This is a genomic window from Rathayibacter sp. AY1A7, from assembly GCF_002930845.1.
GTDB lineage: Bacteria > Actinomycetota > Actinomycetes > Actinomycetales > Microbacteriaceae > Rathayibacter.
Genome location: NZ_PSTL01000006.1, coordinates 112422 through 157841, shown reverse-complemented (window position 1 = coordinate 157841; position 45420 = coordinate 112422). Strand labels below are relative to the sequence as shown.

Sequence of the window (45420 nt, the reverse complement as noted above, 5' to 3'; positions counted from 1 at the left end):
TCCCCCTCCCGCCCGCCGACCCCGAGCCGCCGCGTCCGCGCCCTCGCCGTCGGAGCCGCGCTCGCCCTCGCCGCCGCGCTGCTCCCGGCGCAGGCCGCCGCCGCCGCCACTCCCGCCACCCTCTCGGTGCTGAGCCTCGGCGACTCCATCACCCAGGCCTACGGGACCTGCGGCTCCTTCGCGGACTGCCCCCGCAACAACTGGTCCACCGGCACCAGCTCCTCCGTGAACTCCTTCGCCTCCCGCTTGCGGACCGCGCTCCCCGGCACCACCGTCACGACTGCGAACTTCGCCACCACCGGCGACGTCGTCGCGCAGGTCCCCTCGCGGATCGACGCCGCGGTCGCCGCCGGCGTGCGGCCGGACGTCGTCACCCTGCTCATCGGCGGCAACGACCTCTGCTCGCCCGACAACCGCGTCGCCTCCGACGGCTACACGATGACCCCGGCGAGCACGTTCCGCACCGGAGCCTCCGCCGCGATCACGAAGATCCGCACCACGTGGCCCTCCGCCCGCATCGTCCTCTCGTCGATGCCGAACGTGGCCTCCGAGTGGTCGGTCGTGAAGACCGGAGTCGGCGCGCTCGTCTGGGCGGGCGGCGACCTCTGCCGGACCACGCGCGGCGTCAGCTCCACCGGCCGCAGGCTCAGCAGCACCGCCGCGGCCGCCTCCGCCGCTGCCGCGAAGACGCGGACGACGCAGTACAACACCGCGCTGCAGACGGCGTGCAGCGCCGCCGGTCAGCTCTGCGACTGGGACGGAGGAGCGCTCACCGCGACCCCCGTCACCAAGGGCCTGATCGGGACCACCGACTACTTCCACCCGAGCGTCGCGGGCCAGGCGAAGATCGCCTCGATCCAGTGGACGGCGTCGAACTTCTCGAAGTAGCGGCCTCCGGAGCGGCCGCTCACGCGTCGAGCGGTCGCTCCCCCTCGCGGCGGCGACGCTGCTCCTCCGCGAGCCGCGCGTAGTGCGCCTCCTCGCGCTCGAGGTCGGCGAGCTGCTCCTCGGTGCTCTTCGGAGCGGGCCGCACCACCATCGGCGGCGGCGCCTGCTTCCGGCGGCGGGGCACTCGGCCGCCCGGCACGAAGGATCCGCCGTCGCCGCGCTTCCAGTCGTGCCCGAGCAGGAACCACAGCGAGACGCCGATGAGCGGGAGGAAGAAGATCAGCAGGATCCACACGATCTTGGGCAGGTTCTTGATGATGTTGTCCGGCTGCCGTACGACGTCGACCAGCGCGAGCACGGTCAGGACGATGATCACCAGCGAGAAGACGAACCCCATGCAGTCGAGGGTACGACGCCGCCGCGCGAGCAGAGTGCTACTCGGAGAGTCGCATCACGACTCCGGCGTCGAACACTCCGCGGTCCGCTCCTTTCCTCTCGCGCACCGCTTCGACCTCGCTCCAGGCCACTCCGAGCTCCGACGCGAGCGCATGCAGGACTTCCGCGACGTCCGCCAGCTCTTCGACGGACGGGGCAGCCAGGACCTCGTCGCATTCCTCCTTCAGCTTCGCCAGGAGCCAGGCCCGCCGCTCGCCGGCATCGACGGATCTGAAGCGCGCGTCGACACCGAGACCCCGGAGCAGTGCCGGTACACCGTCTCGGACGAGCTTCTCCCTCGTCATGTCAGCAGCCGGACGAGCTCTGATGCTGACGCGACGGACCCGCCCGCGTCGACGTCGGGGGCCCGGAGAGCGTCGACTGCACCACGGACATCGCTCCACGGAGGACGGTCTCCGGTCACATCGACGGCCGGGCCCCATCGAGTACCCTCCGCTGAAAGTGGACCGAGCACCTTCCCCCACCCCGACAACTCCACCCGATACCCGTTCGAACGCCTCTCCGGATTGTGACCTGGAAGAATGACGGCTGGCACCCCTGATGCCACGCACGTCGTCGCGATTCCATGTCCTCCGTGATGCACGACGGCAGCCAGCTCCGGAAACACTTCTTCGAGATCCCAGAGAGCCGCGACGTGGATGGCGTCCGGGACATGTCGATACGAATCCGCTGACGCCTGGTCTCCGGTCGCCACATAGATTTCTCCTTCCCAGTTCTCGAAAGCGTGCAGGAACTCCGAGTCGATTCCTCCTACCGTCCGATAGAACAGCAACCCGGATCCATGCAGACCCGCTTTGACCGGTCCGAGAACGCCAGTGAAAACCACTTCTCTCATACCGACGCGGCTCTCCATTACGTCAAGACTCGGCGCACTCGGTATTGCGATCAGCCCGCGTTCGAACAGTTCTCGAACATCTCGATCGACCAGGGGAAGCCCTCGCCGCCCAAGAGCCTCGTTGACCGCCATGAGCGGTCCGGTCCAGATCTCGGACACTCCCTCGCCCTGATAGCGGTAGCCGACGAGCTGATTGTCTTGGCATAGCGTGACGATCGGGATGGAGAGCGAAGCGCAAGCTACGATCATCGACAATCGGTTATCGTTGATCACCCGGTCCGGCCTGAACCGCTGGAGCACAGCGACGTCAGCAACGACTGCTTTATCGAACACGCCAGGATCTCCCCATTCTGCCCATGGGTCGATGTCTGCGACACCTTCGCGGTAATAGGCCGTCGTGAAGATTCCCGCCTTCGAGACCAATCGATCGTGCACCGCATTCTGCCGACCGAGTAGAACACAGTCCCAACCCGCGGAGTGAAAAGCCCGACCTATGGCTACCAGGCGCGTGACGTGGCCGTTCCCCCTTCCCCACGAGACATGCAGTACAACGGGGCGCTTCATGTCGCCCTCGCAAACCGAAAATTCTCAACGAGCGCGACGACAGTCGAATGCGATGCAGCGGCGACCAGGCCCACCTCTTCTCCCGCGAGAGCGAGTTCCCAGTCGGCGAGATCTGGAGTTGCGTTCGCTCGCGCGATCACCGTACGCAGGTGATGCGGAGGAAGAGAGCGCGTCAATGGCGCGGCGACCTTTTCGTGCGCATTGCCGATGACAACGTAGCCATCGACATCGCTACCAAGGGCTAGGACGTCTCGCCATGATGAGATCTCGATCTCTTGCGCTATTCCTGCATAGCCCCGCAGGTCTAGGGCGCCGGGGATCATGTGGACGTGCATGTGATGACAGAGGCGCTCTCCAGGACGACTTCGAAGACAGTGACCGGTACGCCCGTGCTCGAACAGAACGTAGTCCCCGAACTCTGCACAGATGCGCTTACCGAGGTCGGCCTCCAATGCGTCGAGCCGCTCTGCCGCCTGCGCATCCATGTCTGCGGCCGATGGATAGTGCCCGGTTGTGTAGATGAGGAGGTGACCCTGCCGAAGGGGAGCTGGATCAGAACAGACCGCGAGTCCGTCTTCCTCCCACACTCGACGCGGATTCGACCTGCAGAAGACGCATTCGGGGTCCCAGGTGACCGACATTCTTCATCATTTCCTTTCGCTCGAACTCGATGAGATGGACTGGACTGCGGCAAGTGCTAGATCGACCTCATTTGTCGTAGTTCTCGGCCCGAAACTCACCCGGACAGTCCCGCCATCGCCTGTGCCGAGAGTCTCGTGGGCCAGAGGAGAGCAATGCAGTCCGGCGCGAACGAGAATGTCGAAGCGTTCTTCGAGGAGCGAAGCAGCAACACTCGGGGTCACACGGTTCATCCGGAACGACACCACTCCGACAGGTTCTTCGGCGCTGGGCGATTCGATGAGGGTGACCGCGCCACCACCACTGAGACCAGTAACGAATCGTTCTCGCAAATCGGTTGCTCGACGCCGCCTTCTGGCGATCTCGGCCCCGTCCAACAGCCTCAGAGCCGCGCCTAACCCGGCGATTCCGATCCCATTCTGTGTTCCCGCCTCTTGCGACCAGGGCAGCCAGCAGGGATGATCCCGACTTTCAGAACGTCCACCCGATCCGCCGGTGACGAAAGGCGACAACCGGACACCTTCTCCGACAACAGCGCCACCAACACCCAAAGGTCCCCCCAAACCCTTGTGCCCAGCGAACACCAGCACGTCCGCAAGACCCGCGTCGACATCAAGGTACCCAAGCGCCTGCGCCCCATCCACGGCGATGAAAACACCGGCCTCTCTGCAGATTTCAGAGATTTCACGGATCGGAAGCACTGAACCGGAGACGTTGGAGGCCCAGGTGACAATGACCCCGGCGACTCCGCCGGCAAGCAGTTGCTCCTGCAGTCGATCGAGATCGAACGGTCCGCTGGTCGAGGGCGGAATGATCTCATGCCTGACCGAACCCTCCTGCGCCGCTGCATGAAGTGGCCGAACCACTGAATTGTGTTCGAAAGCGGACGTCAGGACGCGGCCCCCGATCGAGCCCAGGTGGTGCACAACCGCATTGAGAGACATCGTTGCATTCAGCGAGAAGGTCACCCGCTCCGGATCGATGCATTTGACCAGATCTGCTAGCGACTCACGAGCTGCCCAGACTTGGCCCTCAGCCCAAGCGGATAGCCGGTGCCCCGACCTGCCTGGGCTTGTTCCACGTTCAGCATAGGATTTCATGGCGTCCACTACATGATGCTCCTTGGGAAAAGACGTGGCCGCAGAATCGAGATAAATCACTCCGCACCTCTTCGTGTGGGTCTTCGTCGGTTCGATGTGATGATGAACATATATCCCACAGCCATCCACGCCGACGACTGGCACGAAATGACACTCGCCGCGCCTGGCTCTGTGAGAGCTGGACAGCGGGCGAGCCTTGGCGCCACGTCTGCGCGTGCGCTTGGTGTTCACGACCCGAGGGGTGCCACGCGCGCCACACTCTGGTCGCCGAAGGGCACAGCCTGCTACGGTCTCGCACATCGAATTGCGAAGTCACAAGCGAACTGACGTGAAGCGATCACTCCTTTACCGCGTCATCGCGGAGTGCAGTCCGCAACGTACAATGAGGGCCGGCTCTGCGATGCCTCCAGGTACGCGAGAAAGGATGAAGGCATGTCAGGACCGTTGATCTTCCCGCAGAAAGCAGACGGTGTTTCTCCGGAGGTTTCAGTCGTCGTTCCGACCTATGACCGCCCTGACGAGTTGAGAAGAACTCTGACGACATTAGCGCAACAAGAGGCGTCGTTCACCTATGAGGTCATCGTCGCAGACGACGGCTCTTCGAGCGATACCGTTGCGGTCGTCAAGGCCTTCGAACACGCAATTGACATCTCATACACTCGCCAACGAGACGACGGGTTCCGCCTGAGCGCGGTAAGGAATCTCGGCGCACGAGCATCTCGGGGCAGAACACTGATCTTCCTCGATTGCGGCACTCTCGCGGGCGAGAACCTGATTCAGTCCCATGCGGCGAACGTGGAAGTCGGTAAACGCAGTACAGCAGGGCCGACCTACGGCTGGGACTTCTCTGGCGAAGATGCCCATGCATTCCGTTCTCTTGTCAGCGGCCCGGACTGGCGCACAAGACACATGGAGATGGCTACGCGGCCCGGCTACGCTGATTACAGATCGGACAAGTGGTTGGATGTCGATGTCCGGCGGGTTCCGCTGGCGGTCCCCTGGCGTTTCTACTGGGGACGGAACATTGCAGTGGCGCGATCGGATTTCTTCTCCGCGGGCGGTTTCGACGAGCGCTTCTCAACTTATGGAGTCGAAGATGTGGAGTTCGGCTACAGGCTATGCCGGATGGGCCTTTCTCTTCACTGGATAGAGGACGCGTGGGGCGTAGAACTGCCGAGCATCTCCGAAAATACAGCCGAACAAGCAAGAAGCAATCGAGCTAACCTGGAACAGTGGGCCGATCGATGTGTCGATATGGAAATCGAGTTCTTCATCTGCAACAGGCCCCTGGCGCAATTGGAGCAGCCCGAGTGGGAGCGCGTCGCGAGGTGGGCTCGAGATTCAACGAACAGCCGAGCTGACCTGCAGATCCTTCGTCAGCATCCGAACGACACATCGATGCTTTTCGTCGGACTGATGTCTGAAGTAGCTCATTCACGGTCCGTCGTCGCGCTCGGGCCGGGTTTTCCCATTGCGTCCGAACATCCGAGCGGCTGGTCGACTGCACGGCGACCGGTCAATCTCAACGCGATCGGGATCCGATGCGGTTTCGCCGAACGCGAATTCGACATGGTGTACCTGAGCGATGCGATGGCGCCCCTGGCTGCAGTGTGGGGTGAGCATCTTCTGGCCACGGCCCGGAGGTGCGGGAAGGACCTGTTGCTGGGGCGCGGTCTCGCCGCGACATTTCAATCAGCGGGGATAGGGTCGGACGGCTTTTAGGTGAGAGATATTCAGTGGCGCGCATCAGTTTCGGATCGCAACGACCCGGGCGACATCGAGGATCCACCTTCGTCCGCCCGCGCCAACTAGACCGGTCAGCGACTAAGGAGGAACCACTGTCTGGCGCTCGCGTCCCACAATCCGTCGCCCTGACCCTGCTGAGCAACGCGACCGTCGGAGGCCTCACGAGCGTAGCCGTTCCCGTCTCCCTCGACTCGGCCGGTCACTCAAAGGGCGAGATCGCCGTGTTCTTTCTCGTCAACGCGGCCGCCGCCATCGTCTACAACACCCTGCTCGTCCCTACAGTTCGCCATCACGGGTACCCGCGCAGCGCATTGGTCCTGACCTGCGCAGCCGTCCCGGTCGCCCTCCTTGCACTCCGCGCGACCGCAGGTACATTCGTGCTCGTCATGCTGAGCGGCGTTCTCCTGCTCCTCGTCAGCACGATCGTCCCGCAGATCTTCGGCCGCGTCGCCGCGCAGCTGAGTGACGACGAACAGGTCGCCGCGGTCACGCGTCTTCGGCTGATGACGGTCGGCGGATACATCCTCGGCCTCGTCATCTACTCGGCCGTGTCCGCGCTCGGGCTCGATCCTCTCTTGATCGCCTCCGTGTTCGGCGGCATCACGATGATCGGTGCGACCTGCAGACCATTCGCTGGACGCGCGTTCCCGCGCGAGCACGATGGCGGAGAAGTCGGAACGCCTCGAGCGAGAAGCGGAGCGTTCTTCACTGCGCTTGTCCTCGTGGCGCTTCTCAAGTCGGCCGACACCCTTCGGGGGATCTATCTGCCGCTGTTCGCTGTCTCGTCCGGGCTCCGCCCTGCCGAGGTGCCTCCTTTGTTCCTGATATCGGCTCTACTGGAGTTGGCCGCGCTGCCTCTGCTCGGTCGGCTCAGCGCGGCCCGCGGCAGCGCCGTCACCCTCGTCGTGATCGCCCTCTTCGGGGTCGGATCGTTCTCGCTCCTGCTCCTAGCGACCACCTATCCGGTGCTGCTGCTGGCCCAGGTGCTCTACGCCGTAGTGGGCGTCGGCTTTCAGAGCACCGGCCTGGTCCTGCTCGGTCGAACGAGCAGGGGCGGAGTCGGCGCGGGCGCCAGCGCATACACGGCCGTGACGCAGGTCGGGACCGTCCTCGGAGCAGTGCTGCCGCTGATGGTCGAGGGCTACTCGTCCGGGATCTTCGTCATCGCGACCGTCCTGGTGGCGCTGGCCGGGATGCTGGCCGTCGCGCTGCGGGCGGTCGGCGGACGCTGGTGACGGCATCCGATCGCGCCAGCACACCGGCGACTCTTGCGCACCGGATGCTGACTTTCTCGCGAAGCGCTGAATCAGACCGATGCACGCGTCTCAGCCGTAGTTGCGCACCCCCGCCCGGCCCTTCCGCGCTCATGACACCATCGGATGATGACCGAGACGCCGCGCGCCCCCGCCTCGACACCGGTGAAGAAGCGCCTCACGGCCGCCCGTCTCGCCCTGATCGCCGGCCTCGTCCTCGCCGTCGCTGGCCTGGCCGCGCTCGCACTCGTGCCTCTGCAGTACGCGAACATCGACCGTCAGGGCTTCGACTACGTCTGCAGCGTCAGCCTCGGCGGTGTCCCGCCCGAAGCGGGAGAGCTCGTCCGCGGCTTCTGGTCGTGGTGGCCGCTCGGCGCAGCCTGTGAATGGAAGCTCCTCAACGGCACGACGGTCGTCGACCTCCCCGACTGGTCGACGACCGTCGTCGCGATCGTGGGCGCCGTCCTGCTCGTCGTCGGAGCGGCGCTCGCGATCGCGTCGCCGTTCCTCCGCCGCCGGAGCGCTCCGGCCGGGACCGCCTAGCGGTCGAAGAGGTTCCCGAGGTCGCCGAGCCCCGGCAGCTGGAAGTCGGAGCCGAACTCCGACACCTGCTCCCCCAGCCCGGACACGTGCTCACCCGCACCGGAGACGAACTCTCCCGCGCCGCCCGTGATGTCACCGAAGTCGCCCAGATCGCCGAACCCGCCGGCGAGGTTCTCGAAGTCCACGCCGAGGCCGGACGCCCGCGCGAGCAGCGGACCGGCGACGCTGCTGATCACGGCGCCGCCCGCGACCGCCGCGAGCAGTCCGCCCGCCGCGCCGAGCCCGATGCCCGCCGCCGCTCCGACGCCGGCACCCGCGAGGGCGCCGCGGGTCCCCGGCTTCGAGAACATCTTCTTGAGGAACCCCGGGTCGTTCGCCTCGCCGCGCGTCGCCGCGCGCGCCAGGTCCTCGGGTGCGGACGACCGCGGTTGCTCGTTCGCGGGCAGCTCCTCGCGGAGCCGCGCCTCGACCTGTGTGCGCTGCGCCGTCGTCAGCTTCGCGAACGCGTCCCGGTGCACCTGCTCGAGCTGCTCGGGGTCAGCGGTGCGGAGGAGGTAGTCGTAGCGCGCGATCGCTGCGCGGTCCTCCTGCGTGACCACCGGCTGCTGCCCGGGCCGGGCGTCCTGCGGGCGCGCGGAGGGTCGCCGCGGTGAGTCGTACTGCTGAGGCGGCTGGGCCTGCCCGCTCCGCGAGTCGCCTGTCACCTTGTCGGCAGCGGAGCGCACGAGGTCGCGCCAATCGGTCGTCCCGCTCGAGGACGAGCCCGAGCCGCTCTTCGAATCGAGCGCCTTCGACGCCATGCCGAGAACGCGCTTGAACATGCTCACAGAGAACCTTCCGTCGAGTACCAGCCTCGATCATGGCGGCGCCGCCTGAGCGAAGGCCCGCGAGACGCCCTCAGAAGGCCGTGAGCGCTGGGCCGAAGGCCGTCCGGAGTCTTTCCCGGAGGGCGTCGTCGCAGACGTACACGTACGTGCCGAGCATCCCGCGGGTCAGGAGCACCGCGTAGATGTTGACGATGTACTGCAGGAGCTCGTCGTCGGTGTAGTCGCGGCCCATCCGTCCCGGGTTGTTCTCCTTGCCCTTCTTGTCGTGGTAATCCGAGCGGGAGACCCTCAGCCGGCCCTTCTCGCTGTCCCACCTCAGGTCCGGGCCGATGACAACTCCCGCGTAGTTCAGGTCGTACCCCTGCACGGTGTGGATCGAGCCCATCTCGTCGGCGGAGCCGGGCGACGCGATCCAGTCGACCTGCGTGCTGTTCCAGCGGAGCCGCTCTCCCTGGATCTCGATGTCGGCGGCTGACGGATCCTTCCGCGACGTCCAGCTCCACGCGTAGCCGGCGACCAGCCGCGCCAGACCGCTCTCCTCCTCCCGCTGCCGCAGGTCGCGCCGCAGGGCTCCGAAGTCGTCGTAGAAGCGGAGGTCGTACTCCCCGAGGTCCGGTCGCCGGGGGAGGTCTGCTGCCGTCGGATCGAGGACGGCGCGCACCCAGCCGACGTAGTCCGTTCCGGCGCGCACCCGCATCTGCGAGGTCAGACGGTGCAGGCGGCCGTCCTCCTGAGCGGATCGGATCAACGCATCGATCGCGGGCCGCGGCAGGTCTGCCGGTCGGACCGACTGCGCCGCGTCGAGAAGGAGGATCTGGTGATCGCTCTTCGCGCGGATCCAGTCGAGCTGAGTCCGGGCGTGATCGTCGGAGCCGAACAGCGCAGTGGTGATGTCCGTGAACTTCTTGTTGAGGGAGCCCGACGGCTGGTTGGCCCGCTGATTGAGGCGGTGCGACTCGTCGACGACGAGGAGGTCCCAGCGTCCCGGGTCCTCACCGACCTGGAAGGGAGTGAGCACCATCTTCTCGTCGAGCCCTGTGGTCTTGGCGAAGACCTTCTTGATCGAGGAGCGCAAAGACTGCTGCGGCACGACGATCCCGACCCGCAGCCCGCGCATCAGTTCGCGGGTGTCGGCGAAGAAGAAGTCCGAGAAGACGGAGTCGCCCTCGACGAGGTCGTCCAGCCGGTCCTCGCCGGGAGCCTCCTCGGCTCTGTCGATCCTCTCCGCGAACAGCCGGACGTCCGCGAGGAGCTTGAGGAGGTAGACGGCGACGATCGTCTTGCCCGTCCCCGGCTCCCCCTGAACGATCGACGTGGACTGCGTCTGCTTCCCGAGGTCCTCTACGAGCGCGTCGACGATTCCGACAACCGCCGCCGCCTGCTCGGAGGTGAGCGTCTTGAAGGGCGACAGTTTGAACAGGTCGCTGTTCTCGATCTCGGCGATGCTCCGCGTGAACAGGCCTTCCAGGCGCAGCTGCTCGAAGATCTCGGCGAAACGGTCCTGGTAGGCCGCCCGGTCGTAGTAGTCGGAGTCGACGATCCCCTCATTGCGATTGAGGACGGCGAATCGCCCTTCCGCGAAGAGCAGCTTGATCAGGAAGGACTCGAGATCGAGGCAGACCGACTTGTTGAACCTCGGATCGACGATCACGCGCGCCGTCTGGAGATCGACCTTGTCGATCGAGCCCAGGTGCTGCCGCAGCCGGCTCGCCGCGCTCCTCGTCTCTCCGACGTAGACCCGCGGAAGACGCCTCGCGCGGCGCTTGCTCTCGTCCAGGACGTAGACGACCGGCCAGTTCGAGCGGCGGTCGTCCGTCATCGCCCAGACCTTGACGGACGGCCCGTCGAAGACGATCCGCTCGATGTCAGAGGGCGTCATACCGGGCGCTGCTTCCCCGAGCCCTGTCCACCGGGTACTTCTCGCGCGTCCGCACGAGCTTCGACCGCACCAGGTCCTCGGGGTCGGCGCCGATCCTGTCCACGAGCAGCAGGCAATAGGTGAGGACGTCCGCCAGCTCGGAACGGACGGCATCCCGGTCGGCGTCGGAGCCCCACTGGAAGCATTCGAGCAGTTCCCCCGCCTCGATGGCGATGCTCTTCGCCAGGTTCTCCTCCGAGTGGAACTGCGCCCATTCCCGCTCGGCGACGAACGCGGCGAGTTCGTCGCGCAACTCACGTGTGGTCATGGAGCGACGCTAGCGCAGGCCCTGCTTCCCGACACGGGCGGCAGCAAGGGCCGGCGGCCCGGGGCACCGAAGCTGCCGCACGCAGGACCAGCCACTATCGGGGCCGTTCGCCCGGCGTGCGTCGACCGCGGAGTGTGCCAGCGCTTACGGCGGGGCACCCGACCACGTGAAGAAGCTCGTCAATCAGGTCTTCCTGGCGCGTGTTCTCGTTCACGCGAACGAGACCATCACCGTCGAGTTGAACGAACCCTTCGCCACGACCGTCTCAACCGCCGTTCAGCTCGCAGCACACGAAAAAAGCACCACTCGAAAGAGTGGTGCTCGGAGCCTCAGCAGCTCCCTGGAAGCCGGGATCGGCGCCGTCTCGGCGTTTTTCTCTGGCAAGGGTCTTGGTGACGACACTGTGGTGCCCCTATCTGCAACTAATCAAAAAGATGGGAGCGCGCGCTGGTGGCCGCCAGGACAGGAATCAACAGGGGTGACGAACCGGAACCGCCCGCTCCTCCGGTTGGTGTGCAGGCCCTCCGTCAGCGCCGGGTGCGGCTGTCCGACGAGCAAAAGGCCAAGCTGGCCGCTGAGTACGCAGCCGGTGGGAACATCCGCCAGCTGGCGACGTCATGGGGCGTCAGCCGAGAAGCCGTGAGGTCAGCGCTCAAGCAGCAGCACGTTCCGATGCGTCGCGTTGTGCTGACAGATCGGCAGGTGGAGGATGCGGCTTCGCTGAAGACGCGGGGCTGGTCGCTGAACCAGCTTGGCGCGCTCTACGGCGTCGATCCGAAGACGATGAAGGCGAGGCTCCAGGCGCAGGCTCGAGAATCGGAGTAGAGACGACCGCCGCCTTGCTGTCGTCCCGCACGTAGTCAGGCTGCTCCATCTTCCAGCGAACGTACGCGATCACGGCACGAGCGAACTTCTTCTTGTCGATGCGTTGAGCGATGGGCACGATCGTCACGTTGCTGGACGCTCCCCCGCCACGCTTCGAGTCGTGCTCCTTCGCTTCCGCGACGGAGGCGTAGGCCGGCGGTGGACTGCGGTGCCGACGAACGATTTCCTTGCGCTGCTCGTCTGTGACGCCGTGGGCTCGGGAGGCAGTGATGAAGGCACCCTCGATCAGCTTGAAGCTCTTGCCCACTTCGTTACGCATCGAGGGATGCTTCACGTCGAGCTCCTTGCGGTGCTCGAGGAACTCCTGCTCGCCGTAGTCACGATCCGTGGCGTAGTACTCATGGATGTCGAACTGCTTCGTCAGGTCGAGCAGGGCAAAGAAGACCTGCAGGCTCTGGTCCTGGAAGACGAGGCGGAGGAATTGGTGGCGGCGGAAGTGCTCTGAGGAAGTGATGCGTGGCATTTTTCAGTGCACTTACCAGTCACCACTTGGTCGCCACCCACTCAGGTACTTTTCTGCCAAGAGCACAATCTCTGTCTCTCCGTCAGCATTTCTCAACGAGGAAACAGCATCGTGCAGTGCTTCTTCAGAACCAAAGATGCGCAATAGCGCGTCCCACTGAAGCCGCAATTCTTCGTTCACTGAGCGGGAATCCATCGAGCTCGATGTCGCCAACGACTTTCCCGTCACGAACAGGGCTCTAATTTCAGCTACGTCTTCGATGGTGGGCGCCGAGTAGGAGTCGCCCTCACGTTCAATTTTAAGGTAGTAGACACGAAGTAGGGCCCATTCAGCTTCAGGATTGACCGAGGACCCTACAGTCACGCGTGAGAAAAAGTCTTGACGAAGACGGTCGGTCACCTCCTCATCAACGCTAAGACCGTCAGTTACATCGTCCCCACTAACGGACTCAATAAGGTCAAGCTGAGACGACCAGGTTTCGACACCTTCGAGTATCTCCTCAACCGCTGCTTTTCTTGTCGCTACATCTGTCAATGTGCGCAGTAAACGAACGATCACCCTGCCAACAACTAAGTCGGGGCGCATCATGTCGAACATCCCCTTTCGAGGCCGGTCAGGAATGTATGAGATGCGATTCAGTAACACAGTCGACGCCGGTACGACGGCTTCTTGATCGTACTCGTCCTCGTAGGTTTCTAAAGCACTAATTACACCTTCAAGATCAGCCGGTTTGATGCTGTCGAGGATTTCGGCGAACTTTGCTTCGCTACTCATCGCTTCAAACGCACGCTCCGCCTGGCGAAATGCGAGAGCACCATCTGAAGCGACGCGGTCGAAATAATGATTGAGATTCTCGCGGTGTGCTAGAAGATGATTCCTCCGCCAAATACGTTCAGATCCCGAGCCGTGATAATTGTTTGCTGTGTACTGAAGACCAGCAGGAAACACGCGAGCAACAAGGGCCTTCACCAACCCAACGTCCTCGCCAGCAGACCCCAACAATTGATCGATCTTTGCCTTCTCGCGTTCGTTCGACCGAGAACCGAAACTAGCGGATACAGTAGTTAGCTCCGACCGCACGTCCCGCAAACCCCGAAAAAGCTCGGGGCGGAAAATTCTTATCGCTTCGAGAGCGACTAGATCAACCACCTCAATTTCAGACCCGAGGCTGATAAGGGTAGATCGCGCAGAGATTGCAAACCTACTCACATCGCGGAGGTTGGCGATTAAGGGTTCTACTACTTCAAAATAAACGTCCACCCAACGCTTCCCGTCGAATCTGATATTCTCCACTTCGCCGATGATAGAATTTAGCCTGTCGAACAGCACAGCGCGAACAGCGCTCTCTCTGGGAATGGGTAGGTCAAAACCCAGCTGCACGATCTTCTCCAGGTAGGAACGCCCGGGTATATTTTGTTCGTCTAGCGCTGACTCGACACGCTCCCGGTCAAATGCGAGTAGGTAGATGATATTTGGGAAGCTTGCTGTCAGCCGAAACAGCTTAAATATTTCGCGAATTTCTTCCGTGGTCAGTCGATCAATATCGTCAATCACGACAACTATCGGCTCGTCGAGCGCGGCAAGCGCATCTGACACGGCCGTCCGTAATGGCTTCGCTCCGCTCTCCTTCTTCGCTCGCCACCATTTTCCAGCTGACCTCAACGACTTAAGGCTTCGGTCAAAGTAGGCGCCCACAAAAGGGACCATCGCAACCGGCGAGAGGATATCACCATAGTCATCTAGACCTTTAGCAATTGATTCCAGTTTAGAGGAACCCGATACACGCAGCTCAGCAGCAATCTCACGAAAGAAGACGTCTACCAGTGAAACGGAGCCTGAGTACAACCAAGGATTGAAGTCGAGAACAATAAGCTTAGGCTCATCCTCGAAATGCTCGCGCATCAAATTTATGAAAGAAGTCTTTCCTGATCCCCATGGTCCCATCACAGTGGCCACTAGACCTTGCGATGCATCTTGAGCACGCAAATCCCTAACGTACTCGCTCGCTAAGATCGACCGTTCAAGCAGGTCCGAAGCGTTGCTCTCAATTGGATTGTCACTCGTAGCCCCGGTGGTGTCAGACATAGCCTCTCCTTTTGAGTCATTCAAACACAATTTCCTGCGCGTTTCAATAGCCGGACCATGCTTGAGTAGGTCAAACCGCTTGCGCTTAAATTTGACTGATTGTCAAACATGAGCTGGAAGAGTAAAATAAAGTCAGGCATAGATGACTTGGTGGAGTCAGAGCACCGCTCAAACAAACACCTATGCAAAACCAACATTTTCGCAGCAAGCTGCAAGGAGAATCATGATCGAAATTACGGCACGTCACATGGTGGGAGGGCAGCGAAACGAACACATCGCGGCCGTCCGTTACGCCAGTGGAACCGAAACAAAGGAAGTGACACGCGAGGGAATGGTGAAATGGCTTGACGAATCAAAGTCAAACCAAGCAATCGTATACTCACAGAATCGTCGAAATAGCTCCTACGTCGGAGTAGTCCACCGCGACAACGCTCCAGATTACATCCGCACTTATGCGGACAAGCAGTGGAACGACAATCTGCTTACACTTCCAGAGTACTAAATCTCAGAACGCTTTGGGATGAGGAGCCTCACTTCGAGTAGGGCTCCTCATTTCACGCGCGAAACATGCCCCCGGTACGTCTGTGGAAAACTCGACAGTGGTGGAGCGCTGGTCTCCGAAGTGCTGATTTGGTACCGGTGCTGGTCCCTCGCAAAGAATCTGAACTCAATCTTCAGAGGTAGCAATATCCGCCGAAGTCGCGCGGCAGGTCATCGATGTACCGGTCCTGACAAAAAAGGCCGCTCGCTGGTGCGATCGGCCTCTGTTACGATGTGCATGATAATGATAATCATAATCGTTATGGTGCACCTATCTGCAACTAATCAAAAAAGATGGGAGCGCGCGCTGATGACTGCCAGGACCGGGATCAACAGGGGTGACGAGCCGGAACAGGCTGCTCCCCCGGTTGGCGTGCAGGCCCTTCGTCAGCGCCAGGTGCGGTTGTCCGACGAGCAGAAGGCCAAGCTGGCCGCTGAGTACGCAGCCGGCGGGTGCATCCGTCAGCTCGCCGCGTCGTGGGGCGTCAGCCGCGAAGCGGTGCGCTCAGCACTCAAGCAGCAGCACGTTCCGGTGCGTCAGGTGACGCTGACCCCTCGGCAGCTGGCCGATGCGGCGGAGCTGAAGACACAGGGGTGGTCGTTGAACCAGCTTGGCGCGCTCTACGGCGTCGATCCAAAGACGATGAAGGCGAGGCTCCTGGCGCGGGCTCAAGAATCGGGGTAGAAACGACCGCTGCCTTACTGTCGTCTCGTACGTAGTCGGGCTGCTCCATCTTCCAACGGTCGTACTTAAGCACCGCACGAACGAACTTCTTCTTGTCGATGCGCTGGGCGATGGGCACGATTGTCACGTTGCTAGACGCTCCTCCGCCCCGCTTTGAGTCGTGCCGCTTCGCTTCCGAGACGGAGGAGTAGGCCGGCGCCTGGCTGCGGTGCCTGCGAACAATCTCCTCGCGCTGCTCGTCCGTGACGCCGTGGGCACGGGAGGCTGTGATGAAGGCACCCTCGATCAGCTTGGAGAACCCATCACGATCGGCCCCACAGTGACCTCACGGGGACCCCAGACGGGGAGGGACTAGATCGAAGGGGCTATCGTTGTGCCGTGAGCAACGACACATCAGACGAGCTATCTAGCCCTGATCCCAGGACAACCAAGTCGAGCGAAGCGCTACCGACCAGCGAGGCAGGCCAGGAGCAATTCCGCGATGAAATGATCGCCCAGGAATACGACAGCCTGGGTGACGGAGTGTACCGCGAGATGTATGAGGACTGACGACGTGGAGCAAATACCTTCGCTCTTCGGCGACGAGCGACACGCCGAACCTGCCACTAATAGTGACCATGAGATGACTGAAGCCACGCGGGATCAGATCCGCCGTGCGTTTGGGAAGTTAGGCATTACGTCTGCCCGCGAACAATTTGAAGTGGTCGCAGAACTCACGAGTTTACGAATTAGCTCGGTAGCCGAACTAACTCAGCGCCAAGCACTGACTCTTCTCCTTAGCTTGACACAGCGAGTCGAGTCGGCCAGTACGCGCCTAACCGGGAACGCGTGGGCGGACCGCGACGAAGACACCTGGATCGACAAACTGTAGCGCTCGCTGTGAGCCCAGTAAAGGCTAATTAGACAGGAGCGCTTGACTCGATCCGCGAACAAACTCCTCACCCTCCCACCACAGATCGGCCGGTGTCAAGCTTGCGGCGGCCAACCTGCCCGCAAACGACGTGAGCTATGACCGTCGATCTAAAGAGGTCTAGCAACTTTCGGCAATAGCGAAAGCGGTCACCGTTAGCAATCTAGCCAACCAATGATTGAAGATAGCGAGCGCAGCGGTACCGCCACGATAAACGATCGTTGCGCTCGCGCTCACAAAATGCTTTGTCGCCCGAGTCAACGGACGCATCGTCTGCGCCAACCCGCAGGACCACCACACGCGGCTACTTTGCCACGGTGCGACCGCAGTGCCCACTCTGGAAGAGCCTCGCCCGCAAAACATCCCCGCGAGAACTGCTGCTTTCCTAGTCTCGCGAACCGCTCGTCGCTCCTGCACCCAAATTGACCAGCTGAAGAAGGACTACAACGAGATCCCGGCGCGGTAACCCGTCATAGCCAGCGACAGGCGCGCGGAACGGGATGCGCGTCAACGGCCTAGTTCACCAGCACAGGCACCTTTAGGCGGGCCGCACGTTAAAAACCTTTGATGATTCTGCGCGATCGCTTGGCAATCTCCCCCGCGGGCGCTCCGGTGCCGATGATCCCGGAACAACCGCCGAGTGGCCAACCTTGAACGACCCGCTCAGGACGAAGTCCGCCAGGGCCTCCTAGATCGCCACCGATCAGGACGAAGACCCCAACGCATTTCGCTTCAACCGAATCACTACCTCAGTGCGCATGCGCTTCGCCAAGCCCTCTCCCGATGTGCCTCTCCCTATGGGTAAATAACGGCGTCCTTCGGGGAGCTCTCGCTCAAACCGATCCACGGGCGTAAATCCCGACTTCTCAAGCGCAAGCTGCGTAATTTCGTCGTTACGTATGTAGTTCCCGCGGAGAGTGGAATTACCAACCACCGCGACTATGTCTCCGCCTGGCTTCGTGACACGTGCCGCTTCCACTGCAAAACGCTCCATGTCATGGGCATACCGATATATGATCGAGCTTGGGAGGCTAGCCCGGTCGACTGCATCTCGGGTCACGATCCTCATGACCTCAGAAGCAGAATCAGATGGGTCGAAACTTAATTTGCGCTCCGCGCCGATCGAATCCGAGCGAATCGCCCGCAACTCCCCGATGGTGTAGTTCAACCATACTAGGGATAAACGATGACCACGTAGGTAATCGATTGCATTTAGGTACGGCGGCGAAGTTATCATCAGATCCACGGACGAACTTGGCACAGATAACATCGCTCGAGCGTCCCCTCGGGAAACGGTCGCCTTGCCAAGTATGCTCCGGTTAATCAAAAGACGCGAAAGAGCACGGACTGAGCCCTCAAAACCGGCGAAGACATCATATTCATTTGACTCGATGGTTCGGTGCGGGCGGCTGTGAGAGGTATCGGATGCTAACGACGCCTTGGGCGACTTCGTAATTATTAGCCGTGACATCGCTACTTGCAACACACGACGCACATCAGCGGACGGAACATTGGCAATCGATCTGCTGAGAATGCCGAGCTGTCTGATCTGCTTCGGCGCGAACCAGAACTCGACGAACCTAGTTGTGGCTTCATCATGCCATTCCGGCGGGTTGTATTCAGCACGCTCACAATCACTACGTACACTCTCTGCGGCTGCAAGAACAAGATCAGCGGGGACCTCAGTCGTCGTCACACGAGACATTAGGACGGCGAGTGGGTCCATGTCAGTCCCGACTGCATCGTGACCACGCGCGACTGCCGCAGCAAGCACGGTCCCTGACCCACACATTGGATCGAGAACATTCAACTTGCGGTCAAGACCCACCCGCTGACCCAGCACATCAAGCGCCAGGTCCGACGCCATGCGAGCAGGGAAAGGGTGGATGGTACGAGCGACCACAGTCTCGGCCTCCAATGTTGATCCGACGAGCGGGCACAGACTCGGCCAGCTTAACAGCTTCCTCGCGAGTTCGCGATCACGCCCGGTCGGATGAAGCTCCATCCGACACCTCGGTCGTGGACTCCAGTGGCGGCTGCGCGGGAGGCGCTTCGGCGTAAAACACCTCCGGAAGCCTCGGAACGCCCTGCCGAAGAAAGTAAGAACCAAACTTTTGCAGGATCTGCGTAATATGAGGATCAATCAAGCGGCCCTCCCGCGTTTCCTTGAGATCCCCCCAAGCGCTGATGCCCCAGCTTCCAAAGCTAAACCGATAAGGAGTTGCATCGTCCTTCAGAACATGGATCACATGCGAAGTGGCGCTGTCATTCCTGCGATAGTTCTCGAAGTTGTTCCGCAGCTCCGTATTCTTGACTCTTTTACCCGTGATGGTCACGATCCTCACGGCGTCGACGTGCTGACCCTTGCGAGGCACGAGGTCACATGCAGGGGTGACATTCAGATAAACGGTGTTTGCATTGACTCTAAAGAAATCGCCGGGCATCAGAACGTCTTCATGGAGCGAATCATTGGGGACGACGGAGGCTCTATGTATGACCCGACGTACACTGGACGCAGACGCTCCGCCACCCCCACTCGCAGCACTGCTCGCGACCACCGACGCGTCAAAAGTTATGGCCTTGAATCGATGAAGGATGTTTCTCGAAAGCACTTCGGCCAGTTCGTGGCTCTGATTGACGCCGTCTAGAGAAGACGCTGCCCACAAGACTGATGACCAGTCGACCGACGATCCCTCAAACTCCCCGAATGTTGAGATTTTCGCGGCCTCGTATGCCTCATTCCAATTTCGAAGCGCGTATACAGCGGGATGGCTGCGAGCCCACATATCCAGTTCACTAAAGAGTTTCCCAGCAACCTCGGACTTCCGACGCACCATGATCCGCGTCCTCAGTCGATCTTCGCTTAGAGAAAGGTCTGAAATCAACTTCTGCCAGATATCGGACGGATCTTCGGTGCTGAGGATATACACGGGGCAGTACAGGTTCTCAAGAATGCTTTGCAGAACCCGGATCAAATCTGCGAACCGATCTTCATCGAGAGTCCCAGGAATGCGGACACCCTCTTCAATGAACTCCGGTAGACTGTCATCCGTAGCGACGATCGGCTTCAGATCCCAATCGAAGATGATCATCGAGAATCCCCGCCAATGCGGAACCTCGTCTAAGGACGGCAAAGTGCGATACCCGATCAGCGGAAATCCGGCGGCCTGAATTTGCGATACGATCTCGGCGATGGTCGAGTCATCTGAATCGTAGGTGTCATCTACGATAAGAGCTGGGCCAATGAACTTTGCGTGCGCGCCTGTCATTTCTGCTTCCCCTCAAGTTCCTCTAAATCAAACGTCACTTCAAAGACGGCACCAGTCAATGCATCAGACCCCCCAGACGAAGCAACTTCTACCTCAAACCCGGTCCGAAGGCCGACCTGCCGCGCGATGTACAGTCCGAGGCCTTTCCCTGCCTCGCCCTTTCCCGAGTAGAACGGCTCGAAGACATAGGGCGCATCTTCGTCAGAAATACCTGGCCCATTGTCCGAGAACACCAATCGTCCACCGCCCGCGTCCAGAACAATGAGAATTTGCGGGCTAGGAGTCTTGGCGGTTTGCAGCCAATAGACGGCGTTGTCGAATAGATTCAATAGGAGCTGAAGCAATGCGGCATCGGTCGCAAATACGCTAAGACTGCCGCGTTCGACCACCCTTACGTTAATCGATGATCGTTCCAGCAGGGTTCGATATATGAGCGTTACACGTCGAACGACATCCGCAACAGCTATGACTCGTCGTCGTTGCCTTATCGAGACAAAGAGGCCCTGGATGTCTTGCATCCGCGAACCGACGAACAACAGAGACTCGACCAGAGATTCTGCCTTAGCCCGAACACCATCATCAGCGCACGGTGCGCTCGATAGCCAGCTTTGCAAGTCCCGAGAATATTTTACGCCTTGCGATAGCGCAGCCAAGAGGTCGTGGGATGCCGCTTCGACAGACAATCCCACACCGGCCAGATCTTCGGTCGTCTCCACTAGCTTAGTAAGATACTCCCGTTCCTTCAAGTAAGCGCGTTCGAGGACACGAAGCTGCGCAGCGCCCTCCGCGCTAACGTGGCCGCTCGACGCAACCTCCGAGAACATACGCGGCACTTTGGCCTTCTGATAGTCAATTGAGGCAGTTCGATCCGCGAGACTCGCACGGTAGCGAGAAAACGGATATGAACGGACCCACGAGAGGATGACCTGCAGAAGGGAAATTAGGTCGCCTGAGGTACGCCCATCTTCAAGAAGTCCTTCGCGATTCGTCTTATCCCTTAGCCCGGGATTCGCCGATTGAGTGATGTAGACAAATCCTACGGTCTGATCATTGCTCAGTTCAAGGTCGGCGCCTTGAGTACCTCGGATCGTGTCAAGCCGAAGCCAATCGTCATCCGGATCGCCGTAGGGCAGAACTCTGACACCATCGCGATACAGATAAATTCGGTGCTCTTTGACGACACGTTTGTCATCGGCGTTTAGCTTGTATTGCACAAACGCATTTGGCGTAAGGTCAAATACGAAGAAGGAAAAGTCAAAGGATCCCGGCGAGGCGCCGATTGAAACCAGCTCTTCTTCAGTCGGGAAGAGTTTCTTGAAAACTCGTAGACCTGACACCTCAGGGTGGCGAAGGGAAAGAATGGTCTCGACGCCGTTGACCGATATAAGGAACTCTTGCGACGTTGCAGAATATGTTCCATCGACCTTCAAGACTGCGTTGTCATTGAACAGACGTTCGAGCTGAGCATCGGCTCGTTGCCCGAAATCCCGTTCCTCACCATTCGTTCGAAAGCGAATTGAGAACGGTAGAACAGATTCAGTAGACAACGCCTGGCTGACTTGGGTATTGCGAACGAGCGGGCGAAGACGAGCGACCTCCTTATATGCCCCCTCGATTGTCGAGTCATTCCACGCTGAGCGAAGAGCCGTAATTTCGATCCTAGTGCCGTGGGGTCCATAGGTACCACCATCCAGAAAGAGAGCTGGCGTGCGCCGAGTGAGCTGGACGCTGATTTCATCAAGGAACACAGGAGCCGATTCGGTCCTGCCGCTTACATTCTCATCCAGGAACATGAGGTCATAGGTCAGTGCAATTTCTTCGGCAGCCCCGCGAGCTCTAGTGACAATTTGAGCACGACTTCCGAGCTTGAAGATCGCAAATCGACCGATGCCCTTCTCCCCCTGCATGACCCTTCCGCCAGATGTCAGTCCCCGTTCCAGCTTTCGCAGTCTCTTGGTAGGCGTTGCGGGATTCAACCAGTGCCGCGTTATCGTGTCATAGTCCATGCCGTCACCGTTGTCGGTGATAGCAATCAACGCGCTAGGCGAGTTTGCCCCTTGCTCGACTTCATTGAAGTCGACGTCGACGCCCGTGGCGTCCGCGTCGTAGCAGTTCTTGAGCAACTCCACTAGAGCAATTTTGTCATTCTTGATCAGCTGTTCGCCTAGCATGGTCAGCAACCGCGCGTATGGACGGACTCCAACAACTTCGTGCGAATGCGATACTTGCTCCGTTGCCGTCATCCTGACAGCTTAGCCTCCGCGATGCTGCACGCGGATCAGCGTTCAACACTTCCGCCGACCCGCATCGGCGCGACTACGCCATCGCAGCGGAGCCGTCCTGAGAACGCTGCGTCGCGGTTGCTCACCTCATCGATGGAGCGCCTACGGTCCGTCGCTACCGCGTGGCGGGGCAGACGATGACCTCGGCCTCGCACAGCTTCCTACGCGGTGCGCCCTAGCTTCGGTAGGGCTAGCAACACCGTTGGTACGAGCTTCGCCACCGGACGCGGTTTTGCTCTCTCTGGTGCTTAATCCGACCTATGATGAAGCATGACTAGACGACAGGTATTCAGAGAACTGGCGCTTCACGCCCTGCGGGATTCTTCGAGTCAGGCGCTCCAATTACGAGCGATATATGACAACGTGAGTGAACTCAGGCCAGATTTGACCGACGATGAAGTCGAATCCGATTCGGGCCGCCTAAAATGGAAGCATGAATTGCGCTGGGAGATTGAGTCTTTAGTGAGGTCGGGCCTAATACTACGACGCAAAGAGCTGGGCCGAGGATGGTATTCAAATGCCTGAAGAATGTGTACCTGCGCTAGCTCACTTTGAGCACGGCGCGGACTTAGCTCGCGCGAAGGAGTTCAGTTAACGCGGATCAACCAGTTCTACGGGACGGCTTTCCTCAGCGCGTCCAGACGCCCAACCCCGCCTTGATTAATACAGTCTAGGGCGACTTTCCCGATCTGCTCAACGTAGGCATGCTCGTCGTTCGCAATATCGGCAGCAGCATTTACGGGTGAATAGAGGCGAAGAGGAGTTGAGGATTCATTTGCGGGTCGCCCCCTTATGTCTCGACTCGTAATTATCAGTGGCTCATCACCAGTCCAGTGGAAGCCGACTTGCAAATCAAATTCAGAAAGTAACTGCGATTGGCCAGTCGATCGGACGATCGAAAAAAGATCACTGACTGCACATTCTGCTGTTCGAGCCTCGACATAGGAACGAGTTAGAGCTCTAGACAAATTACCGCTTGTGTTGCTTACTGCGGATAATAGTGTGACGGAACCATCGTCGCATAGTGAGATCCATGACTCACGTCTCGGCAATCGGCCATTTCTTGCCGGTCTTGAGGGCGCAACCCAACGGCGAAGGCCTGGTCTAATATCGACAATGTCGACATGAACAAGCGGATGCTCGTCGTCATGCTTGGCGAGCGACAATGAAAACTCGCGCGCGAGAAGCAGGATCGTCTGGGCGTCCTTTTTCGACAACCGATTCACTGAGCTCGCCGCACGAGGACGCGCTACGCCGACAAACCAGAAGCGTTCGTCCTCGACATGACCCTGCTTCGCCTCCTCGAACAAGCCGTTGAGGGCGTTAACAGAGTCGACCTTGCCCGCAATGCGAGTGCGGTATTGGGCCTCAATCTCTCGCTCCTTCATCCAGACGGTGTCGGCATCGTTCCTTACTGGAGCGCCGAAGAAGTCGTTTTTATAGATCAAATGTGGTACGTCTGCGCTAGCACTGACTTCGACGACAACGACTCGGTTATGAGGCGCGCCGAATTGATGAATCGACAGTCCGAATAGTGGCGGATTGATAGCGACGACGGCAGCCTGACGGAGTGCTCTTTCTCCCGCTTCGTCAAGACCGTCGGTGCCACACCTCTCAAATGCAGCTTTTTGGCTCTCGCGGATACCGTAAATGATCAGCCCCCCACCGCTGTTCGCCATAGCAGCGACGTCTTTCGGAAACTCCGAGCGGCTGAGGCCCTTCAAATCTGGGAGCTTCGATTTCCAATCGAGCTGGTTGCTCTCTTTCACAGCACGCGCGACCGCAGCGTCGATGAGACTCTCGGTGATTGGTCCTGCTGGAAGCCCGAGCGCGCTGTGCAGGGCAGTTACTGACACAGCATGAGCATACATGAAAGACTCCGTCGACCAGCGAAACGGTACGACGGCCGTCTACCGCCGCCTCAGCTCAACAGGAAAAGCGTGTCGTTGTACTGATGCCGGCGGAGCGTGACGAGTGATAGCTCTCGCCGATAGGGGCACGCGACGGTGCAAACCGCCCGTATCCTTGGGCAGAGGGTCTACATTGTGACATCGAGCTACGAAGTACGGCGATCAGCACTCCGGTAGATGCCGTTGCCGATTGTACGCCCGCCCTCGAGATCCATATCGAGTGGTAGCTAGGAGGACATCGTCAGTCACTTAGCAGCACAGACCAAGACCGTGGTGCATAACTCCCAGCGTTGCGTGGCACAGCGACTAAGGTCGACCAATTGTCCGCGCCCGTGTGGCCCGTTTAGCGGTCGAGGCCGTGAGACAAAAGGTTAATGGCGCCAGTGGGTTACAGGAATGGTTCCCTACATTGCCACGTCTGCGTCGAGACCCGGCGGTGCGGGTCGACGATCTGCATTCATAGCCGGATCAAATAGAGTCATGCGGCGAGAGTCGCCCAGATGAGTCCAGCGGTGCAGACCACAAGGCCGATCGTTGCGCCAACGAGTGCCCAAGATGTAGCGGCGAGCCGCGTAGACATTTTCTGATCGAGCCGCGCCCGCTGTTCGATGGCCCATACGTCGAACGTCTGTTGTGCTCCCCAGACCACATTGGCGCCGCCAATCTTTCGAAGAAGCAGCGTGATGCGCTCAAGATCCTCCTGCGTCGGTTCAGGAATTTGGTGATCTTTGTTCCTAGGCGTCTTAGACAATCTTGAGGTCCCTGTCAGATACGGTTGAGTAGCGGTAGGTACGCGTCGCGCAGCCGCGTTTCGAGCAGCCTGGCCTGCGCCGCGGTCTCGCAGGCTTGCCACGCCAAGTCACAGCTCAGAAGCCAGGAGCGAATCGCCTCAGCTTGCGGCCTGGTCACCTTCACGCGGTTTGGGCTACTGGTCACCGCAGGCGGCACGCCGAGCAGCAGCTCGCCCACGTTGCGGCGCAGCGACGATCCGGCCAGGCTGCGGCCTGCTCCGAGGTGCTTGCCCCATAGCCTCGCGCGGAGGCTGGATGCAGTACCGACGTACACTGCGGCGCTGTTGTGGCGCCACAGATACACACCTGGCTGGTCGGGAATAGACATCCGATCAAGCGAAGCCACCGGACGTGCAGGCTTGCGCAGTAGGACCGCCCACTCCCCTGTTGACGGCGGATCAGGGGATTGGTGCATGTCGTCACCGTAGACCACGCTCCCCTGCCGTACGTTCCTTCGATGCAGCGGCAGACTACGTATACCTTCGGCTTCCATCCGAGAGTCCCTCTTACGACCGCCGCGATAAAGATGAGGCACTCAAGCAACGGTTCACACACGCCCGGGGGCTCGTCGCAGCGGCCCGCCTCTTCCGCGGCCGGATCACTAAACCGCGCGCTGCGCGCCTCGGCTTCGGCTGGGGCGGGCAGCGCCGTTCTGCCTTGGATCAGCGACACATGCACGACGGCCGACGAGCGCGTTGACGCGGGTAGGTTCGCGACGGATCAAGCGAGACGCGTGCATGGGTTGGTTCCTCTCACTCTTCGGCGGCGGGGACAAACCTTCGGCGGCGGGGACAAACCAAAGAGCACGAGGCCGGCTCGCCCCGAGCTCGCCTCCACTGAGCCGTCACCCGCTCCCCCCACCCGCGACCCCACCCACGATCCGCGTGACGACGACGTCGACCGCTGGGCGTGAGACGGCGGCCGAGATCGATTTGTCCGTCGCGTCCGAGGAGCCGCTCCTCTCGATCGAGGAGATGAGACGGAAGATCGCGGCGGCGGAGCGCAAGCGGCGGAAGGTGCTCCGGGTCTCGAAGGTTCACGGGAAGCACTTCACTGAACGCGTCAAAGAGGTCCAGACACTCCGACGTACGGAGCAGTACGGGGCGGCGCTCGAGCTGATCTTCGAGTGCATCGCGACCACCGAGCGAGCGGAAGAGATCGAAGGGAACGGTCCGGCGCCGGTATACACCGAGTAGGGGCCACGACGCTCCGCAAGCAGAAGCGCTACGCGGAGGAGATCACGGTCGTTGAGCGGTTCTTCACGGGGCAGGAGAGTCCCGCGAGGGCGATCCACCCGAAGCTGACGGACCGGCTCACCAAGGTTCGAGAGCTGTGCGACGCAACGCCGAGCGCTGATACCCGTGGCCTGTCCAGCTACGGCTCCGTACTCGACGTGGTTCCGAAGACTCGCGGCAAGTGCGACTAGTGCGGGCAGCAGATCGTGCTGCGCAGGATCGCTGGCCAGACCCGGATCGTCACTCCCTGGCCGGTAGAAATGCCGAAGACACAGGATGCAGCGCTACGCGAGCGGTGGGGTCCTGGTGCGCATTGTGAGCTGGACGGTTGCGCGCTCAGCGATCCGCGTGGTCCACGGCCCTCCTGGTCGATCTGGTGGAAGGCAAACCGTCTCGGTAAAACCCGAAACCGAGCACTGTTGCGCCCTGGCCACTGGTGCAAGCACCGAACTAGGACCTTGCATATTCTCAGCAAACATACATAATTGGAAACACATGCACGACCCTGGAAACCGACCAGAAGGCGAGAGATCGCCGCCCGAGAAAGTCAGCGTACGACGACGTGCGCTAGATTTAGCTCGTTTCGTCCTACGCATGGCTGGAGTTGAGCGCGTGCCCGATCTGGAAGATCAAGTCGCACTGCGGGGCAGGTTGACCGCCGATGTCGAGCGTCTCACGGCTCAGCTGATTGCCCTCGAGGAGGTCGCCGGCGGTGTCGACCCGGAAATGCTGGCCGCATCCGGGATCGACGCGACTCGCTTCGCTCAGGATCCTGACGAACTAGAGGCAGTTCGGCTGTGGCGAAGTACCTACGAGGCAGAGTTGCGATACTACTTTGCTCACTTTCACCAATCTGACGGTTATGCAGCACACGACCTTGCCGAACTAGCGAAGCTGGCACGGATGCTCCTTCAACCGTTGGGTTTATAAGGCGGCTAGCTGGCGTCGACCGAAATCTTGATAGGGCCAGTTTTCGCTGAGACAAGTCCCTGAACTTCGGAGAGCGACGGCATCGACGTCGGCTGAGGTGCCCGAACTTCTGCGACCGCCTCGAGACTGGCACCTGCCTTGCCAAAGGATAGAGTTTCGGTCATCTTCTCGGTAAGCGAGAGGTGTGACAGGCGCATGAAGGCATAGCTGACCCCGTACCCCGTACCCACACCTATGAGGGGCCCACACTCCGCTAGGTCGGTGACGCCGACGATCGCGAACCGCACCATCATGGCGATCAACCCGAGGGTCGACGCTCCTGCGGCGACGATCCCGATCACAACTGAAGCCCTTCGAGGCAATCGCGATGCGACGGAGATCTGATCTTCAGTGAGCGTTCTTCGTGTTTTCAACTTCTTTGTTGACATCATATGATCTTTCGTCTCGACGCTGGAGTTGTACCAGGCGGTCGCCTCATCGCGGCCGTCCCAGTGCGAGATGCGAGCGCAGAGCGGCGGCCGCAGAGTGGTTCGTAGATCCGTTTGATGGTTGATGAGGCGCCTCCTCGCGCCCGTTGACGCCAACCTACACCGCGGGTACCGTCAGAGACAGGTTTTCGCACACCGTTTTTGAATCGAGACCGGAGGCGCCGTTGCCCGCACGAACCCGAGGGGCCTGGACCTCTGCCCAGACCCACGAGGTACTTCTTGAGGCCGCGCGCGCGAGCCTCTGCCATCAGACGCTGCGTGGTCACGACTCTCTCGAGATCGCCGACGTACTGAATCGAGCCAACAAAATCTGGGCGGTTCGATATAAGGGTACGCCGGGCGCCACGCGCGAGCTGACACGGGGCGCGATCACGAGTCAGTGGCGCACAGTTGACCAACTTCAGGAATCGGCCCTCTTGAGTTGGTTTGATTCAAGCGACTTGGTTCGAACGCCGTCCGCCTATCACTTGAAGCGGGACGTGCTGCACGCTTCAGCCGAAAATGATATCCGTATTCGTCGCCGTGAGCTCCGAAATGCTTTTGCGCGCTTTGTCACATCTGCCGTGCTAGGAGACAGTGACCGCGTACTTTGGACGCTCAGGTACCTCGTGCTCTGCAATAGCAACCAGCCGCCATTCCAGCTTCGACTCCAAGAAGGCTATTCTCAGCGTCGTTCCGAATTGCTGCCGGTCTATCGACTTGGAATTAGGATGGCGGGCTGGAGCGCGTCCCCGAAGCACCTGCTTGATATGCACCTTAGCGTGATCGACGGCACTCTTCTGCAGCTCTCCTCAAATCGAACGAAGCGAGATCTGCGTGTAGCGCTTTTGGCCGGTGAATCTGCTCGCCTGATTTGCAAAGGCCTTCCGAAGGCAACTCCGAAAATAGACGCGTGGATGATCGAACGTCTCATCCGAGGTCTCGCCGAAAGCGAATTTAGCCACCCAGACCTCGAAGCTGAGGACGTGCGGCACGTTTCCGACAGGTGGACTAAAAGCGTTGCCACTAGCGCGTCTTAATCGTAGTCATTAGGACGTTCTACGCATCTGGACCAACTCACGCTGCAAGCTGAAGTCCAAGTGCTCTTCGAATTCAATATTGGGGCGAAAGCCGGCACGGTCGGCCTCGGTTCCGCTTAGCCTGACCAATTAGAACCTTTACAGAGAAATCTAGGCGTACGATAATGGGAGGAGTAGCGAAGGAGGACAAGGTGCCCCTATTTAGAGTGATTGAGTCCGTGGAGGCGGAGCAATACGCCGAACCGACGAGCGCCCGTTCAGTTGCGGCTCTCGTGAAGAGGCACCGCCCGGGCGTGAGCTTTGACAACATGAATGGGTCGCTGCGCTTCTATAACAGCGGGACCGACATGCACTTGCAACTGTCCGACTGGGCCGTGAGCGTCGGCGGCCAGGTCGTCGTCATGCGGAATTCCGAGTTCGTCCGCTGGGCGACCCCGATTTCTGTCTCAGTTTGAAAAGCAGCCACCGATCACTGCGTTCACGCTGACGAAAAGTGGCTTCTTGAAAGGTACGCCATAGGTGGCCAGGGCGGAGCCCGCCCGAATTCTTCGAAATACTGGGACGGCTAGTGGCCGTCAACGGGCAGATTGAGTATCTCCAGGACCGTCTTGCCCAGCCACCACATTCGGGAACTGACGGGGTCAGGAGAGTAGAACAGTTCCTGCAGAGATGCGAGATAGGATAAGCGGAGCGCAACGCGATGGTCCACTCACGCTGGGTCCTCGGTGCACTCTCCGATCTTGCAGTCTCTCTCGGGCTACACTACAAGACGAAGCAGGCCTTCGGGACAGTTGCGACGGTCTCAATCGTCGATGTTTCAGGGAGCGCAAGCGAGCAGGATGTGGTTAAACACACGCTCACAACGTTACGGGAGCTACTTAGCCGAGATATCGCTACGATGCAAGTCGGCCAACTAGCACCTAGCGAAATTATGTTGCGTCATGAGGTACGTAGGAATAGTAACCGGCGGACCGTATCGATCTGCGGCGTTCGGGCATCATTTCTTCGCTTCTCGGCTGAAGGTCTAATGCTACTCGCCAGCTAGCGTTTCTCATTCCTTTAGACGAATGCTGATTCTCGCGACTCAACACGGGGCTTTACAACGCTTTGTTATATAGCCACGAGAGCAGCGCAAAGAGGTATCACTGCTGTCATTAGACCTTATCCGTCAAGGCGGCTAGAATAGCCCTCGTTGAAGCGAGGCGGTTGAAGGCTCGCTTTAGTTGCTATCGGGAGCGGTTCAAAAATAGCTTCTTCGATAGTGACGCAACGGCAGACCACTTTCTTCACGCCGATGAGCTGCACTGAATACAGGAAAAGCGGGAGCCTCGACTTCCGTCGCGACTCCCGCCCGTGTTACCGCTTGTCAGCCCCCGATCCAACCATCGAAAGCGATCTCTGAACCCACGGCGCTACATGCAACCGTTACCCCCGAAATTGCATCGCCGTATGCAGACTTGTCTGCATCAGCAACCGCCCCCTCGGACCTCCCCAGTGTTCCGACCTCATCTGAAAGGTTACTGAGCGCAGTAGAGACGTTTCCTGCCCCTGCAGCACTCGATGCCTGTTCTAGCCGCCGCTCGCTGCTTAGCAACATTGCCCGAGAAATTTGATCGGAAAGTTCCGTACCAGACAGTTGAACTGCGTTAGTTACGACGCTCAATGAGGAACCAATAAGGTCGCATACAACTCCTTCGGTCCCTTTCTCGGATTCGGACGGGCCAACCCTCGCGGTGGATTCCTCAGAGCCTGACTCAGTAGCAAAATCCTCTACCTCCGTGCTCCCGGTTGCGCCTGCACACCCTGTCAAAGTCAGGACTACGGCAATCGACGTTACAGCCGCGCTCAGTTTGGCAGATACCCTCATTGTGCTCCCTTAAAATTTTGGCTTACAGGTTCCACGCAAGGACTGCGGACCAGGGGAATCCTCCGCCGCAACTTCCGCCGCACGCACCCGTCGATTTCACGTTCAGATAGAACGAGCTAGAGGGGAGAGTGACGCTCCCGTTATCAAGTTTGAAGCTGACGGTCTGACCGGACGATTGGGCGCGTGCATACTGCAGACCGGACGCGGAATTCCGAAATCCAATGATCAGCGAACCACCCAGCGTTCCACCGGTAGCGCGTTGGGTTGCCTGGTGATTCCTACCGGGGGTTCGGATGTTCCAATACTGCACGACTGAGTTTGTCGTCGGAAGCGTTCCGTTAATATTGTCTGTCTGCGCCTGCGCAGGCAAAACACCGCCGAATGACGCAAGAATTGAGCCACCTAGAGCAGCCACTACCAGAAGGCCCGCGCGTCGCTTGTTCTTCTCCGAAAACATATCTACTCCCCGATTCCGCAGGTCGTCGCCTGCTCCACAGCCCACCACGAAACATCTTCCGCGTGAGTCGCTTCAAGTGATTCGGCCGTATCGCGCGCGTACTGAGTGGCGTCCGCGCGGTCTGCTTTCTGGCCACTCACCTTCGGGAGGCGAAGCCAATCGAGAGAGGTGGTGGCGGCGACTTGAGCGCCATTTAGATCACCTGACGCTTCGCGCGCAACAGCTTCGTTTATCCACGCACAGTGCCAGAAGTGGGCGACTACCTGCTCTGCCATCCCTACCTCAAAAAGATGATTCTCGCCGTCCTGCGGAACGACAAGCGCTGGATGCATGACCGGGAAGACCGTCCCAGCCGGCAAAGGATGAGTCTTCACGATAGTCGCGCTTACGACGCGGTACTGGTCCTGACTCCATGCCACCGAGGAGAACGAATCATCTCCATAATCTTGCGCGGCGGAATCTGCGGATGCCACTCCGCCGCTGACCAGAGCCACCGTACCCATCAGCGCCCCGATAGCGATTCCAGCGGTAACCAGACCGCGAGTACGTTTCTTCGCAATGAACGACTTCATTGCCACCCCCCATTTTCCGATTCACCACATCCAGAGTGGTGATTCGCAGAACGTAACACCTCTCTGATACGCAGGCCTAGCAAAAGACTCTCGAGCGTGACCGGATCGTTGCGTTTGTCCCCCGAATTGTCCCCCAAAAAGATGACTAGCATTGAACATGCTAGTCTGCTCGCCATAGCTTTCCAGTCCCGCACGAGGTGCGGAAACTTTTTCTTCGTAGCCGAACCATCTAGTCGACCGTAATCCTGGACCGACATTTGATGCTCGCGCCCAAGCGTCGACCAAACCGCGACCTCCTTTCTTGGCGAAAGATCTCTCGTAGGACGAAACGAGGCCAGGTTGCCACGCGAGCGCGCGCTCAGCTCGGTCGGAGCGGTCTCAATGCGACGGCAGGCCCTCATCCGTCGAAAGGCGCTGTTGACGCTCCCGACGTCGAGAGTCAGCACGTTTCGTGATCCACGGCGACGGAGGGCAGGACATCAATCGGCCGATCTGCGGCGTCGGCTCAGTGCCCAGACGAGCACGCCGGCGAGGAGTACCGCGCAGGTCAGGCCGGTGACGTGCAAGACGAGCGACAGTGCCCCGTTCTCGGGTAGTAGGAAGCCGTATGGCACCCATCCGTCGGTCGCTCCGCGAACGAGCACGACGACGACCCAGACGATCGGGTAGGGCAGGACCACCCACAGCCGGCGCCAGGACAGCGGCCCGCGGTCGGCGACGACGATCCAGTCGAGGAGGACGAGCGCGGGGAGCACCACGTGCAGGACGGCGCTGACCCAGGGCGGAGCCGTCCCGGTACCGGGTACGAGGGTGTTGTAGATCACGGCGTCGACGGCGAGCGGAACCGATGGGTTGCTGAGGCGAGCCCACAGAACATCCACATCTGGGGCGTCCAGGCCGAGCGCCGCCGGAGTAGACGACGTCCACAAATCCCGCGCTGCGGGTCCGGACATCGCGATCGGCACGACGGGTATGCCTTGAGCACGGGCAAGCGCAACTTCGTCTCGAACTCTCGTCCCATCGCCGACAAGGAGTAGCGCTCTGGTCTGAGCGAAGACGACGGTCCGCACGGAATCGAGGTCGAGGTCGGTGAATACTGCCGTACCGACCCGGTCGTTAATTTCGACTCCGTCACCCGCCGCGCTCCGCCGATAGTAAAAACGCATTCGTTCCGGACGATACTCGCCTGGAAGAAGGGTGCTTTTCAAATCCATCGCAACTCGAAGTGCCGCGCTTCCACCGAGCGACAACAGATTGACCTTCTGCGTCATCGACTTCAACTGAGCGCCCACTACGGCACACACTGAACGTGCCACATCCGTCTCCGCCCTTCCTGCGATGAACAAATTAGGTTCGCGTGCGTGCAGAAGGATGTCCCTGACTAGCTCGTCAAGCTCACCGAAATCGTCGATCGGTAGAACGTGGATGCCGGCACGATGCAGATCGGCGGCGAACAAGTCGAAGACTCGTCGACGGCCAACATCGGCCGGTCGGCGAATAACCGAGTAATGCGGAGCGCGCCGAAGCCCTGGGGGAAGCGACCTTACAACACGCAAGAGCGCATTGATATTTGGGTCGTCGAAGCTGAAGCCCAGGAACGAAAATGACGAGAAGGAATTGGGCGCGAAGCATTGACCATTTCAAAGGCTGCTCGAACTCGAACCGCTCGTAGTCCGAACGCGCGATGACCGGCGGCACCTCCCATTCGCGAGGTTTGCCGTCGGGAATATCGAGGCTCCCGTGCAACTTCGTGAGACGACGGGCTACACCTAACGGTCGCTCTACCGCGTAGTCCTCGTCTGCTACGACGCGGTGCAGCGAGTCTTCGCAAGCCTCCTCGAGGAGCGTGTCGTAGTTGGTCGTCCAGTATTCCGGGACGGCGAGACGCATGAGATCCCGGACGGCATCGGACGGCCCGGCTGCGGTCCTCGTGAGCTCGTCGAGCAGAAGGCGCCGCATGCGATGCTCGCCAAGCTCGGCGAGGATGTACTCCGCCGCAATTGGCGCATCGGTGATTTCGTCTGGAACGTCGGCCTCAGCCCGCAGCGGAGCGATTAACTGGTTCCAGTCAGGTAGGCCCGACGCGACCGACATGCCTGCGCCGACGAACATCGCGGCGGTTCCACGGCGGACCGCGTCACCGTAGCCGACCAAGAACTCGGTACGAGAGATCATGACCGGCGATCCCTGCCTGCCGCTGGAACAACGGAGCCGATCGGAACAGGCGTGAGTTGCTTGTCGCTCATCGAGATGCGAAGCGATGCCATGTCCCCCACGAGCTGGTGCGCGATCCACCGTTCGTCCGTGAGCGGGGTGAACAGCAGTGCCCTCGCCAGGAACTCGCGAAACGACGACTCGGTGAGCGCCCGGGCGCCGAAGAAATGGAACGAACGCCCGGACGCGACCAGCAGTCCAGGCTCGCCCAGCTCTTCAATGATCCTGCGGACGGACGCCTCTGCACCTCGTCGCACCTCCTTGACAGAGAAGTCGAGCATCGGGAGGTGGCGAACTGAGCCGTCCGACATGCCGAGCTCCGAGGTCAGCATGACCATGGTCTTTTCGTCACCTTGCTCGAGCCGTCGGCGCAGCTGGTTCGCGAACCCCTCCGCCACCTGAAGGTGATCGTCAGGCTCGGAGACGACGTCCTGGTGGAATGCTGCAGCTGCGACGACCGAAGCCGGCACACCAGACGGCAGCTCGCCGCCAAGGCGGAACAGCGCGTGCCAGAACGGCGCCCCATCGTGCAGGGCAATCTCCCGCGCCTGCGCGATCAGGAGATCTGTTGACGAGTCCGTCTCCACTCGACGCTGGAGGCGGGGGGCGCGGTCTACCGAAGCGAGCCGGATCGATCTCAACCCGCTGATCTGCGAAAGCATGCCGATGAGCACGTCGACGAAGTCGTTCGAATCTCGCATCATGGCCTCCCCATTATCGCCACCAACCCGCCAGCATTTTCGCAGCGGACTGGTGTCGGACTGAAGGTGGCTCCGACCTCCGACATCGGGTGGCCTGCTGACACGGGTACGGCGGCCCGGCTCAACAAACGCCCGGCCCCAACTTCCAGCGTCGGGCGCGAGGTGGTCGCAAAGCGCCATCTGTTGGAGGCGTCCGAGGAGCCGATCCTCTCGATCGAGCAGATGGGACGGGAGATCGATGCGGCAGAGCGCCGGCGCCGGAGAGTTGCCCGGGTCTCGAAGGTTCGAAGGAAGCACGTCGCGGAGCACGTCGGCGAGATCCAGACGCTCAGACGTGCTGAGCAGTACGACGGGGCGCTCGGGTTGCTGTTCGAGCGCATCGCGGCGACGACGCGAGCGGATGAGATGGAACACAACGAGCACAGAGACCCTGCCTGGGCCTAGGTCGGAATCCTTCAGCGGCTTCCTTGGCTGTCTACCCCCACCGGTGGCTGCCACCTTAACACCTCAAAGGAGAGAATCATGGTGGTCATACTATCTGACACGTCTGAACTAAATGCACAGCAATCGCCACCAAATCTGGTCCTAAGCGATTGGAACTCGTGGGACACTTCCATTTCGGTCTCAGCTGCGGTCAAGATCGGTTTACCCCCGTTCGAAATCGACACAAAGCTTAAGAGCAAAGTGATCTTGAGGGAGATACGTCGGTCTTGTGACATTGACAACAACGGGACAACCGAGCGATGGGGCCTAGCAATTCGTCTAGCCATCACCGTCCAGAGCACCGAATCGGAGGCTAGCATTAGCCTTCCGATTATTGCAGCCAAAGCACAGCTGGGAATACTGTCCGCTCGTGCCAGCATAACGATTCTCGGATTTGATGATGACGCAGTCCTGGACCTGCTTCCCAACTTCTCTGAAATGAACACCGAGACTTACGGAAAATATACGAGCGCCACAGACGTCATCAAGAAGTATATTTCCAAGCATCCGCTGCAAGTCGTGCCGACAAAGCTGGCCACAATATTGCCACAGACTGGAACAGAGGAGGAGTTGACGACTGCAGCCGTCCAGACTTCGGTTGTCTACTCAGTTGCGTCTGGCGACTCACTCGAAAAGTATTTTCGACGAAATCGAAGTCTCGACTCCGACTCAAAGACCATCGCATCGCAGGTTTGGTCATCGTTGACCGACGGACAGGCCGCGGAAGAATATCCATCCGACCTGGCCAATGCGCGCGCGCAAAAGATTATCTCACAACTTGAATGAACGGCTTCACGACAACTCGCTCATGCGAGCGCGGCAGATCATTACAAAACTTCGACCTGAATATACAGTTCTTCGCCGAGATCGTTGCGAACGCGTTCAAGGCTTTGCTGAAGCGGATGCTCGGGGTCCGGAGGTCGATGCCGTAGGTGACGGATCTGCAAGAGTGGGACGACGTCGAAGGCGTGTACGTCATGGTGCTAAACGAGTACGCGCCGGCCTACGTCGGAGCGAGCGCCGGCCTGCGTAAGCGGGTACGCAGCCGCTGGACGGGCACCAAGCAGTTCGACCGTTTGCTCTAGGTATCCATAGGTGAGTCGGTCCTGTCGGTCTACTCGTCTCGAGCGCTCGCCAGGACTCGGCTGTAGGTGGCCCGGACGCGTTACGGCGAAGGATCGTGGGGGCGAGCACACAGTGCGCAACCTCGACGACAGCATCGGGACGAAGAACTCGTATGGCAAGGACACGCACCCTCCGAAGGGCTAGGCGAAGCCGCCCGCCGATTCCTCGCCCAGATCGCGCATTCGCGCGCTGCCCGCCTCGGCTTCGACTAGTGCGGGCAGCGTCGTTCTACGTTGGATCAGCGACCAACGCGAGAGGGCCGGCAGTGGCGTGCCGCCGGAAGGCTCGCAAGAGTTCAAGGAAGAACGGTGTCGGCACGCGTTCCCCGCCGACCGACATCAACTGCGTGACGATCGTCGACCACACGCCGTGAGACGACGGTCGACGTCGATCTGTTGACCGTTTCTGAAGAACCGCTCCTCTCGATCGAGCAGGTGAAAACAGTACCTCGGCGCTGCGTAGAGCCAGCAGCCGGTGGGTGCCTTGGCCTCGAAGGTCCGGCGTGAGCAATTCCCGGGGGACGTGGACCAGATTCAGGCCCTTAGACGAACGGAGCAAAACGACGAAGTGCTCGAGCGCCGTCGGACCATCGGACCCGGTGACTCACGACATCGTCTGACACTGAGAGCTTCCTAGACTTGTTCTCAGATGTCTTGTCGGGCAAAATGGGGACAAATCGGGGTACATGTGTACGGGTGCCAACGCCGCAAACGACCCCCTTGCTGGCGTTGCGTGCTGCGACAGGTACAGACGTCCACGAGTCACACGCCCCTGATCAGAGCGCGTTCAGATGGGTTTCGTTCCACCAGCTGAAGCGATGAGCATCAACAACAGCCGTAGTTCGTCGATGCGGCGGCGAATCGAGAACATACCATCCGTGACCCGACAATTGAGTCGCTCAAGCACCTTACCCCGATGACTGTTCCAAGTATTGCTTCCATCGCTTGTCAGTAGTCGGCAGTCCACGCTCTTGTTCCGAGCAAAATAATGCTAAGTGCAGGAACACCGAGGACACTCGGCCGCGAGTTACGCGACGGATCTGACACATCGATCCAACCACCACGGAGTCCGAACGCCAATTAGGGCACTGTACCCCGCTTTGTCCCCACATCTGCGGACTTGACGAACACCGAACCAGCTGAGATAATGCGCACAATTTGTTCAATTTACTGGGGGAGAAATGAAATCTAAACGTAACATTCGAGGAATCTCGATATGGGCGGCGCGCGAGCGATGCATCGCAGGCCTAGCGATTGCAGTGCTCGGCTTCTCGGGGCTGGCGCCGGTGGCGAGCGCTGCACCAGCAGCTCCGTCGCTTACTTCGGCCGCATCAACGAGCGATCGAATGTCGGAACTATCGCAGTCCTCTTCAGAAGTTCCACCTGATGATCGAGATGAACTCCTTGGGAGCAAGTGGGAGACATCGGCTGACACGGTCGTCGCCGCGGCTGGTGACGCTTACGCCTTCAACATCTATAAGGCAAACGCCTCAAACGGTTACGCGTGGTCACGAGTTGCGAGCCTTCGAGTGGCCGGGGTTGAGACGGATCGCTGGATCGGAAACACGTGCCTCAGCGAGGACGGGGCAAAAGCCGCCGTGGTCTACGCTCCCCGCACCCTCACTAATGACGAGCAAATGTTTAACCGCGGGGCCTTCGGTGCCATCGTCGACCTGAACAGCGGCACTGTGACCGATCTTGGACTTGGCTTCTCGATCGCTTATTTCAGTCCCGGATGTGGTTCTGGCAACTCCGCCGTTTTCACGAGCTTCTCGGACATCGGTGAGACGAAACTACAAACTTTTGACATGACGACGGCTGCCGACCCATTCGTGCGGGTCTCTGCGGTTCAGGTGACCTCGGCGATTCCGACAGACAGCGGTATCTTCGCCGCGGCGGATGGCGCGCTTGTTCGCGTGGAAGACGACGGAGCGCTCACCACCATTGAATCGACCACCGGAACGCCATTCGATCTAACGGCATTGCACGATCAGATCGCGTTCATAGACCCGAGCGGTGATGAGGCGAACGTTCGCCTGCGTTCCCTGGTCGGCGACGAGGCTGGGTCGACTATATATTCTTCAGGCATTAGCGAAGTTGGCATTTCACCGAGGATTGCTCAAGCCGCAACACTCGTGGGGCCGGAGGTCCTTGAGCAGCTACCGGAGAATATCGACTCGGTAACGGCAACAGTTGGCTCGGTGGTTTCGAGCAACAGTGAACTCGCAGTCGAGGCTATATCGCCGAAGCCGGAAGCGGCCGACGGCAGTTTCGACGTTACCGCCGGAGATGCTCCCGTGGCTATCGAGGCTAAGAGCCTCCTTTCAGGAGCCAATTTAGAGTTTTTGATTGACCCTGGGGCATCGTCCGCATCTGTGTTTGAGTCCGACCTGCTCGCCGAGCCGACCTCTAGCCGGATGACGAACACCGCCGAATTGAACGTGTCAAACACTGTGCTTTCGGCTGCGACTGGCTCCTCGACCAACCCGGTCGAGACAGAGCGCACGTGTGCCGTTGCACGGAACGATCCCGGTTCGCAGGCGATGCAACCTAAACCAAGGCAAGTCGAGTGGGCCGTCAACCGCGCTGTCCTCGGCCAACTGACTGTGTCTCGTGCGGCGGGCTACCTCAACGTTAGTTCGACCACTAGCTACACGCCGCAAGGATTATTTCCTCGCACGGCTCTTACTGGGGGTGGACGCGTACCGTCTCAGGTTATGCTTGGCATCATCGCGCAGGAGTCTAACTTGTGGCAAGCGTCGCGGTATGCAGTTCCTGGAGTGACAGGAAACCCCCTGATTGGAAACTTCTATGGCCTTACCGACCGGGACACGCCCTCAAACTGGTCGGTTGACTTCGCCAAGGCCGATTGCGGTTACGGAGTATCTCAAGTGACCGATGGCATGCGCTTGGCAGGATCTGAGAGCAACGGTGTTCCGGCCATGTCAACTATAAAGCAACGTGCCGTCGCGTTGGACTACGCCGCTAACGTCGCCGCTGGGCTGCAAATTCTTAGCGAAAAGTGGAATCAGACTAAAGCAGCTAACCTCACTGTCAATAACGGAGATCCTGCATATCTAGAAAACTGGTTCTTCGCTGTCTGGGCGTACAACTCGGGGTTCTACCCCCGATCTGGAAGCGAGCCGTGGGGAGTTGGATGGTTAAACAATCCTGTCAATCCCAATTATCCCGCGAATCGCACACCGTTCCTGCAGGATCATCCTGAACACGCCGCGAGCCCCCAGAACTGGCCGTATCCCGAGAAGGTAATGGGCTTCGCAGCCTGGTCTTTTGAAGCCTTGGAGTCAGTACAGCCGGACGGAGAACTAGTGTACGTCCCTGCTTTCCGTCCGGCCTGGTGGTCCTCGGTGACAGACCGGACAGCAGTCAAACCTCCAAGGACGCTCTTTTGCAATACAACGAACAACTGCGATGCGACGAAGTCAGTCCAGCCAAATGCACCCGGTGTCTCGACCGATCCGTCTGGACCCTGCCTCCACAAGAACTCCGCTGGCCAATACGATCTAAAGTGTTGGTTCAACCAGCCGGTCGAATGGAAAGGGGACTGCACGTCAATGTGCGGCAACGAGCTCCTGCGCTTTGATTCGACCTATATGAGCGAGCAGCCCTTCGCGAATAGCTTTCCGGCCAATTGCAGTAAAGCAGCTACTGACTCCGGGAACCCGATGTCCAGAGGCCTTCCGAGCGGCACTGTGTACGTGATCGATAACGTGCCGAGCGGCACGAAAGAGTTTCGCGATGGATGCACTCCGCAAACGACTCAAGGCTCCTTTGGTTTTACCTTCGCTTCCGCCGCAAACGGAACTTATCCGTCGAAGGTCGATCTTCATCAACTGGGCGCTGGTTTTAACGGCCAGTTCTATTTCAGTCACTCTCGTTCCTTCGGAGGCGATGGAGAAGTTGACCCAACCCTCACTATCTCCGGTAAGTGGACGTTGAACACGTCGCTTAACCAGTGGGGTCGAGTACTTGTTCATATGCCCGATCACGGTGCTCAAACGCAGCAGGCTCAATACCAGGTCGGTTTAGGTAATGGCGTCACCAAGACTAGGTCGGTAGGGCAACGCACCTACGCGAACTCCTGGGTTGCGCTTGGCACATTCAAGTTTGCAGGCACTCCCACTGTAACCCTTTCAAACCGTACCCACGATGGCGACGGTTACGACGACATAGCTTGGGACGCAATTGCAATTCAGCCACTTGCGGCGAAGCCGACCGATTTTGTCGTCGCTATGGGAGACTCCTTCTCCTCCGGGGAAGGTGCTTCCGTAAATCATGGCGAGAGCTACTATCCAGAGAGCGATAATAACGGTGACGTAGAGCTTCCGGGCGCCACGACCTTCTATAACATGGCTAACGACAATGTGGACTTGAAATATAATCGAGAGCGCAACGCTTGCCATCGCTCTACGGAAGCTTGGTCGAGGAAAGCAAAGCTTCCGTCGAGCACGCAGACGATTGGCCAGCGCGCTGATGCGTTCGCCGCGAACATGGACTATCACCTGATTGCGTGTTCAGGCGCAGAAACCGAGAATATCCTTCCATATTTCACCGCTAGTTTCCCTGGCGCTAAGCCAACCAATGGCTGGGGCCAGGACGGCCGCTACGGGAAGTTCCGTGAGGATTCGCAATTAGACAGAGGTTTCCTCGATGAAAATACGACTTTGGTGACGATGACAATTGGAGGGAATGACGCACGTTTCAGTAAGGTTCTTCTAGCCTGTATTCCTAACATGGACTGCGCAAACACAATTCTTCCAGGCGAGACCAAAAAACTACCGGCGGCCCAGCAGGACCTAATTCCACAATTACGCCTTTCACTTGAAAGAGTCTTCAAGGAGACTGCAGCGAAGGCGCCGAATGCTAAAATATTGGTACAAGGTTATCCGATGCTCTTCGAGCAGGGCACGACCTGCATCAATGTATTAACTTCTCAGCGGACCTGGCTGAATGCTTTCAGCACTACGTTGAATTCGACCATCTCGAGCGCTGTATCCTCAACCAATTCGGCACTATCTACAAATCGGATCATCTATTCAAATGCTCAGACCAAGTTCAGTGGTCACAATCTCTGTAGTGACGTTGAAGACCAGCGGCAGAACGCTAGTACACCCGCGCGATATGGACAATCTGCCATCAATGGCTTGATCTTCACGGATTCGACGAAGGGCGACGGCGTTAATCTCAAGCAAATGCTGTATGAGCAGAATTTGCTATACCCCTCGGCTCAGAGCATTCACCCCAATAAGTACGGAACTGATCTCTACGCTCAAGCAATGACCGAGAGATTGATCGGGAGCTATCCGTGACCACTCGTATTCTTCCGCGAAAAGGGGCGGGCTCTTGGGCTTACCCGCTGATTATTAGCATCGCAGGAATCTTCGGCTTGTTCATAGTGCCATTTGTACTATTTGTCATTGGTCAGGTCAATGGCTTCCGCTTAGACGGAACAGAGCCAAGAGATGCTGCTAGTACCATCAAGCTGAATGCAATAGCGCTCACGATTCAAGTCTGCGTGTCCGTCCTATTAGTTATCTCCTTCGGGGTACGCTGTGGTCTGAGGCGACAGCGGCTTGCGGATTCTATTTGGGGGGTGCTGGCTGTCGTCGTCGGGCTATCCGCCTTGTCCGTGATATTCCTGCTGCGCCGCTAGGTACGCAGCTTCGAGCTGATAGGAGAGCCGGCGCGAAGACCGCGCCGGCTCTCCTATTTTGCGGCTCGGTTAACGAGAGCTTCGCTAGCTGCACTTCCCAGGCAAGTTGGTCGAGGTCTGACTACTTGCTGCCGTTGTTAACATGGAGAAGAGGACCTCCCTCTCGAGCGTGGAACGGCTACCGCTTCAACCGACACCAAAAGGTCCCCTTTTCGCGACGCTTTAATACCCGGCATCGCGTACGTATGGGCACACTCGTTGCCGCGGATGGCTAAACAAGTGTGCACCTGCGATCGAAGAAGCGCCTCGGGCCGGTTGGGGTCGCCGGGATTCTCGACCTTGGCGCGTGGATAGCTTACGCGGTCCTCGTTTGCACCTTTTCAACTAGCGTGTCACATGGTGTCTTTGAGGAGCGGGCCTCCTGATGGAAGGAATCACACTGTTGGCTATCGATAGGGCGTCGCGTGAAGCGCGGCGGAAGGCTCAGGAGGCGGGCGCTGCGCGTCATGTCGAGTCGGGCCTAATGGATGACCTGTTCGCGAAGGTCAACGCGGGCGAGATCGAGTTAGAGGGCGCTGGCGGGCTGATCCAGCAGCTGATCAAGTCCGGACTCGAGCGCGGGCTCCAGGCGGAGCTGACCGAGCACGTCGAATACCAGAACGGCGACCCGAAGGCGCCTTTCCATGAGAACTCTGGCAACGGATCGTCTTCGATGACCGTGGCCACGAACGTCGGCGACGTCGTGTTGCGGATCCCGAAGGACCGCAACGGCACGTTCACGCCTCGGCTGGTCCCGACGGGCAGCCGGCGTTTGTCGCAGCTGGACAAGATGATCGTTTCGCTCTGAGCGGGCGGGATGAGGGTCCAGGACATCGTGCATCACCTCGCTGCGACGGTGGGCACGGAGCTCTCGCGCGAGAAGATCGTCGATGAAGATCTGCGGCGAGGTTCTCGCCTGGCAGCACCGGCCGTTCAAGGCGTTCTATTCAGTGATCTACCTCGACGCTCTCGCTGTAAAGGTCCGCGACGGCGGGCACGTGCGCAACGAGGCCGCGCGCACCTCGCGGTCGGCGTCGACATGGACGGGATCAAGCACGTCCTCGGGATCTGGATCCAGCAGAGCGAGGGCGCGAAGTTCGGGGCATCGGTCTGCGCGGAACTTGCGAACCGCGGCGTCCGCGATGTGCTGATCGTCTACAGCGACGGACTGACCGGGTTGCCCCAGGCGATCGAGGCGACCTGGCCGGACTCGATAGTCCAGACCTGCGTTGTGCACCTGATCCGCAACGCCATTCGGCTCGTCGCCTACGGGCAGCGCAAGGCCGTCACCGGAGCGTTGAAGCCGGTCTCTCAAGCGCCGACCGCGGACTCCGCCAGGACCGCGCTGGACGCGTTCGCAACCTCAGAGCTCGGGCGCGCGAACCCGCACGCCGCAGCGGTGTTCGAGAGCGCGTGGGAGCGGTTCACACCGTTCCTCGCGTTCCCGCCCGAGGTCCGCCGGGTGATCTATACGACCAACGCGATCGAGTCGCTGAACATCCAGCTCCGCAAAGTCACGAAGAACCGCGGCCACTTCCCGAACGACGCGGCCGTGATCAAGCTGCTCTGGCTCGCGATCTGCGACATCGAAGACAAACGAGCCCGCGACCAAGGACGCCCGCCGCCGAACGACGAGCCCAGGGACGCCTCGTCGAAGGACAAGTCGTCACCAACTGGAGAAAAGCCCTCGAACAACTCTCCATCGCATTCCCCGAACGAATCAGCCGCTACTTCTAAACCCCGAGGACCACGCACTTACACACACAACTTGACAGGCTCCTTGGTTGTCCTCTCGAACACATACCTCGCGTCAGTGGAACGGCGGAACCGCCCTCCTGAGTTCATCAGATTCAATTGTGATGGGCGCCAGGGCTGCCCTGTTACTCGCCGTCTCCGGGCGCCGCGCGGATTCTGCGGCGCAACAGACTGCTCACTAGCGCGCCGACTGAACTGCATCCGTTCCTCGCCCACCGGTGGACGCTTTAGCTTGCCTCCGCTGATCCCCTCGCAGCCGTGTCTCTGCAGAAACAGCCGCGATACGCTCGGCATGGCCTACCTACCGGTCATTCTCACTGGCATGCACCTCGGAACCTCGCGCCTTGTCGATAGTTAGCCGGCGCTGACTAGCCCTTCGTTCTTCCTCGGCCAAACCACTGAGCTGAGCGCCTCCCAACTCGCCTTCTGCGAAGGCGGAGTGCGATATCCGTTCGAGCTACGACTGGCGTGAGATCGCTGGCAGGCTGGCTCACCGCGGGTATGCTCGCGACAGCTCGGCCAGACTCTGGAAAGGGTTGGCTTCGCCCACTCTTTGGCGGCGAGTACAAGCCCGAGAGCAAAAGACCGGCGTGCTACCAGCTCGTCTCCACCAAGCAGGCGCCCCTTCCCCAAATGGTTGCGCCGAGCGCACTACGACAAGCTCGACCACGGGCGCGAGAGGGACGTCGAAGTCGATCGGTCGGTTGCGTCTGAGGCCCCCCTTACCCGAGGAAACGAAGCACGGGATCGTGGCGGTGGAGCGTAAGCGGCGGTGGTTCTTCACAAGTCAAAGCTTCGAGGAGAACCGATTCGAAGCGCACGTCGACGAGATTCAGGCCCTTCGGCGCGCTGAACCATTTGACATCACGCTCGAGCTGCCGTTCGAGTGCATCGCAGCCACAGAGCGAGCGGATGAGGCCGGAGAGAACAGTCGGGCTTCCGTACACAGAGCGGGCGGCCAGGGCAGTCCAAAAACAGAAACGCTACGTTGAGAAGCGAGCGGCCATTGAGCGGTTCTCCCCCGGGCACAGGGATTCGGCGAAAGCGAATCATCCGAACTCATGAACTGGCTGAACAAGGTACGGGACCTTCGCAATGCAGCTCTAAGCACGGAGGGTCTCCTGGCCTGCCCGAGCTATAGCTCCGTGTTCGGCGTCGTTGCCGAGGCTCACGGCAGGTGCAACTAGTGCGGGCAGAAGATTGTAAAGCGAAAGTTTGCAGGTCAAATTCGGGCCGTTACTATCGAGCAAGCAGTCGTGCTGAAGGCGGCGGATACCGCGTTGCGCAACCGGCCCAAGTACCCGCTACGCGTTGGGAGCCGGCAGATGGACGGAGTGGCGTGAGCCGCAGCCGCCGCAACGCTTGCCGCGCAGTACGGCCGTCCAGCCTCTCCTGGTCACAGGCGATTTCAGAAAACGAGTGAAGTCCTGCACGGCTCATACCGTGTAGGACCCCAGCGCAATGTAAACCCTGAGCTCAAGGAATAATTTCGTAAATGACGCTTTCTAATTCGTCCCGGTAGTCGTCCCATTTCTTCTGAGACGGAGTCGCTAGGATAACACCGGAGTCGCTTATCATGTTGATTGCCTTAACCAGAAGATCCTTGTTTTTACTCGGATCGATTGCACTATGGGCCCGAGGCGACATTGATGCGACGGTGATCACCGCGACCGGGATTTCAGCACCGCCGGATTGCACCTTGATTGGGACACTGAGGTAGGTGCGCCAGCGTTTCTGCTCGTCTTTGCCCGCAGGAACCTCACTCATTACGGGCCGACCCGCAAGCAATGCGCGAATACTTGTATACTCACTACCCGAGCTGAGATTTCCTCTTCTCATCAGATGCTCGTAAGAGAGTGTGCCTATGGAAGTTGCCCACAATCTCATTTCCCGATGATCACGGGGCGCCCAACGAACCCAAAGTTCTACTTTCAGGTATTCGTCGGCGCCGGCTTCAAGTAAGGACGCCACCGCAGTCTGAATTAAGTCAAGGATCTCGTGGAAG

At 59.8% G+C, this 45420-nt stretch carries 34 protein-coding genes and 1 pseudogene (1 of these 35 cut by a window edge); 14 read left to right on the top strand and 21 right to left on the bottom strand.

Annotation, left to right across the window (positions count from 1 at the left end):
* Positions 1-888 (top strand): GDSL-type esterase/lipase family protein (locus C5B95_RS07450; RefSeq protein ID WP_104348853.1); only part of this gene is annotated, 888 nt, incomplete at its 5' end.
* A gap of 19 nt (positions 889-907) precedes the next feature.
* On the opposite strand, the gene C5B95_RS07445 is transcribed toward C5B95_RS07450, so the two are convergent.
* The 5 genes from C5B95_RS07445 to C5B95_RS07425 form a co-directional block, all read right to left on the bottom strand.
* Complete coding sequence (locus tag C5B95_RS07445) at positions 908-1285, bottom strand: PLD nuclease N-terminal domain-containing protein (protein ID WP_104291645.1); 378 nt, start codon at positions 1283-1285, stop codon at positions 908-910.
* A 37-nt stretch (positions 1286-1322) separates the two neighbouring features.
* Positions 1323-1628, bottom strand: coding sequence for a nucleoside triphosphate pyrophosphohydrolase (locus tag C5B95_RS07440; RefSeq protein WP_104224621.1), 306 nt, complete (start codon positions 1626-1628; stop codon positions 1323-1325).
* Positions 1625-2614, bottom strand: coding sequence for a glycosyltransferase (locus tag C5B95_RS17165; RefSeq protein WP_146076538.1), 990 nt, complete (start codon positions 2612-2614; stop codon positions 1625-1627). The genes C5B95_RS07440 and C5B95_RS17165 overlap by 4 nt, the downstream gene beginning before the upstream one ends.
* A gap of 125 nt (positions 2615-2739) precedes the next feature.
* Positions 2740-3228 (bottom strand): hypothetical protein, encoded by a 489-nt coding sequence (locus C5B95_RS17160; RefSeq protein WP_146076537.1) that lies wholly within the window; start codon positions 3226-3228, stop codon positions 2740-2742.
* Between the two features lie 162 nt (positions 3229-3390).
* Entirely contained in the window at positions 3391-4542 is a 1152-nt protein-coding gene (locus C5B95_RS07425; protein ID WP_181065646.1) for an aminotransferase class V-fold PLP-dependent enzyme, read from the bottom strand.
* A gap of 372 nt (positions 4543-4914) precedes the next feature.
* Between C5B95_RS07425 and C5B95_RS07420 the strand changes: the two genes are divergently transcribed.
* The 3 genes from C5B95_RS07420 to C5B95_RS07410 all read left to right on the top strand — a co-directional run bounded on the left by C5B95_RS07420 (position 4915) and on the right by C5B95_RS07410 (position 8024).
* The gene (locus C5B95_RS07420) at positions 4915-6204 is read left to right on the top strand and encodes a glycosyltransferase (RefSeq protein WP_104348851.1); all 1290 of its coding nucleotides are present in this window, start codon (positions 4915-4917) and stop codon (positions 6202-6204) included.
* Positions 6205-6218: 14 nt separating this feature from the next.
* A complete protein-coding gene (locus tag C5B95_RS07415; RefSeq protein WP_146076536.1) occupies positions 6219-7463 on the top strand; it encodes a hypothetical protein in 1245 nt (414 codons plus the stop codon).
* 147 nt (positions 7464-7610) lie between these two features.
* The gene (locus C5B95_RS07410) at positions 7611-8024 is read left to right on the top strand and encodes a hypothetical protein (protein ID WP_146076535.1); all 414 of its coding nucleotides are present in this window, start codon (positions 7611-7613) and stop codon (positions 8022-8024) included.
* Here the strand turns inward: C5B95_RS07410 and C5B95_RS07405 are convergent.
* The 5 genes from C5B95_RS07405 to C5B95_RS07380 all read right to left on the bottom strand — a co-directional run bounded on the left by C5B95_RS07405 (position 8021) and on the right by C5B95_RS07380 (position 14470).
* Complete coding sequence (locus C5B95_RS07405) at positions 8021-8845, bottom strand: hypothetical protein (RefSeq protein WP_258059860.1); 825 nt, start codon at positions 8843-8845, stop codon at positions 8021-8023. The two genes, C5B95_RS07410 and C5B95_RS07405, sit on opposite strands and share 4 nt — an antisense overlap.
* Positions 8846-8921: 76 nt before the next feature.
* Positions 8922-10730 carry a DUF2075 domain-containing protein gene (locus tag C5B95_RS07400; protein ID WP_104348848.1) on the bottom strand — a complete coding sequence of 603 codons (1809 nt, stop codon included), beginning with the start codon at positions 10728-10730 and terminating at the stop codon, positions 8922-8924.
* Positions 10717-11037, bottom strand: a complete 321-nt coding sequence (locus tag C5B95_RS07395) for a nucleotide pyrophosphohydrolase (RefSeq protein WP_104348847.1) — start codon at positions 11035-11037, stop codon at positions 10717-10719. Before C5B95_RS07395 ends, C5B95_RS07400 begins: the two co-directional genes overlap by 14 nt.
* Positions 11038-11689: 652 nt before the next feature.
* Positions 11690-12385 (bottom strand): hypothetical protein, encoded by a 696-nt coding sequence (locus C5B95_RS17155; protein ID WP_146076534.1) that lies wholly within the window; start codon positions 12383-12385, stop codon positions 11690-11692.
* A gap of 12 nt (positions 12386-12397) precedes the next feature.
* Positions 12398-14470: a P-loop NTPase fold protein gene (locus C5B95_RS07380; RefSeq protein ID WP_104348844.1), complete on the bottom strand. Its 2073-nt coding sequence runs from the start codon at positions 14468-14470 to the stop codon at positions 12398-12400.
* A gap of 142 nt (positions 14471-14612) precedes the next feature.
* Between C5B95_RS07380 and C5B95_RS18075 the strand changes: the two genes are divergently transcribed.
* The 3 genes from C5B95_RS18075 to C5B95_RS17435 all read left to right on the top strand — a co-directional run bounded on the left by C5B95_RS18075 (position 14613) and on the right by C5B95_RS17435 (position 16244).
* A complete protein-coding gene (locus tag C5B95_RS18075) occupies positions 14613-14972 on the top strand; it encodes a DUF3892 domain-containing protein (RefSeq protein ID WP_104348843.1) in 360 nt (119 codons plus the stop codon).
* A 348-nt stretch (positions 14973-15320) separates the two neighbouring features.
* The gene (locus C5B95_RS07370; RefSeq protein WP_146076533.1) at positions 15321-15695 is read left to right on the top strand and encodes a hypothetical protein; all 375 of its coding nucleotides are present in this window, start codon (positions 15321-15323) and stop codon (positions 15693-15695) included.
* 378 nt (positions 15696-16073) lie between these two features.
* Positions 16074-16244, top strand: coding sequence for a hypothetical protein (locus C5B95_RS17435; RefSeq protein ID WP_181068025.1), 171 nt, complete (start codon positions 16074-16076; stop codon positions 16242-16244).
* 1064 nt (positions 16245-17308) lie between these two features.
* On the opposite strand, the gene C5B95_RS17150 is transcribed toward C5B95_RS17435, so the two are convergent.
* From C5B95_RS17150 to C5B95_RS17140, 5 genes are all read right to left on the bottom strand, one after another.
* The gene (locus C5B95_RS17150) at positions 17309-18472 is read right to left on the bottom strand and encodes a hypothetical protein (protein ID WP_146076532.1); all 1164 of its coding nucleotides are present in this window, start codon (positions 18470-18472) and stop codon (positions 17309-17311) included.
* Positions 18473-18584: 112 nt separating this feature from the next.
* A complete protein-coding gene (locus tag C5B95_RS17145; RefSeq protein ID WP_146076531.1) occupies positions 18585-19874 on the bottom strand; it encodes a hypothetical protein in 1290 nt (429 codons plus the stop codon).
* Positions 19871-22117: an ATP-binding protein gene (locus C5B95_RS07365; RefSeq protein ID WP_104348841.1), complete on the bottom strand. Its 2247-nt coding sequence runs from the start codon at positions 22115-22117 to the stop codon at positions 19871-19873. Before C5B95_RS07365 ends, C5B95_RS17145 begins: the two co-directional genes overlap by 4 nt.
* A gap of 650 nt (positions 22118-22767) precedes the next feature.
* Positions 22768-24012, bottom strand: a complete 1245-nt coding sequence (locus C5B95_RS07360) for a helix-turn-helix domain-containing protein (protein WP_181068024.1) — start codon at positions 24010-24012, stop codon at positions 22768-22770.
* A gap of 819 nt (positions 24013-24831) precedes the next feature.
* On the bottom strand, positions 24832-25272 hold the full coding sequence (locus C5B95_RS17140) for a GIY-YIG nuclease family protein (protein WP_374954254.1): 441 nt from the start codon (positions 25270-25272) through the stop codon (positions 24832-24834).
* A gap of 469 nt (positions 25273-25741) precedes the next feature.
* Here C5B95_RS17140 and C5B95_RS07355 point away from each other — a divergent pair, with 469 nt between their 5' ends.
* Positions 25742-26053, top strand: a complete 312-nt coding sequence (locus C5B95_RS07355) for a hypothetical protein (protein WP_104348839.1) — start codon at positions 25742-25744, stop codon at positions 26051-26053.
* 651 nt (positions 26054-26704) lie between these two features.
* Complete coding sequence (locus tag C5B95_RS07350; RefSeq protein ID WP_104348838.1) at positions 26705-27022, top strand: hypothetical protein; 318 nt, start codon at positions 26705-26707, stop codon at positions 27020-27022.
* Positions 27023-27027: 5 nt separating this feature from the next.
* Here the strand turns inward: C5B95_RS07350 and C5B95_RS07345 are convergent, their stop codons facing one another.
* From C5B95_RS07345 to C5B95_RS07325, 5 genes are all read right to left on the bottom strand, one after another.
* The gene (locus C5B95_RS07345) at positions 27028-27450 is read right to left on the bottom strand and encodes a hypothetical protein (RefSeq protein ID WP_146076529.1); all 423 of its coding nucleotides are present in this window, start codon (positions 27448-27450) and stop codon (positions 27028-27030) included.
* Positions 27451-30855: 3405 nt separating this feature from the next.
* A complete protein-coding gene (locus C5B95_RS17135) occupies positions 30856-31425 on the bottom strand; it encodes a hypothetical protein (RefSeq protein ID WP_146076528.1) in 570 nt (189 codons plus the stop codon).
* Between the two features lie 479 nt (positions 31426-31904).
* Positions 31905-32882 (bottom strand): Pr6Pr family membrane protein, encoded by a 978-nt coding sequence (locus tag C5B95_RS17835; protein WP_146076527.1) that lies wholly within the window; start codon positions 32880-32882, stop codon positions 31905-31907.
* On the bottom strand, positions 32821-33600 hold the full coding sequence (locus C5B95_RS07330; protein WP_104348834.1) for an SIR2 family protein: 780 nt from the start codon (positions 33598-33600) through the stop codon (positions 32821-32823). The genes C5B95_RS17835 and C5B95_RS07330 overlap by 62 nt, the downstream gene beginning before the upstream one ends.
* On the bottom strand, positions 33597-34343 hold the full coding sequence (locus C5B95_RS07325; RefSeq protein WP_104348833.1) for a hypothetical protein: 747 nt from the start codon (positions 34341-34343) through the stop codon (positions 33597-33599). The genes C5B95_RS07330 and C5B95_RS07325 overlap by 4 nt, the downstream gene beginning before the upstream one ends.
* Positions 34344-34502: 159 nt before the next feature.
* On the opposite strand from C5B95_RS07325, the gene C5B95_RS07320 reads away from it, so the two are divergent.
* The 5 genes and pseudogenes from C5B95_RS07320 (at position 34503) to C5B95_RS07310 (ending at position 43397) form a co-directional block, all read left to right on the top strand.
* A complete protein-coding gene (locus C5B95_RS07320; RefSeq protein WP_146076526.1) occupies positions 34503-34784 on the top strand; it encodes a hypothetical protein in 282 nt (93 codons plus the stop codon).
* A gap of 78 nt (positions 34785-34862) precedes the next feature.
* Positions 34863-35609 carry a hypothetical protein gene (locus C5B95_RS17125; RefSeq protein WP_146076525.1) on the top strand — a complete coding sequence of 249 codons (747 nt, stop codon included), beginning with the start codon at positions 34863-34865 and terminating at the stop codon, positions 35607-35609.
* 146 nt (positions 35610-35755) lie between these two features.
* Positions 35756-35908, top strand: a complete 153-nt coding sequence (locus C5B95_RS17425) for a hypothetical protein (RefSeq protein ID WP_181068023.1) — start codon at positions 35756-35758, stop codon at positions 35906-35908.
* Between the two features lie 1220 nt (positions 35909-37128).
* Entirely contained in the window at positions 37129-41277 is a 4149-nt protein-coding gene (locus tag C5B95_RS07315) for a hypothetical protein (protein WP_104348859.1), read from the top strand.
* 867 nt (positions 41278-42144) lie between these two features.
* Positions 42145-43397: pseudogene (locus tag C5B95_RS07310) on the top strand (IS256 family transposase).
* A 1494-nt stretch (positions 43398-44891) separates the two neighbouring features.
* Here C5B95_RS07310 and C5B95_RS07305 read toward each other — a convergent pair.
* Positions 44892-45420, bottom strand: the 3' end of a protein-coding gene (locus C5B95_RS07305) for an SIR2 family protein (protein WP_146076524.1). It continues 1163 nt past the right edge of the window; the window shows 529 of its 1692 coding nt (coding positions 1164-1692); its start codon lies off the right edge, out of view — the gene reads right to left on this strand; the stop codon is at positions 44892-44894.

What these genes read in the sequence shown, in the direction of transcription:
- C5B95_RS07445 (WP_104291645.1), bottom strand. Translation starts at nt 1,285, where the DNA reads ATGGGGTTCGTCTTCTCGCTGGTGATCATCGTCCTGACCGTGCTCGCG.
- C5B95_RS07440 (WP_104224621.1), bottom strand. Translation starts at nt 1,628, where the DNA reads ATGACGAGGGAGAAGCTCGTCCGAGACGGTGTACCGGCACTGCTCCGG.
- C5B95_RS17160 (WP_146076537.1), bottom strand. Translation starts at nt 3,228, where the DNA reads ATGGATGCGCAGGCGGCAGAGCGGCTCGACGCATTGGAGGCCGACCTC.
- C5B95_RS07420 (WP_104348851.1), top strand. Translation starts at nt 4,915, where the DNA reads ATGTCAGGACCGTTGATCTTCCCGCAGAAAGCAGACGGTGTTTCTCCG.
- C5B95_RS07410 (WP_146076535.1), top strand. Translation starts at nt 7,611, where the DNA reads ATGACCGAGACGCCGCGCGCCCCCGCCTCGACACCGGTGAAGAAGCGC.
- C5B95_RS07405 (WP_258059860.1), bottom strand. Translation starts at nt 8,845, where the DNA reads ATGTTCAAGCGCGTTCTCGGCATGGCGTCGAAGGCGCTCGATTCGAAG.
- C5B95_RS07400 (WP_104348848.1), bottom strand. Translation starts at nt 10,730, where the DNA reads ATGACGCCCTCTGACATCGAGCGGATCGTCTTCGACGGGCCGTCCGTC.
- C5B95_RS07395 (WP_104348847.1), bottom strand. Translation starts at nt 11,037, where the DNA reads ATGACCACACGTGAGTTGCGCGACGAACTCGCCGCGTTCGTCGCCGAG.
- C5B95_RS17155 (WP_146076534.1), bottom strand. Translation starts at nt 12,385, where the DNA reads ATGCCACGCATCACTTCCTCAGAGCACTTCCGCCGCCACCAATTCCTC.
- C5B95_RS07380 (WP_104348844.1), bottom strand. Translation starts at nt 14,470, where the DNA reads ATGTCTGACACCACCGGGGCTACGAGTGACAATCCAATTGAGAGCAAC.
- C5B95_RS18075 (WP_104348843.1), top strand. Translation starts at nt 14,613, where the DNA reads ATGACTTGGTGGAGTCAGAGCACCGCTCAAACAAACACCTATGCAAAA.
- C5B95_RS07370 (WP_146076533.1), top strand. Translation starts at nt 15,321, where the DNA reads ATGACTGCCAGGACCGGGATCAACAGGGGTGACGAGCCGGAACAGGCT.
- C5B95_RS17150 (WP_146076532.1), bottom strand. Translation starts at nt 18,472, where the DNA reads ATGGCGTCGGACCTGGCGCTTGATGTGCTGGGTCAGCGGGTGGGTCTT.
- C5B95_RS17145 (WP_146076531.1), bottom strand. Translation starts at nt 19,874, where the DNA reads ATGACAGGCGCGCACGCAAAGTTCATTGGCCCAGCTCTTATCGTAGAT.
- C5B95_RS07365 (WP_104348841.1), bottom strand. Translation starts at nt 22,117, where the DNA reads ATGACGGCAACGGAGCAAGTATCGCATTCGCACGAAGTTGTTGGAGTC.
- C5B95_RS17140 (WP_374954254.1), bottom strand. Translation starts at nt 25,272, where the DNA reads ATGCACCAATCCCCTGATCCGCCGTCAACAGGGGAGTGGGCGGTCCTA.
- C5B95_RS07345 (WP_146076529.1), bottom strand. Translation starts at nt 27,450, where the DNA reads ATGTCAACAAAGAAGTTGAAAACACGAAGAACGCTCACTGAAGATCAG.
- C5B95_RS17135 (WP_146076528.1), bottom strand. Translation starts at nt 31,425, where the DNA reads ATGAAGTCGTTCATTGCGAAGAAACGTACTCGCGGTCTGGTTACCGCT.
- C5B95_RS07330 (WP_104348834.1), bottom strand. Translation starts at nt 33,600, where the DNA reads ATGATCTCTCGTACCGAGTTCTTGGTCGGCTACGGTGACGCGGTCCGC.
- C5B95_RS07325 (WP_104348833.1), bottom strand. Translation starts at nt 34,343, where the DNA reads ATGATGCGAGATTCGAACGACTTCGTCGACGTGCTCATCGGCATGCTT.
- C5B95_RS17125 (WP_146076525.1), top strand. Translation starts at nt 34,863, where the DNA reads ATGGTGGTCATACTATCTGACACGTCTGAACTAAATGCACAGCAATCG.
- C5B95_RS07315 (WP_104348859.1), top strand. Translation starts at nt 37,129, where the DNA reads ATGAAATCTAAACGTAACATTCGAGGAATCTCGATATGGGCGGCGCGC.